58 protein-coding genes and 1 other RNA gene (1 of these 59 running past the window's edge) are annotated in these 57,671 nt (G+C 45.8%); 51 read left to right on the top strand and 8 right to left on the bottom strand.

What is annotated here, in order from left to right:
• The 10 genes from hrcA to V1L65_RS20275 all read left to right on the top strand — a co-directional run.
• Positions 1-77, top strand: the 3' end of a protein-coding gene (gene hrcA / locus V1L65_RS20320) for a heat-inducible transcriptional repressor HrcA (RefSeq protein WP_331701067.1). Its footprint begins 952 nt before the window's first position; only the last 77 of its 1,029 coding nucleotides appear in the window; the start codon falls outside the window, past its left edge; it ends in the stop codon at positions 75-77.
• An 18-nt stretch (positions 78-95) separates the two neighbouring features.
• The gene (gene grpE, locus V1L65_RS20315) at positions 96-686 is read left to right on the top strand and encodes a nucleotide exchange factor GrpE (RefSeq protein ID WP_331701066.1); all 591 of its coding nucleotides are present in this window, start codon (positions 96-98) and stop codon (positions 684-686) included.
• 91 nt (positions 687-777) lie between these two features.
• Positions 778-2,610 carry a molecular chaperone DnaK gene (gene dnaK / locus V1L65_RS20310; protein ID WP_331701065.1) on the top strand — a complete coding sequence of 611 codons (1,833 nt, stop codon included), beginning with the start codon at positions 778-780 and terminating at the stop codon, positions 2,608-2,610.
• A 159-nt stretch (positions 2,611-2,769) separates the two neighbouring features.
• Positions 2,770-3,897, top strand: coding sequence for a molecular chaperone DnaJ (dnaJ, locus tag V1L65_RS20305; protein WP_331701064.1), 1,128 nt, complete (start codon positions 2,770-2,772; stop codon positions 3,895-3,897).
• 237 nt (positions 3,898-4,134) lie between these two features.
• The gene (locus V1L65_RS20300) at positions 4,135-4,287 is read left to right on the top strand and encodes a hypothetical protein (RefSeq protein WP_331701063.1); all 153 of its coding nucleotides are present in this window, start codon (positions 4,135-4,137) and stop codon (positions 4,285-4,287) included.
• A 248-nt stretch (positions 4,288-4,535) separates the two neighbouring features.
• Positions 4,536-5,531 carry a 50S ribosomal protein L11 methyltransferase gene (gene prmA / locus V1L65_RS20295; RefSeq protein WP_331701062.1) on the top strand — a complete coding sequence of 332 codons (996 nt, stop codon included), beginning with the start codon at positions 4,536-4,538 and terminating at the stop codon, positions 5,529-5,531.
• Positions 5,528-6,199, top strand: a complete 672-nt coding sequence (locus V1L65_RS20290; RefSeq protein ID WP_331701061.1) for a site-2 protease family protein — start codon at positions 5,528-5,530, stop codon at positions 6,197-6,199. The genes prmA and V1L65_RS20290 overlap by 4 nt, the downstream gene beginning before the upstream one ends.
• A 56-nt stretch (positions 6,200-6,255) precedes the next feature.
• Positions 6,256-7,047 carry an RsmE family RNA methyltransferase gene (locus V1L65_RS20285; RefSeq protein ID WP_331701060.1) on the top strand — a complete coding sequence of 264 codons (792 nt, stop codon included), beginning with the start codon at positions 6,256-6,258 and terminating at the stop codon, positions 7,045-7,047.
• Between the two features lie 5 nt (positions 7,048-7,052).
• Positions 7,053-8,399: a tRNA (N(6)-L-threonylcarbamoyladenosine(37)-C(2))-methylthiotransferase MtaB gene (gene mtaB / locus V1L65_RS20280; RefSeq protein WP_331701059.1), complete on the top strand. Its 1,347-nt coding sequence runs from the start codon at positions 7,053-7,055 to the stop codon at positions 8,397-8,399.
• Positions 8,400-8,516: 117 nt separating this feature from the next.
• Positions 8,517-8,948 carry an NUDIX hydrolase gene (locus tag V1L65_RS20275; RefSeq protein WP_331701058.1) on the top strand — a complete coding sequence of 144 codons (432 nt, stop codon included), beginning with the start codon at positions 8,517-8,519 and terminating at the stop codon, positions 8,946-8,948.
• Here V1L65_RS20275 and V1L65_RS20270 read toward each other — a convergent pair.
• Positions 8,938-9,924 (bottom strand): Na/Pi cotransporter family protein, encoded by a 987-nt coding sequence (locus V1L65_RS20270; RefSeq protein WP_331701057.1) that lies wholly within the window; start codon positions 9,922-9,924, stop codon positions 8,938-8,940. The two genes, V1L65_RS20275 and V1L65_RS20270, sit on opposite strands and share 11 nt — an antisense overlap.
• A gap of 123 nt (positions 9,925-10,047) precedes the next feature.
• On the opposite strand from V1L65_RS20270, the gene addB reads away from it, so the two are divergent.
• The 30 genes from addB (at position 10,048) to rnpB (ending at position 43,551) form a co-directional block, all read left to right on the top strand.
• Positions 10,048-13,569: a helicase-exonuclease AddAB subunit AddB gene (gene addB, locus V1L65_RS20265; RefSeq protein WP_331701056.1), complete on the top strand. Its 3,522-nt coding sequence runs from the start codon at positions 10,048-10,050 to the stop codon at positions 13,567-13,569.
• 3 nt (positions 13,570-13,572) lie between these two features.
• The gene (gene addA / locus V1L65_RS20260) at positions 13,573-17,469 is read left to right on the top strand and encodes a helicase-exonuclease AddAB subunit AddA (RefSeq protein WP_331701055.1); all 3,897 of its coding nucleotides are present in this window, start codon (positions 13,573-13,575) and stop codon (positions 17,467-17,469) included.
• A 46-nt stretch (positions 17,470-17,515) separates the two neighbouring features.
• Positions 17,516-18,148 (top strand): hypothetical protein, encoded by a 633-nt coding sequence (locus V1L65_RS20255; protein WP_331701054.1) that lies wholly within the window; start codon positions 17,516-17,518, stop codon positions 18,146-18,148.
• Between the two features lie 129 nt (positions 18,149-18,277).
• Entirely contained in the window at positions 18,278-18,622 is a 345-nt protein-coding gene (locus tag V1L65_RS20250; protein WP_331701053.1) for a histidine triad nucleotide-binding protein, read from the top strand.
• 95 nt (positions 18,623-18,717) lie between these two features.
• Positions 18,718-18,891, top strand: a complete 174-nt coding sequence (rpsU, locus tag V1L65_RS20245; protein ID WP_005547957.1) for a 30S ribosomal protein S21 — start codon at positions 18,718-18,720, stop codon at positions 18,889-18,891.
• Positions 18,892-18,906: 15 nt separating this feature from the next.
• Positions 18,907-19,350 carry a GatB/YqeY domain-containing protein gene (locus V1L65_RS20240; protein WP_331701049.1) on the top strand — a complete coding sequence of 148 codons (444 nt, stop codon included), beginning with the start codon at positions 18,907-18,909 and terminating at the stop codon, positions 19,348-19,350.
• Positions 19,351-19,674: 324 nt separating this feature from the next.
• A complete protein-coding gene (locus V1L65_RS20235) occupies positions 19,675-21,006 on the top strand; it encodes an NfeD family protein (RefSeq protein WP_331701103.1) in 1,332 nt (443 codons plus the stop codon).
• 104 nt (positions 21,007-21,110) lie between these two features.
• Complete coding sequence (gene floA / locus V1L65_RS20230) at positions 21,111-22,112, top strand: flotillin-like protein FloA (RefSeq protein ID WP_331701048.1); 1,002 nt, start codon at positions 21,111-21,113, stop codon at positions 22,110-22,112.
• A 60-nt stretch (positions 22,113-22,172) separates the two neighbouring features.
• Complete coding sequence (locus V1L65_RS20225) at positions 22,173-22,703, top strand: hypothetical protein (protein ID WP_331701047.1); 531 nt, start codon at positions 22,173-22,175, stop codon at positions 22,701-22,703.
• A 392-nt stretch (positions 22,704-23,095) separates the two neighbouring features.
• Positions 23,096-23,248 (top strand): hypothetical protein, encoded by a 153-nt coding sequence (locus tag V1L65_RS20220; protein ID WP_331701046.1) that lies wholly within the window; start codon positions 23,096-23,098, stop codon positions 23,246-23,248.
• A 1,037-nt stretch (positions 23,249-24,285) separates the two neighbouring features.
• Positions 24,286-24,564 carry a sporulation protein YqfC gene (gene yqfC / locus V1L65_RS20215; protein ID WP_331701102.1) on the top strand — a complete coding sequence of 93 codons (279 nt, stop codon included), beginning with the start codon at positions 24,286-24,288 and terminating at the stop codon, positions 24,562-24,564.
• 33 nt (positions 24,565-24,597) lie between these two features.
• Positions 24,598-25,791: a sporulation protein YqfD gene (gene yqfD / locus V1L65_RS20210; RefSeq protein WP_331701045.1), complete on the top strand. Its 1,194-nt coding sequence runs from the start codon at positions 24,598-24,600 to the stop codon at positions 25,789-25,791.
• Positions 25,792-25,794: 3 nt separating this feature from the next.
• Complete coding sequence (locus V1L65_RS20205) at positions 25,795-26,769, top strand: PhoH family protein (RefSeq protein ID WP_442955707.1); 975 nt, start codon at positions 25,795-25,797, stop codon at positions 26,767-26,769.
• Between the two features lie 17 nt (positions 26,770-26,786).
• Complete coding sequence (locus tag V1L65_RS20200; protein WP_331701044.1) at positions 26,787-29,033, top strand: HD family phosphohydrolase; 2,247 nt, start codon at positions 26,787-26,789, stop codon at positions 29,031-29,033.
• Position 29,034: 1 nt separating this feature from the next.
• A complete protein-coding gene (gene ybeY / locus V1L65_RS20195; RefSeq protein ID WP_331701043.1) occupies positions 29,035-29,532 on the top strand; it encodes an rRNA maturation RNase YbeY in 498 nt (165 codons plus the stop codon).
• Positions 29,533-29,895 carry a diacylglycerol kinase family protein gene (locus V1L65_RS20190; protein WP_331701042.1) on the top strand — a complete coding sequence of 121 codons (363 nt, stop codon included), beginning with the start codon at positions 29,533-29,535 and terminating at the stop codon, positions 29,893-29,895. It begins immediately after the preceding gene.
• A 15-nt stretch (positions 29,896-29,910) separates the two neighbouring features.
• Positions 29,911-30,360 carry a cytidine deaminase gene (locus tag V1L65_RS20185; RefSeq protein WP_331701041.1) on the top strand — a complete coding sequence of 150 codons (450 nt, stop codon included), beginning with the start codon at positions 29,911-29,913 and terminating at the stop codon, positions 30,358-30,360.
• Between the two features lie 2 nt (positions 30,361-30,362).
• A complete protein-coding gene (gene era / locus V1L65_RS20180) occupies positions 30,363-31,280 on the top strand; it encodes a GTPase Era (RefSeq protein WP_331701040.1) in 918 nt (305 codons plus the stop codon).
• Between the two features lie 142 nt (positions 31,281-31,422).
• On the top strand, positions 31,423-31,584 hold the full coding sequence (locus V1L65_RS20175) for a YqzL family protein (RefSeq protein WP_331701039.1): 162 nt from the start codon (positions 31,423-31,425) through the stop codon (positions 31,582-31,584).
• A 47-nt stretch (positions 31,585-31,631) separates the two neighbouring features.
• The gene (gene recO, locus V1L65_RS20170) at positions 31,632-32,375 is read left to right on the top strand and encodes a DNA repair protein RecO (protein ID WP_331701038.1); all 744 of its coding nucleotides are present in this window, start codon (positions 31,632-31,634) and stop codon (positions 32,373-32,375) included.
• Between the two features lie 349 nt (positions 32,376-32,724).
• Positions 32,725-33,612 (top strand): glycine--tRNA ligase subunit alpha, encoded by an 888-nt coding sequence (gene glyQ, locus V1L65_RS20165; protein ID WP_331701037.1) that lies wholly within the window; start codon positions 32,725-32,727, stop codon positions 33,610-33,612.
• Positions 33,605-35,686: a glycine--tRNA ligase subunit beta gene (glyS, locus tag V1L65_RS20160; protein WP_331701036.1), complete on the top strand. Its 2,082-nt coding sequence runs from the start codon at positions 33,605-33,607 to the stop codon at positions 35,684-35,686. Before glyQ ends, glyS begins: the two co-directional genes overlap by 8 nt.
• Before the next feature lie 33 nt (positions 35,687-35,719).
• On the top strand, positions 35,720-36,550 hold the full coding sequence (locus V1L65_RS20155) for a pyruvate, water dikinase regulatory protein (RefSeq protein WP_331701100.1): 831 nt from the start codon (positions 35,720-35,722) through the stop codon (positions 36,548-36,550).
• Between the two features lie 114 nt (positions 36,551-36,664).
• Positions 36,665-37,135, top strand: a complete 471-nt coding sequence (locus V1L65_RS20150; protein WP_331701035.1) for a YaiI/YqxD family protein — start codon at positions 36,665-36,667, stop codon at positions 37,133-37,135.
• Positions 37,136-37,177: 42 nt separating this feature from the next.
• Positions 37,178-39,010, top strand: coding sequence for a DNA primase (gene dnaG / locus V1L65_RS20145; protein ID WP_331701034.1), 1,833 nt, complete (start codon positions 37,178-37,180; stop codon positions 39,008-39,010).
• Positions 39,011-39,046: 36 nt separating this feature from the next.
• Positions 39,047-40,177: an RNA polymerase sigma factor RpoD gene (gene rpoD, locus V1L65_RS20140; RefSeq protein WP_331701033.1), complete on the top strand. Its 1,131-nt coding sequence runs from the start codon at positions 39,047-39,049 to the stop codon at positions 40,175-40,177.
• 85 nt (positions 40,178-40,262) lie between these two features.
• A complete protein-coding gene (locus tag V1L65_RS20135) occupies positions 40,263-41,120 on the top strand; it encodes a hypothetical protein (RefSeq protein ID WP_331701032.1) in 858 nt (285 codons plus the stop codon).
• On the top strand, positions 41,120-41,968 hold the full coding sequence (locus V1L65_RS20130) for a tRNA (adenine(22)-N(1))-methyltransferase (RefSeq protein WP_331701031.1): 849 nt from the start codon (positions 41,120-41,122) through the stop codon (positions 41,966-41,968). Before V1L65_RS20135 ends, V1L65_RS20130 begins: the two co-directional genes overlap by 1 nt.
• Entirely contained in the window at positions 41,944-43,065 is a 1,122-nt protein-coding gene (locus V1L65_RS20125) for a Nif3-like dinuclear metal center hexameric protein (RefSeq protein ID WP_331701030.1), read from the top strand. Before V1L65_RS20130 ends, V1L65_RS20125 begins: the two co-directional genes overlap by 25 nt.
• 80 nt (positions 43,066-43,145) lie before the next feature.
• An RNA gene (gene rnpB / locus V1L65_RS20120) (RNase P RNA component class A) lies at positions 43,146-43,551 on the top strand.
• Between the two features lie 557 nt (positions 43,552-44,108).
• On the opposite strand, the gene V1L65_RS20115 is transcribed toward rnpB, so the two are convergent.
• Positions 44,109-45,986, bottom strand: a complete 1,878-nt coding sequence (locus V1L65_RS20115) for a S8 family peptidase (protein ID WP_331701029.1) — start codon at positions 45,984-45,986, stop codon at positions 44,109-44,111.
• Between the two features lie 158 nt (positions 45,987-46,144).
• On the opposite strand from V1L65_RS20115, the gene V1L65_RS20110 reads away from it, so the two are divergent.
• From V1L65_RS20110 to helD, 6 genes are all read left to right on the top strand, one after another.
• Positions 46,145-46,645, top strand: coding sequence for a DUF3907 family protein (locus V1L65_RS20110; RefSeq protein ID WP_331701028.1), 501 nt, complete (start codon positions 46,145-46,147; stop codon positions 46,643-46,645).
• Between the two features lie 55 nt (positions 46,646-46,700).
• Entirely contained in the window at positions 46,701-46,913 is a 213-nt protein-coding gene (locus V1L65_RS20105) for a DUF1540 domain-containing protein (protein WP_331701027.1), read from the top strand.
• A 5-nt stretch (positions 46,914-46,918) separates the two neighbouring features.
• Positions 46,919-47,359: a DUF4190 domain-containing protein gene (locus tag V1L65_RS20100; protein ID WP_331701026.1), complete on the top strand. Its 441-nt coding sequence runs from the start codon at positions 46,919-46,921 to the stop codon at positions 47,357-47,359.
• A 211-nt stretch (positions 47,360-47,570) separates the two neighbouring features.
• On the top strand, positions 47,571-48,347 hold the full coding sequence (locus tag V1L65_RS20095; RefSeq protein WP_331701025.1) for an ABC transporter ATP-binding protein: 777 nt from the start codon (positions 47,571-47,573) through the stop codon (positions 48,345-48,347).
• Between the two features lie 2 nt (positions 48,348-48,349).
• Positions 48,350-50,740: a hypothetical protein gene (locus V1L65_RS20090; protein ID WP_331701024.1), complete on the top strand. Its 2,391-nt coding sequence runs from the start codon at positions 48,350-48,352 to the stop codon at positions 50,738-50,740.
• 11 nt (positions 50,741-50,751) lie between these two features.
• A complete protein-coding gene (gene helD, locus V1L65_RS20085; protein ID WP_331701023.1) occupies positions 50,752-53,088 on the top strand; it encodes an RNA polymerase recycling motor HelD in 2,337 nt (778 codons plus the stop codon).
• A 74-nt stretch (positions 53,089-53,162) separates the two neighbouring features.
• On the opposite strand, the gene V1L65_RS20080 is transcribed toward helD, so the two are convergent.
• The 6 genes from V1L65_RS20080 to V1L65_RS20055 are packed head-to-tail and all read right to left on the bottom strand — an operon-like array spanning position 53,163 to position 55,169.
• Complete coding sequence (locus V1L65_RS20080; RefSeq protein WP_331701022.1) at positions 53,163-53,297, bottom strand: YjcZ family sporulation protein; 135 nt, start codon at positions 53,295-53,297, stop codon at positions 53,163-53,165.
• Between the two features lie 51 nt (positions 53,298-53,348).
• Positions 53,349-53,798: a spore germination protein GerPE gene (locus tag V1L65_RS20075; protein WP_331701021.1), complete on the bottom strand. Its 450-nt coding sequence runs from the start codon at positions 53,796-53,798 to the stop codon at positions 53,349-53,351.
• The gene (locus tag V1L65_RS20070) at positions 53,791-54,018 is read right to left on the bottom strand and encodes a hypothetical protein (protein WP_432500531.1); all 228 of its coding nucleotides are present in this window, start codon (positions 54,016-54,018) and stop codon (positions 53,791-53,793) included. The genes V1L65_RS20075 and V1L65_RS20070 overlap by 8 nt, the downstream gene beginning before the upstream one ends.
• A gap of 22 nt (positions 54,019-54,040) precedes the next feature.
• Positions 54,041-54,694, bottom strand: a complete 654-nt coding sequence (gerPC, locus tag V1L65_RS20065) for a spore germination protein GerPC (protein ID WP_331701020.1) — start codon at positions 54,692-54,694, stop codon at positions 54,041-54,043.
• Between the two features lie 44 nt (positions 54,695-54,738).
• Positions 54,739-54,942 (bottom strand): spore germination protein GerPB, encoded by a 204-nt coding sequence (locus V1L65_RS20060; RefSeq protein ID WP_331701019.1) that lies wholly within the window; start codon positions 54,940-54,942, stop codon positions 54,739-54,741.
• A complete protein-coding gene (locus V1L65_RS20055; RefSeq protein WP_331701018.1) occupies positions 54,939-55,169 on the bottom strand; it encodes a spore germination protein in 231 nt (76 codons plus the stop codon). The genes V1L65_RS20060 and V1L65_RS20055 overlap by 4 nt, the downstream gene beginning before the upstream one ends.
• A gap of 226 nt (positions 55,170-55,395) precedes the next feature.
• On the opposite strand from V1L65_RS20055, the gene V1L65_RS20050 reads away from it, so the two are divergent.
• From V1L65_RS20050 to yidD, 5 genes are all read left to right on the top strand, one after another.
• Complete coding sequence (locus V1L65_RS20050; protein ID WP_331701017.1) at positions 55,396-55,821, top strand: Hsp20/alpha crystallin family protein; 426 nt, start codon at positions 55,396-55,398, stop codon at positions 55,819-55,821.
• A 118-nt stretch (positions 55,822-55,939) separates the two neighbouring features.
• Positions 55,940-56,140 carry a hypothetical protein gene (locus V1L65_RS20045; protein ID WP_331701016.1) on the top strand — a complete coding sequence of 67 codons (201 nt, stop codon included), beginning with the start codon at positions 55,940-55,942 and terminating at the stop codon, positions 56,138-56,140.
• 33 nt (positions 56,141-56,173) lie between these two features.
• Positions 56,174-56,398, top strand: a complete 225-nt coding sequence (locus tag V1L65_RS20040) for a hypothetical protein (protein ID WP_331701015.1) — start codon at positions 56,174-56,176, stop codon at positions 56,396-56,398.
• Between the two features lie 73 nt (positions 56,399-56,471).
• A complete protein-coding gene (locus V1L65_RS20035) occupies positions 56,472-56,909 on the top strand; it encodes a Fur family transcriptional regulator (RefSeq protein ID WP_331701014.1) in 438 nt (145 codons plus the stop codon).
• Positions 56,906-57,142 carry a membrane protein insertion efficiency factor YidD gene (yidD, locus tag V1L65_RS20030; protein ID WP_331701013.1) on the top strand — a complete coding sequence of 79 codons (237 nt, stop codon included), beginning with the start codon at positions 56,906-56,908 and terminating at the stop codon, positions 57,140-57,142. Before V1L65_RS20035 ends, yidD begins: the two co-directional genes overlap by 4 nt.
• Positions 57,143-57,671: the final 529 nt, after the last annotated feature.

The raw sequence follows: 57,671 nt of genomic DNA, 5'->3' as shown, positions 1-57,671 counted from the left end.
AATATGGCAAGGTAATTGGTTTAATTGACTTTTTATCGAAAGATATGGCGATTCGTCTAGGACGTTGGTATAAGTAAAGTAAATAAGGAGGTGACATGGTGAGTACAGAGGAACAACGCGTAGAGGATACAGAAATTAATGCAGATCATCAGGAAGCAGAAGCTCCGGAGCAAAATGCTGCAGGAGCTGACGAAGCAAGAGACGCTGCAGAGAACACTCAAACGGCTCAAGAAGAAGATGCTCGCTATACAGAACTGAAAAATCAGGTGGAAGAGCAGCAGCAGCGTTTTTTACGCGCGCAGGCTGATTTTGATAATTTCAGACGCCGCACGATGAAGGAAAAGGAAGAGCTTGGACAATATGCTTCGATGAAGCTTATTGAGCAGCTGCTTCCCGTTGTTGACAATTTTGAGCGTGCGATCGCTGCAACAGGAGCAAATAAAGATTTTGATTCGCTTGCTAAGGGTGTAGAGATGATTTTCAAACAGCTTGCTCAAGTATTGGAGCAGGAAGGCCTTAAGCCTATGACTACAGTCGGCGAAGTGTTCAATCCAGATTTCCATCAAGCGATTATGCAGGTGGAATCAGATGAATATGAAGAGGGAATTGTAGTGGAAGAGGTTCAGAAGGGCTATCTGATGAAGGAAAAAGTATTGCGCCCGGCTATGGTGAAAGTAAGCGGCTGATCAATGCCCGGCAATGATAAGCATGCTTGTTATAGAAAACGGACGGCAACGTCGTTATATTGCAATTGATTATTGAGGAGGCACTTTGATTATGAGTAAAGTAATTGGTATTGACCTTGGTACAACTAACTCCTGCGTATCCGTAATGGAAGGCGGCGAAGCTGTCGTTATTCCAAATCCGGAAGGCAACCGCACTACTCCTTCTGTAGTAGGCTTTAAAAAGGACGGCGAGCGTGTCGTTGGCGAAACAGCAAAACGCCAGGCCATCACTAATCCGGACCGTACGATCAGCTCGATAAAAAGACATATCGGTACAAACCATAAAGAAAAAGTAGATGACAAAGAGTATACGCCGCAAGAAATTTCGGCTATTATTCTTCAAAAGCTGAAGTCTGATGCAGAAGCTTATCTTGGCCAGCCGGTAACGCAAGCAGTTATTACGGTTCCTGCATACTTCAACGACAGCCAGCGTCAAGCGACTAAGGATGCTGGTAAAATTGCCGGCTTGGAAGTTTTGCGTATCGTTAATGAGCCGACTGCAGCAGCTCTAGCTTACGGTTTGGAAAAAACAGAAGATCAAACGATCCTTGTATACGACCTCGGCGGCGGTACATTCGACGTTTCTATTCTTGAGCTTGGCGACGGCTTCTTTGAAGTTAAAGCTACAAGCGGCGATAACAAACTGGGCGGAGACGATTTCGACCAAGTTATTATTGATTACCTTGTTGAGCAGTTCAAGAAGGAGCAAGGTATAGATCTTTCTAAGGACAAGGCTGCAGTACAGCGTCTTAAGGATGCTGCTGAGAAAGCGAAGAAAGAGTTGTCCGGCGTGCTTACCACATCTATTTCCTTGCCGTTTATTACGATGGTAGACGGAGTTCCACAGCATTTGGAGATGAGTCTGTCCCGCGCTAAATTCGAAGAGCTTGCTGCTCCGCTTGTTGAGCGTACGCTTGGCCCGGTTCGTCAAGCGCTAAGCGATGCTGGCTTGTCTGCTAATGAAATTCATAAAATTGTTCTTGTCGGCGGCTCGACTCGTGTTCCTGCTGTACAAGAAGCGGTTAAGAAGCTAACCGGCAAAGAGCCTCATAAAGGTGTGAACCCGGATGAAGTAGTTGCTTTGGGAGCTGCTGTTCAGGCAGGTATTTTAAGCGGCGATGTGAAGGACGTTGTATTGCTTGACGTTACCCCGCTTTCACTTGGTATTGAAACAGCTGGCGGCGTGTTTACTAAGATGATTGAGCGCAACACAACTATTCCTACAAGCAAATCACAAGTTTTCTCCACTTATGCAGACAATCAGCCGGGTGTAGAAATTCATGTTCTTCAGGGCGAGCGCTCTATGGCAGCAGGCAACAAAACGCTTGGCCGCTTTACGCTAAGCGATATTCCTCCTGCACCGCGCGGTGTGCCGCAGATCGAAGTAACCTTCGACATTGATGCCAACGGTATCGTAAACGTATCTGCACTGGATAAAGGAACAGGCAAGAGCCAAAACATTACAATCACTTCTTCCAGCGGTCTGAGCGATGAAGAAATCGACAAAATGATGAAGGATGCCGAGCTGCATGCTGAAGAGGACCGCAAGCGCCGTGATTTGGTAGAAGCAAAAAATAACGGGGACCAATTGGTATATACGGTTGAAAAAACAATTAAAGACCTTGGCGACAAAGTCGATGCTTCTGAGATTGACAAAGCGAACGCTGCGAAGGATAAACTGGTAGCTGCTCTAGCTACCGATGATATTGAGCAAATTAATGCTGCAACAACTGAGCTGACTGAAATTGTTCAACAGCTGTCTGTTAAGCTGTATGAGCAAGCACAAGGCGCGCCTGGAGCTGACGCTGGTGCTGAGCAGTCTGGTGCTAAAGGCAAAGATAATGTTGTAGATGCAGATTATGAGGTTGTTGACGACAACAAGTAAGAGCGAATTTAGCGGTTGTGAGGTCAAAGACAGGGGCTTCCTGACTTTGGCCTCCTTTTCATGGAAATAGCATTAAATAATTTTCTTACTATTTTTTCGTAATGCAAGCAAGTAATTATAAGCTTATGTTATCATATGATATTGCGGAGGTGAGATCAGGTGGCAAATAAACGAGATTATTACGAGGTGCTTGGCATAAGCAAAGATGCCTCAGCTGATGATATAAAGAAATCTTATCGCAGGCTTGCCCGGCAATATCATCCTGACGTCAATAAAGCAGCGGATGCTGAAGAGAAATTTAAAGAAGTAAAAGAAGCTTATGACGTGCTAAGCGATGACGGCAAGCGCTCCACCTATGATCGCTATGGGCATGTTGACCCGAATCAAGGGATGGGCGGCGCCGGCGGAGCAGATTTTGGCGGCTTTGGCGACATATTTGATATGTTCTTTGGCGGCGGTGGCGGCAGAAGAGATCCTAATGCGCCGCAACGCGGCAATGACTTGCAGTATACGATGACGATTGATTTCAAGGAAGCGGTATTTGGCAAGGAAACAGAAATTACAATTCCTCGTACGGAATCGTGTGAACCATGCCGAGGTACAGGCGCCAAGCCTGGGACGCATCCTGAAACCTGTTCGGTGTGCCGCGGAAGCGGACAGCAGGAGGTTGTATCCAATACGCCGTTCGGCCGAATGGTTAACCGCAGAGCGTGCTCAAACTGCAGCGGTACAGGCAAGGTAATTAAAGAAAAATGTGGAACTTGCCATGGCGCAGGCCAGGTGAAGAAGCAGCGTAAAATTAAAGTTAATATTCCGGCTGGTGTGGATGAAGGCGCACAAATTCGCATTAGCGGCGAAGGTGAAGGCGGCCTGAGAGGCGGTCCGGCTGGGGATTTGTATATTGTGCTGCGAGTAAAGCCGCATGAATTTTTCGATCGCGAGGGCGACGATATATATTGCGAGGTGCCGCTAACCTTTGTGCAGGCGGCGCTGGGTGATGAAATAGAAATCCCTACATTGACGGAAAAGGTAAAGCTCAAAATTCCGGCCGGTACACAAACCGGAACGTACTTCCGATTGAAAGGAAAGGGCGTGCCCAAATTGCGAGGCTATGGCCAGGGCGATCAGCATGTCAAGGTAACGTTAGTGACTCCTACTAAACTTACAGAAGAACAGAAGGATTTGCTGCGTCAATTCGGCGGTATTGCCGGCGAAACAAATGTTGAGCAAGGCGAGCATCATGAGTCGATTTTTGAACGGATGAAAAAAGCGTTTCGCGGCGATTAAGCATGCCATTAAGCGATAGGCGAACTGCTAGTGACAGTATCATATGTCGACTTAATAAGCCTGGCTTATGCATAGAAATATGCATAGGTTAGGCTTTTATTATTTTTAAGACTGAAAGATTAGCATGATTGGCGGAGTTTTATTGAAATACGAATGAAAAGCAGCGGTCAGTTCAACAATACATAGTAATAATGGCATGAAGATTTGCCTTATAAGATGTTAAAGGAGCTGGACAATATGGGTAAAGAAAAGAAGAAACAATTAGATGACAAACTGCTGAACGAAAGTGATTTCAAGCAAAAAAACGACGAACAGACGGAAACTTTTAATAATGATTTGGACAAGATCAATTTTGCTGAACTGCCGCTTGAATCTGAGCTAGAAGAGTAATGTAACGGCTCCCTCGTTTAAATAAATAAAAAATAGCCTTCCGTCAAACAGATTGTCTCAATGTTTTTGATAAAGCTTTGTGCTGGATGCCTAATGTGGTGTACAATAGAGGGTGGGTTTCAACGAGAAACGGTTTCGACTTGTGTACGGGACGCACTGCGTTTCTACTTGTACATTACCAAGAAACAAGTTGCATCGCTTAAAGCGGCAATGATGTTTCTTCTTGACGTATTGGAGGGCATTTAATCATGAAGTGGCAGGAACTTACAATCTCGACGACGGAAGAAGCAGTTGAGATGATATCAAATTTTTTGCATGAAATGGATGCAGACGGCGTTTCAATTGAGGAATCCGGGACGCTTAACAAGCCTCGCGACACTTCGCTTGGCCAATGGTATGAGCATCCGCTTAATGATATACCTGAGGGACAGGCGGTTATTAAAGGATATTTTACGGAAGATATTAATTTAAATGAATTGATTGAACAAATAAAGCCGCGTATCGATGAACTTAAGCAATTCGATATCAACGTTGGCGAGGTCACATTTTCATTCGCTATGGTTGATGAAGAGGACTGGGCGAACGCGTGGAAGCAATTTTTCAAGCCGATCCGGGTATCGGAAACATTAACGATCAAACCTACCTGGGAAGATTACGAAGCAGGTGCAAACGAGAAAATCATCGAGCTCGATCCAGGCATGGCTTTCGGCACAGGTACGCACCCGACGACTGCGCTATGCCTTCGGACGCTTGAGAGCGTCGTAACCGGGGGCGAGGAAATGATCGATGTCGGGACGGGCTCGGGCATTTTGGCTATCGGAGCATGCCATTTGGGTGTTAAGAGAGTGCTTGCGCTTGATCTTGATCCTGTTGCCGTTTCAAGCGCAACTGAAAACGTCAGGCTGAACGGCTTGTCAGAGCGTGTTGATGTCAAGCTGAGCGATTTGCTCGGTGTCCTGCGTGATGAAGAGAGTAAGCAGAGCGGTGATGAGACATCCATCGGCGTTAGCGTGCCTGTTGATTTGGTCGTTGCCAATATTTTGGCAGAAATTATTTTGCTGTTTGTCGAGGACGTCTATGAAGCGCTTAAACCAGGCGGCATCTATATCGCTTCGGGCGTGTTTAAAAACAAAGAAGAGGCTGTGGAAGAAGGGCTGATACAGCACGGCTTTGAAATTGTGGAAAAGCAGAGAGAAGAGGATTGGATCGCGTTCGTTGCGCGTAAGCCTCAGGTGGCTGGATGAGTCTGGAAAATTTTCTTCGAGTGTCGCTGGACGAGCTCCCGTTCTTTGCTTTAGCGATAATTATTGCTTTTACGGTACATGAGTTCGCACATGCCTATACTGCATACAAATTTGGCGATGATACAGCGTATAAGGAAGGCAGGGTGACGCTGAATCCTGCTGTTCATCTTGACTTGCTCGGTTCGATACTGATATTGATCGCCGGCTTTGGCTGGGCTCGCCCTGTGCCGGTGCGAGCGAGCAATTTTAAAAACCCTCGGGTAATGAGCATCATTGTTTCTGCAGCAGGGCCTTTAAGCAATTTGCTGCTCGGTATTATTAGCGTAATTGCTATTAATGTGTTGCATGTAACAGGTCTGCTTGATGCTGGATCGCCTCAGCTTACGAAAGCAATTATGTTATTCTTTCATTTTATGATCACTTATAATTTTTTATTGTTCGTATTTAATTTAATTCCATTGCCTCCGCTTGACGGCTATCGCATTGCGGTTGAGTTTTTACCGCTTAGACAAAGGCTGCAGGTAGAGCAAAATGCGCAGTGGGGCATGATTTTCTTTTTGCTGATGGTTTTTATCCCGCCGTTAAGAGAGGTAACGCTCGATCCTATCTTAAATCTCGGCGGTGTTATTGCAAATGCCGTTATCAAAGCCGTTCACCTCTTTTTGTAAATGGCTTTCGGAATTATTTTCGTGTTATATTAATGATTTAAGGGTGGTTAGCTGTCATGCAGCGCTATATGATAGAGGCGGAGCAGTGGAGCGGGAATGAGGTTCGGTTAATTGGCAACGACGCTCACCATGCTTCAAGAGTTATGAGAATGAAAGAAAACAGCAAATTTATTGCTGCTGATGGAAAAGGGCGCGCTGCTTTAGTCTCCGTAAAAGAGGTTTCAGCTGAGCTGGTGACGGGTGAGATACTAGAGTGGCTGGACGATGACAATGAGCCAAGATGGTCCATTACAATTGCCCAAAGCTTGCCTAAAGGCGATAAGATGGAGCTTGTCATTCAAAAAGGGACCGAGATCGGAGCGGCCGCGTTTGTTCCTTTTGAATCGGAACGCATGATTGTACAATATGATAGCAAAAAAGAAGCCAAGCGCCTTGAGCGATGGAATAAAATTGCAAAGGAAGCCTCGGAACAGGCTCATCGCAGCATCGTTCCAATGGTTGCTGCTGTGCGCAGCTGGAAAGAGCTGCTAAACGAGATAGAGCAATTTGATTTAGCGTTATTTTGCTATGAGGAAGAAGGCAGGCAGGCTGTCAGCAGAGGCATTGGAACAGCAGTAAAGCGCTGGAAACAGCAGTTGGAAGCCGGCAGCGGGGAAGTGCATAATAACGCGAATTTGTTGGTTATTGTAGGTCCTGAAGGGGGCTTTACCGAGCGCGAGGCACGGGAAGCTGAGGCTGCAGGAGCGGTAATAGCAGGGCTTGGCAGACGTATACTGCGAACAGAAACAGCAGGGATCGTAGCGTTAACCTGCTTACTATATGAAGCTGGAGAAATGGAAGGAGCGTAATCATCATGCCATCCGTCGCATTTTATACATTAGGATGCAAAGTAAACTTCTATGATACAGAAGCGATTTGGCAGCTGTTCAAGAATGAAGGCTATGAGCAGGTCGATTTTGAGGAATCGACAGCAGATGTTTATTTAATCAATACTTGTACGGTAACGAATACGGGGGACAAAAAAAGCAGGCAAATTATTCGCCGTGCAATTAGGCGTAATCCTGATGCAATCGTAGCGGTGACAGGCTGCTACGCGCAAACCTCGCCTGCTGAGATTATGGCGATTGAAGGGGTCGATCTCGTAATCGGGACACAAGACCGCGACAAAATAATGAGCTTTGTGAAAGAGATTCAAGAGAAGCGGCAGCCGGTCAATGCAGTTCGCAATATTATGAAAACCCGCAGCTTCGAAGAGCTGGACGTTCCTGATTTTACTGAACGTACCAGAGCTTTCTTGAAAATTCAAGAGGGCTGCAACAATTTCTGCACCTTCTGCATTATTCCATGGTCGCGCGGTTTGTCGCGCAGCCGTGAGGCGCAAAGCGTGCTTGACCAAGCCCGCAATCTCGTTGCCGCAGGCTATAAAGAGATTGTGCTGACAGGTATTCATACAGGCGGCTATGGCGATGATATGGAAAATTACAATTTGACAAGCCTTTTATGGGATTTGGATAAAGTTGAAGGTCTGGAGCGTATCCGGATCAGTTCGATCGAAGCAAGCCAAATTGACGATGCGATGATCGAGGTGCTCAACCGGTCAAGCAAAATGTGCCGCCATTTGCATATTCCGCTGCAAGCTGGCGATAATGCTGTACTCAAGCGGATGCGACGCAAGTATACAACAGAAGAGTTCGCTGCCAAAATTAAACGATTGCACGAGGCGATGCCTGGTGTTGCCATTACAACGGATGTCATAGTAGGTTTCCCTGGTGAGACTGAGGAGATGTTTGAAAATGGCTTTAAATTTATGGAGGAACTGCAATTTGCGGAAATGCACGTATTTCCTTATTCCAAGCGTACAGGTACGCCTGCCGCGCGAATGGAAGATCAAATTGATGAAGAAATTAAAAATGAACGAGTGCATAAGCTTATAGATTTATCTGAAAAGATGCAGCTGCAGTACGCCCAGAAATTCGTTGGCGAAGTGCTGGATGTTATTCCGGAGCGAGACTATAAAGGGGCGCCTGGCACAGGACTGGTTATGGGTTACTCCGATAACTACATCCAGATTGTATTTGAAGGCGATGAATCTTTAATCGGCCAATTATGCCGGGTCAAAGTGACGGAAGCAGGTGTCAATGAATGCCGCGGCCAACTGGTCCGCGTGCTGGAGAGCAAGCGAACGCCTGAGGCGATATAAGCCTCGCTCCCTTGCGCGCAACAGGATTCCTAATCTTTTCAGCGATGCTGCTGAATAAGATGAAGGAATCCTTTGTTGCATATACTATGTAGTAATTGTTGTGAAGGGGGAAGGAACATGAAGGAAATTTCAGCCGGCGGAGTTGTATACCGCCATACGGATAAAGGAAAATTGCAGATTCAGCTTATTCAGGACCGTTACGGCAAAGTTTCGCTCCCCAAAGGTAAGATGGAAGCTGGCGAGACCGTAGAGCAGACTGCTCTACGGGAAATCGCTGAGGAAACAGGCTTGCAAGGTGAAATTATTAAGCCGATCGCTCAAATTAAGTACCAGTATGAGCACGCTGAATATGGCGTTGTCAATAAAGAGGTTCATTATTACTTGGTAAAAGCTGTCGGTGGCGAGCTGCAGGCGCAGGTAGAGGAAATACGCGGCGTAGAATGGTTTGAGCCGCTGGAAGCCTGGCGCATGCAAAAACAGCTGGGTTATGAAAATAATGATCGCATCGTTGCAGGCGCCTTAAAGCTTCTAGGCGTTGCTATCCCTTAGTATTACCGGCGGGATCAAGCTTTTTTATAAACCCGAAATAGCAGACCGGCAGGGCGAGCAGTGAGCTTGCCACATTGAAGATCGTTTGCGCACGTGCAATTTGAGACGATGGTGTGCCGGATAGCCAGTCTGATACGAGCATCAATTGATCGATGAATGGCATGAAGAGCAGGGCGCCGCTTATATTGAGAATAACGTGCGACAGGGCAACATAAAATCCTGCCTTCGATCCGCCGATCGATGCAAGCAATGCTGTAGCGCAAGTGCCGACATTTGCACCCAGTACGATAGCTATGCCAAGCTCGATCGGCATAGCACCAATCATCGTAAATCCCATAATCATGCCGATGACAGCGGCGCTGCTGTGTACTAATGCTGTAAGAATCGTACCGGCAGCCAATCCCCACCATAAGCTTGTCGCTGATTTTTGCAAAAACCAGCTGAATAGCTCGCTTTCTTGAATTGCCGGTCCGGAGCTTTGCATAATGGATAGCCCGGCTAGCAGCAGGCCGAAGCCTCCCATCGCTACAGAGGCGGATCTTAGCGGCTTCAGCCAATTGCTAGATTTATAGCTTGGCAAAAGCCCCATTTCGCCCAGCAAGGCGGTTAGCAGCCAAATCGCAAATGAAAAAGCGATAAAAGGAATAGCCAGCTTCGTAATATTAAGCCCGATCAGCTCCGTTGTAATACAGGAGCCGATGTTGGTGCCTAATATAATGCCGAGCGTTCTTGAGAAAGTTAGCAGTCCCGCGTTAACGAGACCGATTGATAGGATAGTTACGGCGGTGCTGCTTTGTAAAAAAGCGGTCGTAATCGTGCCTACAGCCATTCCGTGCAGCGGCGTTGCTGTAGAACGTTCCAAAATAGATGATAAATAGGGTCCGGCCAGTCGATGCAGCGCAAGCTCCATCAATTTCATGCCGACCATAAACACTGCAAAACCGAAAACCATAGGAAAAATAATAGATTGTATCATCGTTGTTTTCTCCTAATTCTTAGACAAAATAATTGGCATTTATAGTTATACATATGCAAGAGACGGGACAGGCATGACAAGCTCTGCTGTGCCGGCTGACGGAATGAAAGGAGTAGGTGCGTAATGTCCTTGCAATTTGTAATAGGGAGATCAGGCTCAGGCAAGACGACCTATTGTTTGCAGCAAATTACGAAGCGGCTCAGAGAGGAGCCGCTAGGCTCGCCGCTTATTGCATTAGTTCCCGAGCAAGCGTCGTTCCAGACGGAATATGGGCTGCTCCAGCAAAACAGTCTGCAGGGCTCCTTGCGGGCTCAGGCGCTCAGCTTTCGGCGGCTAGCCTTCCGTGTCATGCAGGAGACGGGAGGAACAGCGATTACGCCGATTTCGGATACAGGCAAGCATATGCTTCTTCACAAGGTTATCCGTCAGCAGGCTAATGAGCTGCAGTTATTTTCAGGCGGCTTGTCCCAGCCGGGCTTTATGGAACGGCTCGTGGAGCTGCTTACGGAATGGAAGCGATATGGCATTGATGCAGCGGAAGTGGAGCGGCAGCTGGGTAACATAACCGGCTCCTCATCCCTGCTGCTTGAACGCAAGCTCCATGATTTAGCCCTGCTGTATCATTATGCCGAGCAGCAAATGAGTGGGCATTATTTGGATGCCGAGGATTATTTGCATCGATTGCGCGATCAATTTGATCAAGCGCCTTCCATGGACCAAGCGCATATTTGGATCGACGGCTTTCATGGCTTCACTCCTGCTGAATATGAAGCGCTTCGTACAATTATTCGTTCAGCGGCAAGCGTAACGGTAGCTTTAACGCTGGATCGTCCTTATAGCAGCATGGAAAGGCCGCATGAGCTGGATCTGTTTCATCCGACAGCAGAGACGTTCATTGCGCTTAGCAAGCTTGCCGAGGAGCAGCATGTCGAGCTGCTGCCGACGATTCAACTTTGCGCAGAAGGAAGCCCTGCAAGGGTGGCCGATAATGAAATGCTAGCGGTGCTGGAGCGCGGATTTGGCCGGGCTTATGTGCCCGAACAGCCTGTTAAGGAGGCAGCAGGAAGCGGTACTGCAGAAGCTGCTGCGGGATTGTCGCTTCATGCGGCTGCGAACAGACGGGCGGAAGTAGAAGCGATTGCGCGGGACTTGCTGAGAAGAGCGAGAGAGGATCAAATCAGATGGCGTGATTGCGCAGTTATGCTGCGCAATAGCGAAGATTATTTGGATTATATTGAACTTATTTTTACCGATTATAATATTCCGTTTTTTATCGACCAAAAGGAAAAAGCATTTCATCATCCGCTTGTAGAATTTATTAGCTCTGCGCTTGAAACGGTTTCTTACGGCTGGCAGCATGACGCTGTATTTCGCTGTATCAAAACAGAGTTGTTGTTTCCGCTGGACAGCAGCCTGCCAAGAGAATGGTATGATCTGCTGGAAAACTACGTGCTGGCCAGAGGAATCAGCAGCTGGAAATGGCAGGACGCTCATTATTGGACGCCGCAAGCCAGAATAGATTTAGAGCAGGACACAGGTCAGGAGCCCGTTATAACGGAGGAAGCCAGGCTGCAATTTGAAGCAGTGATGGCCGCCAGACAATCGATTGTCGAAAAGCTGCAGCGTTTTGAACAACGATTAACGAAAGCCGCCAATGTACGTCAAATGTGCGAAGCAATCTATTTGCTGCTTGAGGAAGCAGGTGCGGCAGAGCGGCTGGAGGCGTGGAGCGAGAAGCAAATGGAAGCAGGCGAGGTGCGGAAGGCACGGAATCATCGGCAATTATGGAGCAGCATTATGAATATGCTGGATCAGCTCGTAAGTATTGCAGGCGCCGAGCAGGTGGAACTGGAGCTTCTCATCGGCATGGTACAGGCCGGGCTTGACAGCCTAAAGCTAGCTTCCGTTCCGCCGGCGCTTGATCAGGTGCTGATAGGCAGCATGGATCGAACAAGATCCGGTCAAATCAAAGTATGCTATATCGCCGGCGCTAATGATGGAGTTATGCCGATGCGCTATCAGGAGGACGGCCTCTTGTCAGAACCTGAGCGTGAGCAGCTGGCGCAAAGCGGCTTGCAGATGGCTCCAAGCATTAATCGAAGGCTTCTTGACGAAAGATTCATTATTTATAATGCATTAACATCAGCCAGCGATCATTTGTGGATTAGCTGGGCTCAAGCGGATGCAGAGGGAAAAGGGCTGCTGCCTTCCGAAATTATAAGGCAAATTAAAAAGCTGTTTCCTGCTCTCGTCATTCAGGAGCCGGCTGCTGAGCCGGTTTCATCGATGTGTGAGCAGGAACAAAGGCAATATGTAGAACATCCGCAGCGCAGCCTCACCTATCTGATTGCTATGCTGCAGCAATGGCAGCATGGTCAGCAGATACCAGATTTTTGGTGGGGCGTGTACAATTGGTTTGCTGCAAGACCGATTTGGAAAGAGAGACTCGCCTTGTTGACGCGCTCTCTGTTTTATCGTAATGATGAGCAGCCTCTCAGTGTCGTAACGGCTAAAAAGCTTTATGGCTCCGATTTAAAAGGCAGCGTGTCGCGTATGGAAAGGTTCGTATCCTGCCCATTCCAGCATTTTGCCATCCACGGCCTTAAGCTGCGCGAGCGCAAGCTCTACAAACTGGAGGCGCCTGATATAGGACAGCTCTTCCATGCTGCCCTAAGCAGGCTTTCTGAGAACCAAGGTGCGAGCTGGGGAAGCGCAACAAGAGATGAGCTGGACAGCGCATCGAAGGCTATCGTGGAGGAGCTTGCTCCCAAGCTGCAGTCGCAAATATTGCTCAGCAGCGGGCGTTTCCAATACGTCACGCAAAAGCTTAAAGATATTATTTTGCAGGCCGCTTTGATTTTGGGCGAGCATGCGCGCAGAGCTAAATTTCAGCCTGTCGGAACGGAGATAGACTTTGGACCAGGGGCGGTGCTGCCTGCGCTCAGCATCCCGCTGTCAGACGGCGGCGAGATGGAGCTGATAGGCCGGATTGACCGCGTTGATGCAGCTGAAACCGAGGATGGCCTGCTGTTAAGGGTGGTCGATTACAAATCGAGCTCAACCTCGCTTCAGCTGCAGGATGTAGCTTATGGCCTATCGCTGCAAATGCTCACCTATATGGATGTATTGCTAACGCATGCCGAGCGATGGCTTGGCAAACCGGTGCTGCCGGCAGGTGTATTATATTTTCATGTCCACAACCCTACGCTTAGCATGTCCAGCAGGCCTTCGCAAGCAGAGGCTAACGCCCAGCTCCTCAAGAAATTCAAAACAAAAGGGCTTATCAGTGCTGATGTGCAGGCAGTCAGATGGATGGACAATCAATTGGAAAGCGGCTATTCCGATTTGTTGCCTGTGGCGATTAAAAAGGACGAAAGCTTTTACAGCAGCTCCTCCGTCGTAACGAATGAGCAGTGGACGATGCTTCGTCAAGCTATTCGCGATCAAATCGCTCAGGTAGGGTGCTCAATTAAAAAAGGGGTAGTCGCAATAGAGCCTTACCGAATAGGAAATAAAACGCCATGCGAATATTGCGATTATAAAGCAGTATGCCAGTTCGATCCTTTAATTGCAGGCAATTCATATAAAAAAATGAACAAGCTGACCGAAGAAGAGCTATGGGAGCAGTGGAGAAGGGAGGTATAGCCAATGGTAAATGAAGCTTCGCCTAAACCGGAAGGCAGTCAATGGACGGATGACCAATGGACGGCAATCGATACGAGCGGCGCGAATATTCTAGTTGCTGCAGCTGCAGGCTCAGGGAAAACAGCGGTTCTTGTTGAACGTATTATACGCAAAATTTCACACAACACCGACGTCGATCGGTTGCTAGTGGCGACCTTTACGAAGGCCGCTGCTGCTGAGATGAAGGAAAGAATCAGCATAGCGCTTGAGAAGCAGCTTGCCGTCAATCCGCATTCCGAGCATTTGCGCAAGCAGCTTGCACTTATGAATCGCGCTTCGATTACGACGCTGCATTCGTTTTGCCTTGATGCCATTCGCCGCTACTATCCATTGCTTGAGCTTGATCCCGGCTTTAGAATCGCTAATGAAACAGAGAGCGAGCTGCTGCGGCTGGAAGTGCTCGACGAACTGTTCGAGCAGCGCTACAACGCTGCAGCCGAGCATGGCTCGTTCCTGCAGCTTGTCGATTATTTTGGCGGCGAGCGGGGAGACGAGCCATTATATCGGCTTGTACAGCAGTTATTTCAATTTTCACAGAGCCATCCGTGGCCTGAATATTGGCTGGAGCAGATGGCAGAAGCTTATAAAATAAGCGATCCGGCCGAATTGGAGCAATCGGTATGGGCGCAAAGCCTGAGGCAGTCGATTATACTGGCTGCGGATGGTGCGATATTGCTTCTTAGGGAGGCTAAGCTTGCCGCTGAGCAGCCAGGCGGACCACTTGCGTACGTGCAGACGATTGCAGAGGAGCTTCAGCTTATTGAAGCTGCCCGCGCCGCTCTTGAAAGCGGCGGCTGGAATGAATGGACAGCTGCCTTTCGGGCGGTTCAATTCGGCAGACTGAAGGCTGTGCGCGGAGATGGTCTGGATAAACTGCTGCAGGAGCGCTGCAAGGAGCTTAGAGAAGCGGCTAAAAAGCAAATCGGAACGCTGTCGCATGAGCTGTTTAGCCGGACACTGGAGCAGTTTGCGGAGGAAGTTGAACAGCTGGCGCCGTTAATGGAAGCATTGTCGCAGCTTGTTATTACTTTTTCGCAAGGCTATGAAGCGGCCAAGCGTCAAAAAGGATTGCTTGATTTTGGCGATTTGGAGCATTATTGCCTGCGTATTCTGCGCTCTCCGCAATCCACGCCGTCCCATTTGCTGCCATCCGAGGCGGCGCTTGAATATCAGCGGCAATTTGAAGAAATTTTGCTGGATGAATACCAGGATACAAATGCGGTTCAAGAGGCCATCGTGCAGCTGCTCTCCAGGGACAGCCCCGGTAACAGATTTATGGTTGGCGATGTGAAACAGAGCATATACCGCTTCCGCTTGGCTGAGCCACAGCTTTTTTTGCAAAAATATAAGTCGTATACACCAGCGAAGCAATACGCAGTACATGACGAAATGACTGAAGACGACGGACTGTCCGGAATAAGAATAGACCTGGCACGCAATTTCCGCAGCAGAACCGAAGTGGTGGACGGAGTCAATCATGTATTCCGTTCCATTATGCGCGAGAAGGTAGCGGAGATGGATTATGATAAAGCTGCTGAGCTGGTCTATCAAGCGTCATTTCCAGACCCGCACTTTGACTGCTCGATACAATTTGCCGTTTTAGATAAAGCGGCGGCTCAAGAGGAACAAGAGAGCGAAGACAGCAGTCTTCATTCGGATGAAGCTTCCGGCGAGGAAAACAGGCAGGAGGCTGAAGAAGCCCAGGAGCTGCAAACAGCGCAGCTGGAAGGGCGCTGGATCGCTGCGCAGCTGCTGGAGCTAAAGGCTAACGGCTATCAGGTGTATGACGGCAAGCAAAAGCGTTACCGGCCTTTTGAGTGGCGGGATACTGTCATCTTGCTTAGAGCTACTTCACAATGGGCGCCGATTTTGATAGAGCAGCTGCAGGAGTTGGGTATCCCTGCCTATGCGGAGCTTGGCAGCGGATATTTTGATGCGACAGAAGTGCAAACAATGCTATCTCTGCTTCACATCATCGACAATCCGTATCAGGATATTCCGCTGGCGGCAGTGCTTCGCTCGCCAATGTTTGGATTGACGGCGGAGCAGCTTGCCCGGATTCGCATTCAGCTCAAGCATGGCGCTTATTACGATGCTGTTATTGAGGCAGCAAGCCGCTTGAAGCAGGAAGATGAGTTATGGCTGAAGCTTTCGCGCTTTTTGGATTTGCTTGATAAATGGCGCGATGAGGCAAGGCAAGGCTCGCTGCCGGATTTGCTTTGGCTGATTTACCGTGAAACGGGCTTCTATGATTTTGTGGGCGGCTTGCCTGGCGGTATGCAAAGGCAGGCGAACCTGCGCGCGCTGCATGACCGATCGCGCCAATTTGAATCTACTTCTATGCGCGGCCTGTTTCGCTTTTTGCGATTTATTGAGCGGATGAAGGAAAGCGGGGGCGATTTGGGAACAGCAAGAGCATTGGGTGAAGGCGAAGATGTCGTTCGGATTATGTCTATTCATAAAAGCAAAGGGCTGGAATTTCCGGTTGTATTTTCCGCCGGGCTTGGCAAGAAGTTTAATCAGCAGGATTTGCGCAGCGCTTTTCTTCTTCATAAACAGCTTGGTTTTGGTCCGCGCATCGTGGATCAAGGCTTGAAGGCGAGCTATCCGTCCTTGCCTTATCTCGCGATTCGCTCAGCACAAAAGATGGAGCTGCTTGCAGAGGAAATGCGTATTCTATACGTTGCATTGACCCGTCCAAAGGAAAAGCTGTACTTGCTCGGTACCGTGAATGATGCTGCCAAGAAAAAGAGTCAATGGCTGGCGGCTGCAGGTGATGCGGGTGAGCTGCCGGATTACCGTATTGCTTCTGCACAATCTTTTCTTGACTGGCTCGGACCGCTTGCCATGTATTACGGCAGCGAGCAGCTGGATAGCGAGGAAAGCTTGAAGCGTTCAGGGCAAGAGGAGCAGTCATGGGGCTGGAAAACGGCAGTGATGCCCGCGTCTATACTTGCTGCGGAAGCTGCGGCTGCAATTGCGAAAGAACCGGACAGTATTGATGAACAGCATCTAATCCAAGCAGTAGCATCCATGGCGCTTCTCGATAACTATTCATTGGATAATGAAATGAGCGATAAGCTGCAGTGGCAATATCCTTATGCTGAGGCTTCCGGCATGGCAGCTAAAACCTCCGTTACTGAAATGAAAAGAATAAATGAGGAAAGAATGGAGGATGCGGCCGATTGGAGCGAACTGGCTGCGGGTTTGAAGCTGCAGGGTAAGATTCAGCCACCCGGAGATGCCGGCCATTCAAGTGCTTCCGGAACGTTGAAGCTTCAGCGGCCGGCATTTATGGAAGAGAAGATATTAACCGCAGCTGAGCGAGGGACGGCAAACCATGCTTATATGCAGCATATTCCGCTGCCGAAGCCGGCAGATGCTGTTACAGCTGAGCAGCTGGCTTTAACGCTTCGCCAAATGCTTGATCTTCAGCTTATAACGGCTGCTCAAGCCGAAGCGATCGATCTTCAAGCGGCCAAAGCATTTTTGGAGAGCGAGCTTGGATTCAGACTGCGGGCGGCGGAGTGGGTGCGCAGAGAAATGCCGTTTAGCGCTATGCTGCCTGCTGGCAGAGTGTATACTGAGTGCTCGGATGCGCTTGCGCATGAGCCGGTGTTGATACAGGGCGTTATTGACTGCTTGTTCGAGGATGAGCAGGGGATAGTTTTGCTGGATTATAAAACCGATCATATTATAAATGACACTAAGGATAGCGGTACGGCTTGGGATGATGCAGCCGAGCGCCATCGTTTTCAGCTTGAGCTGTATGCGGAGGCGATTGAAGCAGTACTGGGCAAGCCTGTTGCTGAGTGCTTTGTATTTTTCTTTGATGGCGCAAGAAGCGTCAAAATAAAGTAATGCGCTACGCGATATCATTAAGGATGCGGAAGATGGAGGGGCCGAAGTGAATAGTCAAAATAGCCAGAATAGCCAAAATAGCCAAACTACCGGTAAGCGCTCGTTTGCGATTCCTATTATTTTAGTCCTGCTAGTTTTCAGTGTGACGAGCAATGTGCTGCTGTATACGAAAAACATCCGGCACAATCAAGAGCAGCTTGAGGAGCGGGGCATGCAAATTTTTCAAGCAGTTGTTAAAAGCAAGGAGCAGGCGGAAGAGCTTGCTGCGTTTACTGCGGCATTGCTGGAGGAACATAAGAGCAGTGCTGACAAAGCACGCGCTAAAGCTGCGACTGCTGCAGTTTTTTTAGCAAAGGACAACACGCTGGTGCAGCTTCAGCAGCATGCGGAAGCATCTGCCCTGGATGAAGCAAACTTAAAGGGGGCTGCACAAAATGCAGAGCAATTTATGCAGGAAGCGACAGCTGTGCTGCAGCAAATTGGTGCTAATTCCGGACCGTGGAGCGCGGAAGAAGAGCAGCAGGTTGGAGAGATAAATGATAAGTATAAGCAAATATTAGATCAGCTTTCCGGGTTTCCGTTCAACATCGAAGGGTATACTTCTTCTATGATCAGACTTGCTAATGGCTATGAGCTGACACCGATTGCAGAAAAGGTTAACAATGTACTCGCACAGTAAATATTGGATCATCTATCGTCAGTGTTGGCAGAAAGCTAGTGGATTACCTGTAAATAACGATTTGTTAAGCCAATAGAGATAAACTTGATCGCGTGCTGTCAATGCTAAAATAATGGAGGTTGTTTAATAATGGATTGTATTTTTTGCAAAATTATCGAGGGTACACTGCCTTCAAAAAAAGTGTATGAGTCGGATACTGTAGTAGCTTTTCATGATATTCAGCCGGCTGCTCCTGTGCATATCGTTATTATCCCGAAAAAGCATATTGCGACGATGAACGATGTTGAGGCTGTTGATGGCCCGATTATTGCTGATATTTTTGCCGCAGCACGCCAAATTGCTAAGGAATTAGGCATAGATGAAGCGGGATATCGCTTGATCAATAACGTTAATAAAGATGGCGGACAGGTTGTCTTTCATCTTCATGTGCATTTGCTAGGCGGAAAAAAACTCGGCCAATTAATTGCTGACTAACATAAGTTGACACTGGGATTTATTTTATCTTATAATGAAGTTTGATAAACCGTGTTAAAGCTCTGGACGGTCTGTTTCGGAGGGAGGGAAAACTGGTGTCTGAAACTAAAGTTCGCAAAAACGAAACTATTGATGCTGCGCTCCGCCGCTTTAAACGTTCCATCGCTAAAGACGGTGTCCTCGCTGAGGTTAAGAAACGCAAGCATTATGAAAAGCCAAGTGTAAAGCGCAAGAAAAAGTCCGAGGCTGCGCGTAAAAGAAAGTTTTAGGAGGATCCTTCCATAATGAACCTGAGCGAACGATTGAACGACGATATGAAGAGTGCGATGAGGAGCAAGGATAAGTTCAAGTTAACGACGATCCGCATGATTCGCGCTTCTGTTAAGAACTTGGAAATTGACCTTAAACGTCCTCTTGATGATTCCGAAGTATTGGACATTATTAGTCGTGAGATCAAACAACGTAAAGATTCCCTCCAAGAATTTAAAAAAGCCGGTCGCGATGATCTAGTTACAGATCTTGCAGCAGAAATTGAAATTATTAGTGGGTACCTTCCCGAGCAGCTGACTGAAGAAGAGATTCAAGAGATAGTAAGGCAGACCATCCACGAACTCGGTGCTTCTTCCAAAGCCGATATGGGGAAAGTTATGGGCGCTCTATTGCCAAAAACTAAAGGGCGTGCTGAAAGTAAGCTAGTAAATCAGTTTGTACAGCAATATCTACAATAACTACACGTACGGACTCGTAAAACACCCCGCAAGGGGTGTTTTTTTGTTGAATAAGAACTCCTGTATCTTGCTAGGAAGGAAAGCTTATAGCTATGAGTAAATACATTCACGAGTGCGGGGATTTACATAGAAAAAATCGAATAACTGTGATCAAAGACTCATATTGCTTGTGAAATCTGATATAATATCATTTGGAATGATCAGCCAATGCACGTTAATCTATTGAAACGAAGTGTCTTTTTGAACGTATTAAACAAATATAGATGAAAAGGAGGACCTTACTTGAGGAGACAATGGAAAGCAGCTCGCCTAGCTATTTTAATAATGTTTGTATTGATGCTTGCAGCCGGTTTACTGCCTTCCTTGGGCAGTGTAGCAGCCGAATCAAAGCCTGCTAAGAGCGGTCCGGCTGTAGTTGTTATTCCCGTTAAGCAATCGATCGAATCCGGACTGCAGTCTTTTTTGGAAAGAGCGTTTGCTGAAGCTAAAGAAGCAAGAGCGGAGCATATTATTCTTGTCGTGAATACGTTGGGCGGAGAAGTAGAAAGCGCAGACAAAATAGGCGATTTGATTCGCTCGAGCACAATTCCGACAACGGCGTTTATTGAGGGGCGGGCAATGTCCGCGGGGACCTATATTGCGCTTAATGCGAATCAGATTGTAATGCAGCCTGCGAGCGTAATTGGTGCGGCAGCGGTTGTGGACGGCTCGGGAAAGATGATTGAAAATGCTAAAGTGAAGTCATTTTGGGTAGAACGTATGGTAGCAGCTGCCGAGCTTAATGGACGCAACAAGGATATCGCTGCCGCTATGGTAGACCCTGATGCCGTTGTCGATTTGACAGAGCAAATCGGCAAAAACAAAACTGCCGGTCAAATTTTATCGCTGACTGCGGAAGACGCACTTAAAGTAGGCTATTCTGAGCAAACATTGGCATCGGTCGATGAGGTAGTGAAATGGCTGCAGCTAGATGGCCGTGACATTATTCAGATTGATCCTACTCCAGCAGAAGTGGCAGCAAGATGGATTGTTAATTCATATGTGAAAACGATTCTGCTTATAGTTGGTATAGCGGGCATTCTTATTGAGCTGCTGCTGCCAGGCTTCGGCGTTCCAGGCATCGTTGGCGGTCTAGCATTTGCATTATATTTCTTTGGGCATTATGTAGCCGGCTTTGCAGGCTTGGAGTCAATTGTACTCTTTGTGCTCGGACTGGCGCTTATTATAATAGAATTATTTGTACCAAGCTTTGGCATACTTGGCATAATCGGAGGTGTATCGCTCATAGCAGGAGTAATATTTGCTGCAAATAACCCGTTGTCAGCGTTTATTTCATTAGTGGTAGCAATCGTTATAGCAATCATTATTGTTGTGCTGATTGCCCGCACGAACAAGGGACGAGGCGTATGGAATAAATTCATTTTGAAAGAAAAGCTGACAACTGAGGAAGGCTATGTATCCGCAGAAGAAAAAACATCGCTTGTTGGCATGAAAGGGAAGGCCATTACAAAGCTGAGACCTGCCGGTACGATTGTCATTGGCGATGACCGTTATGACGTTGTCACATCCGGTGAGTTTATCGATATTGGCAAAGAGGTTGTTGTTACGAAGGCTGAAGGTACGTGGATCATAGTAAAAGAAGTTCCTGCTGATTGATTCGAAAATGAATAAGCCAAGTATAGTAAGGTTATGGTGCAATATAATATAAAGCAATTGAGCAGTTCCATAATGAAAAAATACAAATATGGAGGTAATTATTTATGGATTTGGATCCAACGGTAACGATATTAATTGTAGTAGCGCTTGCGATTATCGTGCTATCAGTATTTTTAAGCTTTTTCCCGATTATGCTATGGGTATCAGCTATCGCTTCAGGAGTTCGCGTGGGAATTATTACATTGGTTGCGATGAGGCTGCGCCGAGTTGTACCAAGCAGAATTGTTAACCCGTTAATTAAAGCAACAAAAGCCGGCCTTGGTCTCAGCATTAACCAGCTGGAAAGCCATTTTCTTGCTGGAGGTAACGTAGACCGTGTCGTTAACGCTCTGATTGCTGCACAACGAGCAAATATTCCGCTTATATTCGAACGTGCTGCTGCGATCGACCTAGCCGGGCGTGATGTGTTGCAGGCGGTTCAAATGAGCGTTAACCCGCGTGTTATTGAAACGCCGATAGTAGCTGCAGTTGCGAAGGATGGTATCGAAGTAAAGGTTAAAGCTCGAGTAACAGTCCGTGCCAACATTGACCGCCTTGTCGGGGGTGCTGGCGAAGAAACAATTATTGCCCGTGTCGGCGAAGGTATCGTAACAACAGTTGGTTCCTCCAACTCGCATAAGGATGTATTGGAAAACCCGGACATGATTTCCCGTACGGTGCTTGGTAAAGGCCTTGATGCTGGTACTGCTTTTGAAATTTTGTCAATCGATATTGCAGACGTAGATGTGGGCAAAAATATCGGAGCTCATCTTCAAACTGAGCAGGCGGAAGCCGACAAGAAGATTGCTCAGGCAAAAGCTGAGGAGCGTCGCGCAATGGCGGTTGCTCAAGAGCAAGAGAATAAGGCTAAGGTTGTTGAGATGGAAGCAAGAGTTGTAGAATCTGAATCTCAGGTTCCGTTAGCAATGGCAGAGGCATTAAAAAGCGGCAAGCTTGGTGTAATGGATTATATGAACCTCAAAAACATCGAAGCAGATACGAAAATGAGAACCTCGCTTGGCGATACCGAGCCTCTATCTGATAATAAAGGAAATCACAAGTCGTAATGAGCGGCACTAAAGTTGATAGTGCCTTCTTGCTTACGCTTGGGATCGGAGGTGAGGCAGTTGGATGAAATAATTGCGTTTCTTGCGAGAAATTTTTACTTTGTATTGATTTTTTTATTTTTCCTGTATTCTACTTTTAGCAAGAACAAGAAGCGGGAACAAAAGCAGCAAAGAATGCCAACCTTCGGCGGAGAGGATGCGGGCAGCGGTCCTCAACGCTCTCCGCGCCCACAGCAGCCTGTCAGGCCTTCTCCGCAGCAGGTGCGCCCTGAGCCTTCCCAGGCGCGCCCGGAGCGTTCAGAAGCGGCAAAGCGGGCGTATCACGGGCAGCAGGACGTATATATGTCCACATCATCAGTTCAGTATGCTGAAGATGAGATAATAAGACGCAGGGCGCAGGATATTCGAGAACGTGCATCGGCAGATGGCGGTATCGGTGTAGCCAGCCTCGAGAATGATTTGACGAAGGCGTCGACGATTTCCTCAAAGCGGCATGAGAAGGCATTGTCGCGTGAGGAGCTGCGCCGAGCGATAGTCTGGTCCGAAATATTGAACCGGCCGCGTTCGGTCAGGTCAAGGCGCCGATATTAATACATGTAGGGATTGAGACAAGGATACATTTCCTTGTCTTTTTTTTTGCGGTAATCCCAATTGCTAATAAGCGATTTTCGATATTTGTGATATCACCCTACTCAACTACAAGAGATGCTCATCTGATAGAGTGCTAATATGCCGGAAATGGAAGAACAATTCCAGCATTCTTGATAAGGACGCTTGTCGGGCCGATCGCTGTCATGTAGCAAAACACCGCGCGCTGGCAGCTGCGCTTGTGAAGCGAATTACTTACTTGTAGCAGAGCTTGCGTGCACATACTTAGCTAATTGGACTTACTCAGAGAATTGCCCTTACTTAGCTAATTGGACTTGCTTAGAGAATTGCACTTCCTCGGGCTGTTGAAAAACCGCAATAATTACTTTGCAACGTTGGCAAATTTGATTTTTGGAACGAGCACTCAAGCACTAAAGCTAAGTGCATTTCCTGTGCTTAGTTTTAAGGAATTTGGCTTTTTTGTGATTCTAAGCGGAAAAACTGCCTTTAGTTTGGCGCAATTCGAAGAATATAGGGCAACTCAATAAAACTAGATGCATGAAATCCATTTAGAATCGTTTATTCGGTGAAAAAAGAGAATCTAGATGCATAAAATGTACTTAGCTACCACGACTGTTTGTCCATTCATCATTGCAAACTTACTAAACAGGAAAAAGTTATAAGATTCTGTACGAAGGTATAAGATCCGATCCGATCTTATACCTTTTCATGTTTTAGCGACAAATTCGCCTTCAAATGGTGGCAAAGCGGTTATTCTTAACAGGCCAGTTTAGATAGTTTTGAGGTGTATTGAAAATTTATAAGAGGTGAGTGACGACTGTTCACCCGGTGCTTCAACGGTGCTTGAATCAGAACTATTTTTTGAATTTAACGATTCGTGGTAGCGTTAGAATACCTAAAATGGACTTTTTAAAAATTTAACGAATCTACAGTGGCTTATTTGCTTAAAAATGCCCTGAAATCGATGTTTGTTCACATATAGCGCACCTAATTTTCGTTACAAATTTAAATCAGCCGATTTTGGTCAAATAGCGAAAGGAGGATTCGTTAGAATCATAATCAACAGAGAACAGCGGGCAATGGTGGTAAATCGTAGAAACCAGCTGGTAACGTCGGTTAATATCGGTAAACATCAGGAGGTAGCAGCAACCGTCAATGGAGTATAAGCTTTAGAAAGTCACCGATGGTGTAGGAGCATTAGAAAGCAGTCGGTGGAGTAGGAGCTTTAGGAAGTCGTCGATGGTGTAGGAGTTTAAGGAAACCGTCAATGGTGTGGAGCGTTAGAAAGCAGTCGGTGGAGTAGGAGCTTTAGGAAGTCGCCGGATGGTGTAGGAGCTTTGGAAAGCAGTCAATGGTGATGGAGCTTTAGGAAGTCGCCGATGGAGTATGAGCTTTAGGTAGCTGTCGATGCTATAGAAGCTTTAGGAGCTACAGCCTCAATTCAGTCCGCAGCCGGTCAGCATATTAGCGTTCCTTTCACATAAAATGAGCAGTTTGAGCATAGTTTGGTATAGTACACCATTGCAAGCAATTGTAAGCAGTGAAGGAGGACGTTAGATTGGCGATGCGTCGTTGGAAAAGAAAATTTCACAAAGCTACGGCAGAGCTGCTGGATATGCCGCATGATGTCGTGTTTGATTTGCCGCGCTTAACAGCAATAGGCGACCGGCAATTATATATTGAAAATCATAAAGGAGTCATTCATTTTTCCGATGAACAGCTCCGCATTGCATTAACGAAGGGGCAGCTGGAGGTGAACGGAAAATCTCTAGTGATTCGGACAATATGGACGGATGAAGTGTTTGTGGAAGGTATTATTACCGGTATTCAATTTATTACGTAAATCATTTGTTGAACTAGAATGGAGGGAAGTAAAGTGAAACAGGACAATGTGAATTGGATGAAAGGACAGGTAACGATTCAAGTCCGCGGCGAAGCGCCGGAGGCTTTTATTAACGAAGCGCTGGCGGGTGGCATTAGACTGATGGGGCTGCGCTGGTCAAAGGACAGGCTGCTTTACTGTGAAGTAAGCTTGTCCGATTTTTTTCGGATTAAGCCTTATTTAAAACGGACAGGCTGTCGCATGAGGGTCAAAGGGAGAAAAGGACTGCCCTTTATGCTGGCGAGAGCTGAAAAAAGAATATGGTTTGCTGGTGGACTAGCCTTGTTTTTTTTGCTGCTGTTCATTTTATCCTCTCTTGTTTGGAAAATCGAGGTCGTCGGCTACGAGCGATTGTCTGAGGAGCAAATTTTGCAGGCTGCAAAAAAGGAAGGCATCCGGTTATTCCAATGGTCATACCGGCTGGATGACATGAATGATATTTCTAAGCGGCTAACTAGCGCGTTGCCTGATACGAACTGGGTAGGTGTGGAAAAGAAAGGCACCAAAATTAAAATTCAGGTTGTCGAACAGACGAAGCCTGAGCAGCTGCCGCTTCAATCTCCACGTCATCTGGTTGCATCCATGGATGCAGTTGTGACACAAATTGTTGCAGAAAACGGCAAGGCGGTTGTAACGAAAAACAGTCGTGTAAAAAAAGGACAAACTTTAATATCCGGGATTATAGGCAATGAAACTAATTCCAAAATCGTGGTGGCAAAAGGAATAGTCAGGGGACTGGCATGGTATGAATACTCAATTGAGACGCCGCTGACGCAGCAGGCGAAAGTATATACCGGCAATAAAAAAACGAGCTGGCATCTCGTTATCGGCAGCAGAATGCTTCAAGTAAGCGGCTTTGGCGGCATGAAATTTGATGCCTCGGAGACGATTACGAAGGAAGAGCAGGTATCGTGGCGCAATATCACGCTGCCATTTGGCCGTTTGAAAAAAACGGTAATGGAAACCGCAACGGAAGAAAGAGAGTTGACGGTAGAAGAAGCAAGGAGCACGGCAATTTTGCAAGCGAAAGCCGATGTTTTGGAAAAGGCCGGATTAGATGCTATTATAGTAGATGAAATTGTTTTGCATGAAAAGACAGACAATGGTAAAGTTTATATGAAAGTTCTTTTTGAGGTCGATCAATCAATTGTAAAAGAATTGCCACTAGTTCATATGCAGGGAGATTGAGAATTGTTGCAGATTGATACAAAGACGGTAAAAATTACACTAGAAAACGCAGCTGAAGGATTGGCTGTATTTGGACCGCAGGACAAGTATTTGAGAATGGTGCAGGAGCAGGTCTCAGTATCCATTGCTTCACGCGAAGCAGAAATTGTTATTACCGGTGAAGGCGCAGAGGTCGACTCGGTCCAGCAGCTGTATACAGTGCTGCTGCAGCTTGTGAGAGGCGGGTATACGCCGTCTGAGAGAGATGTTCTTTATGCGCTCGATCTGGCACGTACGATGCAGGCGGAAGAGCTGCTTGATTTGTTTAGCAAGACGATTACGACAACGTATCGCGGCAAGCCGATTCGCGTTCGTACGATCGGTCAGCGCCACTATATGAAGATGATCCGCAAATGTGATGTTGTATTCGGAATCGGGCCGGCGGGAACAGGTAAAACCTATCTGGCAGTCGTATACGCCGTCGCTGCGCTTAAGGAAGGGCTGGTTAAAAAAATTATTTTAACTAGGCCGGCAGTTGAAGCGGGCGAAAATTTAGGTTTTTTGCCAGGCGATTTGCAGGAAAAGGTAGATCCTTATTTGCGGCCTTTATATGATGCCCTGCACGATGTGCTAGGCGCCGAGCAAACGACAAAGGCGATGGAGCGCGGCTTGATTGAAATTGCTCCGCTTGCTTATATGCGCGGCCGAACGCTCGATGATTCATTTATTATTCTTGACGAGGCGCAAAACACGACGCCAGAGCAGATGAAAATGTTTTTGACGCGTCTTGGCTTCGGTTCTAAAATGGTCATTACTGGAGATGTGACCCAAATTGATTTGCCTAGGGGCAAAAACTCAGGTTTAATTGAAGCAAGAAGAATATTAAACAATATCGAAGAAATCGGCATAGTTCAGTTTACAGAGCAGGATGTCGTTCGTCATTCCCTCGTTCAAAAAATTATCGTAGCATACAATTGGGATGCTGAAAACAAAACCTAGAAAGGAATTGTTGCTGCATGAACCAAGATACAAACAGCAGTAAAACACCCGATAAACGACTTCGCTCTGTTGGCTGGCGGCAAAGCCCTGCTATACGGTGGCTTATTATTCTGCTGTTCATTATTTTGTTTTATTTTAGCCTGGCTCCGCATGTATTGCCGGAAACGTATGATATTACTGAAAATACAAAAAGCGAGAAAGATATAAAGGCTCCCTTCCAAATAAGAGATGATAAAGCAACGAGACAAGCGGAAGAGGAAGCTGCCAGCCGAATCGAAAATCAGTACTCTATTGTTGCTTTGAAAAATGACGCCTTGATTGAGCAAATTTTGTACCGTATTGAGCAGTTGAATATGGACGATCAGGTAACTGTACAAAATAAAATAGATATTTATCGCTCTGAAATTCCAGGCAAGTATGCCTATCACATCGATAACTTTGTTAATAATAACAAAGGCAAGGGTACCTATAATGATACTTTGCTTGAGGAAATGGCAGCGATCACGAAGGATCAGGAATATACGATTCCAGAAGAAACCTTTTACAAAATGCCTAAGCTGACCAGCGAGCAGCTGTCTGAAATGCGAGAGGTTGCACGTGATATTGTGCGTAAACTTACAACCGAGCCGTTGAGGGAAGCTGAGGTTGCCCGTACTCAAGTAGCAGAGCTTGTTAATGCAAGCTCTTTATCCAACCGCGCAGCACGCGAGATCGTACAAGAGCTTGCCAGGTTTGTTATAATGCCTAACAAGTTTTTGGATAAAGAGGCAACTGAAGCTGCTAAGGAGCAAGCTAAGCAAAACACGCCCCCTGTAGTCATTAAGGAAGGCGATATTATTGTAAAAGCCGGCGAAACGATAACGACAGAGCTTTATCAGCTATTGTCCGAATCGAATTTGCTTCAGGATAAGAAGCACTATTGGCCGCAAATCGGTTTATTCCTGCTGTCCGTGATGATGATCGCACTCATCTATGCTTACTTGCACCAATCCGGCAGTATAAACGGCCTTAAGCCTAAGTACAGCAATGCACAATTGCTTATGCTTTGGCTGATCTACTTCGTTTCTATCATTTTGATGCAAATCGTTGCCTTGATACAGACAGAAACAGCGTATTATATTGGTTTCCTGGTGCCAGCCGCACTTGGCACAATGCTCATTACGCTATTGATGGATATGAGTCTGGCGATTATAAGCACATTTGTGTTTACGGTAATAGGCAGTATGGTGCTGAATACGAGCCCGAACCATTTGTTTGATTTTAGAATGGGATTTTTCATTCTCGTTATATCACTGGCAGCTGTTTTTACCATTCACCGCGCAAGCCAGCGTTCTGCGATTTTGAAGGCGGGCATAATGGTGAGCCTGTTCGGCTCCTTCTCTGTGCTGACGATGCTGCTGCTGTCCGAGCAGCTCGATAGAATGCCGTTTATTTATTCGATTTCGTTTGCATTTGCAAGCGGATTGATTACAGCCGTACTTGTTATTGGGTTGATGCCGTTTTTCGAAATTTCATTCGGCATATTATCAGCTCTTAAGCTGGTAGAGCTGTCAAGTCCTAACCATCCGCTGCTGCGCAAGCTGCTTACTGAGACGCCGGGCACCTATCACCATAGTGTGATGGTGGGCAATTTGTCCGAAGCGGCAGCCGAGGCGATCGGAGCAGACGGCTTGCTGTGTCGCGTCGGTTCATTCTACCATGATATCGGGAAGACGCGCAGGCCGAATTATTTTATAGAAAATCAGTCTAATATTGAAAATCCACATGATTCTATCGATCCTAAGCTTAGCAAATCGATTATCGTAGCGCATGCCCGCGATGGAGTCGAAATGCTCAAGGCTCATAATATTCCAAAGCCAATTCGGGATATCGCCGAGCAGCATCATGGGACAACCTCGCTGAAGTTTTTCTATTTCAAAGCAAAAAAACAAGCTGAGGAGCAGGGGCTTGAGGTTGATTTTACAGAGGACGATTATCGTTATCCTGGACCTAAGGCACAGTCAAAGGAAGCAGCGGTGGTGGGCATTTCCGATTGTGTGGAGGCTGCTGTAAGAAGTCTTCATAACCCTACAGTTGAACAGGTTGAAGCGATGATTCACAAAATCATTAAAAGCAGGCTCGACGACAACCAGTTTAATGAATGCGACCTGACGCTTAAAGAGCTGGACAAAATAGCGCAATCGCTGAAGGAAAGCGTAATCGGGATTTTCCACTCACGTATTGAATATCCGGATGATTCCAAGCCGGCGAAGGAGAATGAATAGTATGAAGCTGCAGCTTGATTGGAGTAACGAGCAGCAACTAGTAGAAATTCCGGAGCAGTGGATTGCCCGTCTTGAGCAATTGCTTGAGCTGGCCGCTGCTGCGGAAGGAATTACAGAAGGCGAAGTAACGCTTACCTTTGTAGACAACGAAGAAATTCGCACGCTTAACCGCGATTATCGCGGCATTGATTCCGCGACAGATGTATTATCGTTTGCCATGCAGGATGACGGCGTAGGCGAGCTGGATATTATTTTTGAAGTAGAGAGTGAATCCGAATCCATACCGCTGCTAGGCATGCTGGGAGATATTATTATTTCTGCAGAACGCGCGCTTGAGCAAAGCAAAGAGTATGGCCATTCCTTGGAGCGCGAGCTCGGCTTCCTGTTTGTACATGGTTTCCTGCATTTACTTGGTTATGACCATCAGGATGAAAGCAGTGAACGAATTATGATAGCCAAACAAGAAGCTGTACTGCAGCAAGCAGGTTTACTGAGATAGATGAAGAAATTTTTGAAAAGTGCAGCGCTAGCCTGCTGGGGAATTGGATATGCGGTTCGTTCAGAGCGCCATATGAAATTTCATCTGATTGCTGCCTTGCTTGCTTGCGGCTTAGCGGTCGCCGCCAAGCTGTCACCTTTGGAATGGATCGTTTTGATTATGATGATTTCGCTTGTAATAGGAGCTGAGCTTATTAATACAGCGATCGAGCATGCTGTTGATTTGGCCAGCCCGGACAAGCATCCTTTTGCCAAAATTGCGAAGGACGTCGCTGCAGGAGCAGTGCTGTTCTTCGCTTTTGCGGCTATTATAACAGGTGTAATTTTATTCGGGCCTTTTTTCTGGTCACTGGTAAAAGGGTAGGGAGTGAAGCTTACTATGAGTAAAGACGAGCAACTGTCCGCTGGCGGGAAATTAGAAATGGAGCTGATTGCAGCAGCCAAAGAGGTTATGCAGAAAGCTTATGTTCCTTATTCAGGCTTTCGTGTCGGCGCTGCTCTGCTGGATCAAAACGGCCATATTCATAGCGGCTGCAACGTAGAAAATGCAGCATACGGCCCTACCAATTGCGCAGAGCGAACAGCATTGTTCCGTGCGATTGCCGATGGTCTGAAGCCAGGCCAGTTTACGGCTATTGCGGTTATTGGCGATACTGATATGCCGATCACGCCTTGCGGCGTATGCAGACAGGTGCTTATCGAGCTGTGCCCGCCAAGCATGCCGGTCATAATGAGCAACCTGAAGGGCGATATTGCCCGCGCAGCTGTTGCAGAGCTGCTGCCGGGAGCATTTACTAATGCTGATTTACACAAGGAGGATCATAGCTAGCAATGAAACAATCAACGACGAATAATAAAGATAGTTACCGCTCTGGCTTTGTAGCCATTATCGGGCGGCCCAATGTAGGCAAATCAACGCTGATGAATCATTTGATCGGTCAAAAAATCGCAATTATGTCCGATAAACCGCAAACGACGCGCAACAAAATTCATGGTGTTTACACAACTGAAAATACACAAATCGTTTTTTTGGATACACCTGGCATACATAAGCCACAATCAAAGCTTGGCAATTATATGATGAAAACAGCGGAAAGCGCGCTGAAGGAAGTCGAAGCAGCCTTGTTTCTGATTGATGTTTCCGAAGGGCTTGGCGGCGGCGACCGTTATATTATCGAGCAGCTTAAAAAAACGAAAACACCTGTATTTTTAGTCATGAACAAAATCGACAAAGTCGAGCCGGAAGCATTGCTTCCCATTATTGCGCAGTATAATGAGCTCTACCCGTTTGCAGAAATTGTTCCAGTGTCGGCTTTGCACGGCAACAATATAAACACATTGATTGAGCAGCTGACCAAATATATGCCGCCGGGCCCGCAATATTATCCTGCGGATCAAATTACAGATCATCCTGAGCAATTTGTGTGCGCGGAACTGATAAGAGAAAAAATATTGCATTTGACACGAGAAGAAGTGCCGCATTCCATTGCTGTTGCTATAGAGGATATGCGGGTGCAGGATAATGGCGTAGTCTATATCGGCGCTATCATCTTTGTAGAACGAGATTCCCAGAAAGGAATCATAATCGGAAAACGAGGCGAGCTGCTTAAGCAGGTCGGACAGAAGGCGCGGCATGATATTGAAGCATTGCTGGGTTCAAAAATCTTCTTGGAGCTGTGGGTAAAGGTGAAAAAGGATTGGCGCAATCAAGAAAGAGTGCTGAAGGATCTAGGCTTTAAGCATGAATAAATGAATGAATAATGTCATGCTGCTGTTAATTGCAATTCCTGTACATGAATTGTCGATATTTGCTAAGGATACGAAAGGGCAAATCGTCACATCCTATAATCGTCACAGCTATCATTTCCGAGTGCGAAAGGGATGAATACGAATGCGGAATTTTTCGTGGATGTATTTTACATTGACAGGAGATGTCGAGTCTTTCATGTTATATAAGGAGATGGAACAACGATTAACAGTTGGTGAAGCGGTTGAATCAAGCGAAGCGGCAGATGAGTTGGGACTAATAGGTATCGAGGATCATACTTCGTAGCATCTGCTGAATAAGGGCTTGAGTCGGTGACATGGGGGAGCCGTCTTATGTTGTATCGGGTTGAAGGCATCGTAATTCGCAGTATGGATTATGGGGAAAGCAATAAAATTGTAACGCTGTTAACGAAGTCGCAGGGGAAAGTAGGCGTGTTAATAAGAGGCGCGAAGAAGATGCGGAGCAGACATTCTTCTCTTGCGCAACTATTTACTTACGGCGAGTTCTCTTACTTTAGAACGAAAGGGCTTGGCACGCTCAATCATGGTGAGATTATACAATCTCACCATGATTTGCGTGAGGATTTGGATCTGTCTGCCCACGCTGCTTACGCAGTTGAGCTGACGGATCGAACGCTGCAGGAGGATGAGCCGGGCATCTATTATTTTGAACAGTTGAATGCTTATTTGGAAGCCTTGTCCGATAAGAAAGACACAGCAATTGTGACACAGCTTTACGAAATGCGAGTATTGGATTTTGCAGGCTATGCTCCGCAATTGGAATATTGCGTGCAATGCGGACAGGAAGCTGCAGTCTATAAGCTTTCCGTGCAGTTTGGCGGAGCGCTTTGCCCGCGCTGTCAGCATAATGACCGATTTGCAGTAACTTTGAGCGAAGGAGCGCAAAAGCTGCTCAAATTGTATCGGCTTATGGATTTGCGAAGACTGGGCAATATTCAAGTAAGAGAGGAAACGAAGCAAGAACTAAAAAAAGCAATGCGTGCTCTGCTCGATGCACAGCTTGGACTCCAGCTTAAATCCAGAGCCTTTCTGGAGCAATTGGACAAATTGAATTGACAGGCTAACAGTTCATGTATACAATATGCTAATAGATATATTGAACGATGATGGAGATAGTAGTTGTTTATGACGTATTTAGCGAGTCAGGGATGGTGCAAGCCTGGCAGCGTCAATGCAATGAAATGGCACTCCGGAGTTCTTGAACGTGAAAGTGGGCTGATTCGTTGCTTGCCATTGGTAAGCAATTGATTGCCAAGTAGGGTGGAACCGCGGGAGTTACTCTCGTCCCTATGCCGGGTTGTAGGCGTAGAGACGGGGGTTTTTTATGTTTTCTGCATGACCCCGCTCAATGTCCGGCCAATCCTTGTATTAGCAAATATAGAGTAGAAGGTAAGGAGATGACGGAATGAATTTTCAAGGTATGATATTAACGCTGCAGCAATTTTGGGCAGAGCAAAACTGTATTCTTGTTCAGCCGTATGATGTTGAGAAAGGCGCAGGCACAATGAATCCGATGACATTTCTGCGCTCGATCGGACCTGAGCCGTGGAATGTTGCTTATGTAGAACCGTCACGCCGTCCAGCGGATGGGCGCTATGGCGAAAATCCTAATCGTTTATATCAGCATCATCAATTTCAGGTCATTTTAAAGCCTTCGCCTGACAATATTCAAGAGCTGTATTTGGAAAGCCTTAAGCGTCTTGGCATAGATGCAAACGATCATGATATACGTTTTGTTGAGGATAACTGGGAGTCTCCGACGCTTGGGGCGTGGGGCTTAGGCTGGGAGGTTTGGCTGGATGGCATGGAAATTACCCAGTTTACTTACTTCCAGCAGGTTGGCGGTATTGATGCCAATCCTGTAGCCGTTGAAATTACATACGGCATGGAGCGCCTTGCATCTTATATTCAAGGGAAAGAAAATGTATATGACCTGGAGTGGGTAGATGGCGTTACGTACGGCGATGTGTTTCTGCAGCCGGAATTTGAGCATTCCAAATATACCTTTGAAACGTCGGATACGGCGATGCTTTTCTCGCTATTTTCAATGTATGAGGAAGAAGCTAGAAAAACAATGGAGCATGGCTTAGTATTTCCTGCATATGATTATGTGCTTAAATGCTCGCATACATTCAACCTGCTTGATGCGCGCGGTGCAATCAGCGTAACAGAGCGCACAGGCTATATCACGAGAGTCCGCAATTTGGCGCGCAGCTGCGCGGCGACTTATTTGGCAGAGCGTGAACGGCTCGGCTTCCCATTGCTTAAAGAAGGAGTGGAGCAAAATGACTAAAGATTTATTGCTGGAAATTGGACTTGAGGAAGTGCCGGCAAGATTTGTGCGCGGCGCGGTTAATCAATTGAAAGATAAAATGGTGAAGTGGCTGGAGGAACATCGTATTGCACACGGTGAAGTGGAGATTTTTGCAACACCGCGCAGACTTGCTATTCTAGTTCATGAAACGGCTCTTAAGCAAGCGGATATCGATGAGGAGGCTAAAGGGCCGTCTCGTAAAATTGCCCAGGATGAAGCAGGCAATTGGAGCAAGGCTGCACTTGGCTTTGCCAGAAGTCAGGGCGTTGAACCAGACGCTTTATATTTTCAGGAGCTTGCGGGTGTTGAATATGTATACGCCAGAATAAGCAGCGTCGGTGTAGATACGTTGCAGCTGCTGCCTGAAGGCTTGCCGGCGCTTATTACTTCGATGTCATTTCCTAAAAATATGCGTTGGGGCAGCTATGATCTTAAATTTATTCGTCCTATTCGCTGGCTGGTAGCAATGCTTGGCTCCGATGTTATTCCATTCGATATTACAGGCGTTGCCACAGGCAATGTATCTCGAGGCCATCGCTTCCTGGGCAAGGATGCAGTTATTAATGAGCCTGTTAATTATTTGGAAGCGCTGCGCGAGCAGTTTGTTATTGCTGATATTGCCGAGCGTGAAAAATTAATTGTCGATCAAATTGAAAGCCTAATGAAGGAAAAAAATTGGTCGATAATAATTAAAGAGGATCTCCTTGAGGAAGTATTGTTTCTAGTTGAATATCCGAATGTGCTGTTCGGCGGATTTGACGAGGCATTTTTGAGCATACCTAATGAAGTGCTCATTACATCCATGAGAGAGCATCAAAGATATTTCCCGGTATTCGATCAACAGGGACAGCTGTTGCCTAATTTTGTGACGGTTCGCAATGGCGATAAGCAATCGATTGATCTTGTTGCCAGAGGAAATGAAAAGGTATTGCGCGCAAGATTGTCCGACGCCAAGTTTTTCTATGAAGAGGATCATAAGCTGACGATTGAGCATGCACTATCCAAGCTGGAAAATATCGTATATCATGAAGAGCTGGGCACGATTGCAGAGAAGGTAAGACGAGTTACAGAGGTAGCGAAGTCGATTAGCGAGCAGCTTGGCTGCGATGCCGAAACAACTGCTCATGTTGTGAGAGCTGCTCAAATTTGCAAATTCGATCTTGTATCACAGATGGTATACGAATTCCCTGAACTGCAAGGAATCATGGGGGAGGATTATGCAACTAAGCTAGGGGAGCATCCATCGGTAGCAAAGGCTGTCAATGAACATTATATGCCTAGATTTTCTGGCGATCAGGTGCCGTCAGAGCTGACAGGAGCGATCGTGAGCCTGGCAGATAAAATGGACACGATAGTGGGCTGTTTCTCCATAGGCATCGTTCCGACTGGCTCGCAGGATCCTTATGCCCTGCGCCGTCAGGCAGCAGGCATCGTTCAAATTATGCTATCATACAATTTGAACCTGCAGCTAAGCGAGCTGTACTCGATTGCTTTGAAGGAGCATGTAAAGCGCGGAATGAAGCGCACACAGGAGGAAATACGCAAGGATCTGCAAGATTTTCTTGCGCTGCGCATTAAAAACTGGCTGTCAGAGCATGGAGCGCGTTATGACGTCATTGACGCTGTAATGGCGGTCGGTTTCGATGATCTGCGTCGTATCACAAAGCGCGCCGCAGCTGTATTCAGCCAACTTTCGGGCGATCAGCGTTCAGAATTCAAGCTAATCGTTGAAGCGTTCAATCGCGTCGTTAATCTCGCATCCAAAGCAGAAAGCGATGCAATCGATCCTTCCCTGTTTGTAGAAGTGACAGAAAATGAGCTATATAAAGCATGGCAGGAAGCAAGACCGGGCTTTGTTGCAGCTATTGAAAATACAGATATGGAGTTGGCGCTGAAGCAGCTTTCTTCCTTAAAGCCTGCCATTTCCAATTATTTTGAAAATGTAATGGTCATGGCTGAAGATGCGGCAATCCGCCGCAATCGTTTGGCAACGCTGTTTGCAATCGGTCAAGATATTAAAAAGCTTGCCGACTTCTCCAAGCTAGTTTGGTAAAAACAAACTTTAATCGTCAGGAGTTGATGGGTGATGCCTAAAAGTGATGCTGAAGTTATCATTTATGTCGTCTCGGATGCCGCTGGTGATACAGGAGAATTAGTTGTGAGAGCGGCTATTGCGCAGTTTCATCCTATCCAAGCGGATATACGGAGAGCACCCTTTGTCACTGATGAAAATGCGCTGAGGCGCATTATTGAGCAGGCTAAGCAAATGAATGCAATCGTGCTGTATACGCTGGTAAGAAGTGATTTGCGTGATTGCTTAAGAAGGCTCTCGGAGCAGGAGCATGTTCAGGCAATTGATTTGCTCGGCGCGTTCATCGAGACGCTTGAGGTCAGAACGGGCCGCAAATCGAGGCAGGAGCCTGGCCTCAACCATGTTTTGGACGAAGATTATTTCCGCAAGGTGGAAGCTGTTGAATTTGCCGTTAAATATGATGATGCCAGAGATACATCAGGCGTTGTAAAAGCTGATATTGTGCTTGTTGGAGTGTCGAGAACTTCAAAGACGCCATTATCGATGTATCTTGCTCATCAAAAGTATAAGGTGGCCAACGTTCCTTTAGTGCCCGAGCTCAAAATACCAAAGCAGTTGTATGAAATTCCCCGCTCCAAAATTATCGGTCTGACGATTGATCAAAATTATTTGAATGTCATTCGCAAGGAACGGCTTAAAGCATTGGGCTTGCCTAATACAGCCTCCTATGCAACCGCGAATCGCATTCAGCAGGAGCTGCAATATGCTGCAGATATTATGAAAGAGCTGGATTGTGTCGTCATAGATGTGTCTCATCGAGCCGTTGAGGAAACAGCGAGTCTTATTATGGAGTATATACGTCGCCTGACATATAATAACAGCTAGATATAATGAGCTGTTTGCAGGATTTTTGCATTGTGTTCACGTATATATAATGTAGCAGCATTATTGTTGCGGCATATAATAACCGCTTAAGTGAACAAATGGAGAGTGGTTAAAATGTGTAGGCAAAGCCCTGCTATAATCGTTGATGCCGATGCTTGTCCCGTAAAGCAGGAAATTATATCAGCAGCAGCCGATTTTTCGGTTCATGTATGTATGGTTGCTTCTTTCGATCATAGGCTCGCAGATCATGCCGGCGTTGAGATTGTACAGGTTGACCGCAGCAATCAGTCGGCCGATTTATATATCGTGAACAGAACCCGCAAAGGCGACATCGTAGTGACGCAAGATTTTGGACTGGCATGTATTGCGCTTGCCAAAGGTGCATTAGTAATATCGCCTCGAGGAGAGGAATATACGAATGATAATATTGATTATTTGATGGAGCGCAGGCATGTGCAAGCCAAAATCAGACGTGGCGGAGGCCGGACAAAGGGACCAAAGCCGCTTATGCCGGAGGATCGAGAAAGATTTCAACAAAAGTTGACAAAAGTTTTGCAAAACTTGCAGGAGAACTCGGAAATTTAGCGAATATTACTTACGTGTTACTAGGATGAAGGTGATGAACTATTGTCTTATGGCAAAATTCCACAGGAGGTTATTGATGCGGTAAGAGCGCGTCATGACATAGTTGAAACAGTTGGGAAGTACGTTCATCTCACGAAGCACGGCAAATATATGAAAGGATTATGTCCATTTCATTCAGAGAACACTCCTTCTTTTACGGTTACGCCTGAGCTTCAAATTTTCCATTGCTACGGCTGTGGAAAGGGCGGAAATGTTATTCGCTTCGTAGAAGAGATGGAAGGCTACTCGTTTCCTGAGGCGGTTCGCGTGCTTGCAGAAGATTCAGGCATTCCCGTAACTTGGAGCTCGCCAGAAGGCGGATCGGCTGCAAGCAAGGATCCTGAGCGGACAAAAGCAATTGAAGCGCATGAGCTGACCGTTAAGTTTTATCACTATGTGCTGAATAACACCAAGCAAGGGCTTGAGGCGAAGCAGTATTTAAAAGAAAGAGGAATGAGCGATCGGCTGATTGGTCAGTTTCAAATCGGCTATGCACCTGATGAGTGGGATATATTAACACGTTTCCTTTCCAAACGCGGCTTTGATATGGAGCTGATGGAAAAATACGGCCTTGTAGCTGCCAAGCAGGACGGCAGCGGCTATGTAGACAGATTTCGCAGTCGAATCATATTTCCAATACATGACCGCGACGGCAGCGCTATTGCGCTTGCCGGACGAATAATAGGAGAAGGTCAACCCAAATATTTGAATTCGTCTGAAACGAAGCTGTTTACAAAGAGCCGCACGCTTTATAATCTGCACCAGGCAAGGCCAGCCATTAGAAAAAGAAAGCAAGCCGTTTTGTTTGAAGGCTATATGGATGTCATTAAAGCTTGGCATGCTGGACTAAGCAATGGCATTGCAACGATGGGTACCGCGCTGACGGAAGAGCATTGCGCTATATTGAAACGGCAGGCACAGGAAGTTATTGTATGCTATGACGGCGATGATGCCGGGCAAGCAGCAGCTTTAAAGTCCATTCCACTTTTAGAAGCCGCCGGTTTGAAGGTTATGATTGCGATGCTGCCCAGAGGCAAAGACCCGGATGATTATATTAGCGAATATGGTGCAGAAGCGTTTTTGCGGACTACCCTTGACGATAGTGTTTCTGTTACAAAATTCAAGCTACTATATTCAAAGAAAAACCATATAATGTTAAATGAAGAGGGCAGAAAAAACTACTTGATGGAAGCGATCGAAACGATTGCTGATGTCGAGACGTCTACAGAGAGAGAAATTTATTTGAAGGAGCTTTCCAAAGAATTTGATATCTCGCTAGATGCTTTGAAGCAGGATTGTCATCAATTGCGGCTTGAAAGGCAAAAAAACAATCCGCAAAGGGATAATAACGACAATTCGTGGAATAATGGTAGGAATGAAAACCGGCGTACAAGCGATAGACCTGTCTTAATGCCCGCATATACTTACGCTGAGCGTAGATTGCTTCACGTAATGATTCGAGATCGTGATGTAGCACAAACAGTGCATGAACGCATTAACGATGCGTTTAATGTAGCTGATCATGCAGCAATTGCTGCTTATTTATATGCTTATTACGCACAAGGCTATGAAGCCGACGCTGCCCGCTTTATGGAGACGCTGCACGATGCACGGCTGGAGCAAGTGACAGCTTCCATTTTAATGATGGACGGCGATATGCCGTTTGATGAGGATATAATGGAAGAATTTGTAGAACAAATTATAAAAGTGCCTCAATTACGCATCATCGAGCAAAAGAAAGAAGAGATGATTCGGGCAGAGCGAGCTGGCGATGCCATTACGGCAGCAAAAATGTTAAGCGAGATTATAACCCTAGAGCAACAGTTAAAAGGTTGACCTGATTAACGCATCTAGGGAGGAGGGAGTCGGAAGATGGCGAATGATCAACATACTGAACTGGATACTGAACTAAAATTAGATCGTGTCAAGGATCAGCTCATTGAGCAAGGCAAAAAACGATCAACACTAACGTACAAAGAAATTATGGAGAAGCTGTCTCCGTTTGACCAGGATCCAGAGCAAATCGATGAATTTTTCGAGCAGCTGGACGATCTTGGCATCGAGGTTCAAAACGAAAGCGAAGAGGAGCATCCGCTTGGCAGGCCGAATGATGATCAAGAGCGGGAGCAGGATGAATTTAATTTTGATGATGATTTGGCGCTTCCGCCAGGCATTAAAATTAACGATCCCGTTCGGATGTATCTAAAAGAAATTGGCCGGGTTCCATTGCTTTCTGCCGATGATGAAATTGAACTTGCAATTCGAATCGAAAATGGCGATGAGGAAGCAAAGCGAAGATTGGCTGAAGCTAACTTGCGACTAGTAGTAAGTATTGCCAAGCGTTACGTTGGTCGTGGAATGCTGTTCCTGGATTTGATTCAAGAGGGTAATATGGGGCTAATTAAAGCGGTTGAGAAATTCGACCATCAAAAGGGCTTTAAATTCAGTACCTATGCGACCTGGTGGATTCGCCAGGCGATCACTCGCGCAATTGCTGACCAAGCGCGTACGATACGTATTCCCGTTCATATGGTTGAAACCATCAACAAGCTGATTCGCGTGTCCAGACAGCTCCTTCAAGAGCTTGGACGCGAACCGACTCCTGAAGAAATTGCTGCAGAGATGGAGCTAAGCACGGAGAAGGTTCGTGAAATTATGAAAATCGCTCAAGAACCGGTTTCTCTTGAAACGCCAATCGGCGAAGAAGACGATTCGCATTTAGGCGATTTCATCGAAGATCAGGAGGCGCTAGCCCCGGCTGATGCTGCAGCTTATGAGCTGCTGAAAGAGCAGCTTGAGGATGTGCTGGATACTTTGACTGAGCGTGAAGAAAATGTGCTGAGACTTCGCTTCGGATTGGATGATGGCCGCACAAGAACGCTTGAAGAGGTTGGCAAAGTATTCGGTGTTACACGCGAGCGTATCCGTCAGATTGAAGCGAAAGCGCTGCGCAAGCTGCGTCATCCTAGCCGCAGCAAGCGATTGAAGGATTTCCTAGAATAAATGCTGGATAACATGACCTTTCTGCCTCGGCAGCGAGGTCTTTTTTCCAAGTACAGCAAAATAATTGAATGACTTCCATATGCTTATGAAAGGAAACAGAGCTTATATGAATCAGGAACGCAGGCAAATTATAGTCAATGAAATTATTAACTGGCGAAAAAGCAAGCTGCTTCCGGATCAATATTGCGATTTCCTGTTGAATCTATACGCAGATGATGAAGAGACTACAAGCATTCAGCAGCAGCAAAGCGCAGTCGGTAAAGCAGTTGCAACGATTCAAAAGGCAACAGGCCTACAGTGGTTCCTTACTTTAGGAACATTTACCTTTATTTCCATTCTTGTGTTTTATTTTAGCCGTTTTCCGACCACTTTGCAAATTTCTGTAGTTGTCCTCGGAACGATAGCACTTTTATGGATGGGAGCGCGAATTCGCAAGCGCTCAGAAAGCTCGGGCATAGCCTGCATTGGAATCGCCATGCTGGTTCTGCTTGGCGGCGGATTATACATATTGAATCTTCATGAATGGGAAGATATGCTTTGGAAAATTTTACTGCTTAGCGCATGTGCTCTGCTATGGATTATTTGCGGCATTAAAATGAATATTCCTATGCTCCATCTAAGCGGCTGGTTAGCCTCATTACTTGTTTATGGATGGATGCTGTATACTTATACTACCGAACCGAAATGGTTCGAGATTCAGCTGTACTGGCTGCCGATTGCAGTAATATTCGGCTGGACTAGCTGGTTTATACACCGATGGTCCAAACCGGTTGCAGCCGTGCTTTTTGTTATATGTGCACTGGTCTGGTTTATGCCTGAAGTTTACTCTTTGCTGGCTTTCGAAGGAACAGCTATTATACAATTGCAAATTTTATTTAAAATCGCGCTGGGAGGAGCAGTACTTTTCCTTATGCGCAAACGATGGATGGTGTGGGTAGTCTAATGGTAAAACTGTCAAAACGATTGCAAGCAATTGCAGATTATGTAACAGAAGGCTCAATTGTTGCTGATATAGGCTCAGATCATGCACTGCTGCCCGTATACTTGCTGCAAAATGGAAAATGCTCCTCCGCAATTGCAGGCGAGCTTAATGCAGGTCCTTTTCATGCAGCGAAGAAGCAAGCCGCTTCAGCTGGATTGAGCCACCTTTTGGACGTTAGACAGGGAGATGGCTTATCTGTTCTGACAGGCGAGGGTGAAGCAGATACAGTAACGATTGCAGGCATGGGCGGAAGCTTAATGCGTGATATTCTTGAAGCTGGCAGAGTGAATGGGAAGCTGCATGGCGTGCGAAAGTTAATCCTTCAGCCAAATGTTGGCGAGGAGGCAGTAAGGCGCTGGCTTGCAGAGCATAAATGGTATTTAATTGAAGAGGCAATTATTGAAGAAGACGGTAAAATTTACGAAATGCTTGTTGCCGCAAATGATTTGACGGAAAATGAGCTGAATGCAGTGATGAATCGTTTATCTCCTTCTGAAACGAGCATAAGTCAGACAGAGGACAAATATAGCTTTTATCTCAGCCTGGCTTATGACGGCAGCTTTCTTAACAGCAAGCTGGATAAGGTCATTGCTGCAGATGTCGTCTACAAAATGGGACCTTATTTGCTTCGCAAGCCGGAAAAGGTTTTTATAAGCAAATGGGAAGGAGAGCTCGATAAGCTGAATTGGATTTGCCGGCAGCTGGAGGGCTCAGACAAACAGGATGCAGCGGAGCGTCAGGCTGCATTCCGTAATGAAATTAAAGTATTGGAGGAGGTATTGCGATGCTTATCAACGGACAAGCGCTAATTCAGCTTCTGGAGCAGCTGGCGCCAAAGCGCTATGCTGTAGAGAATGATCGGATCGGCTTGCAGCTTGGTACACTTAATAAGCCAATATCAACCGCACTCGTTGCATTAGATGTGACGGATGAGGTGGTCGAGGAAGCAATCGCGGCTAAGGCTGAGCTCATTATTGCTCATCATGCGATTATATTTCGGCCGCTTGCCAAAATCGATACTTCGACTCCGGTGGGGAAGCTGTATGAAAAATTAATAAAAAATGATATTGCCGTATATATTTCACATACAAATCTCGATGTGGCTGAAGGCGGCATTAATGATTGGCTTGCGGATCAGATCGGTATCGAGAAAAGCGGCCGCACCTTTTTGGAACAGGTGTACCAGGATGATTGGCTGAAGCTTGTTGTTTATGTGCCGGAAAGCCATGTAGATGCAGTGCGTGCAGCTTTATGGCAGGCTGGCGCCGGAGAGATTGGCAATTATAGCAGCTGCAGCTTTGCTGTACGCGGTGAAGGTACATTTTTGCCTGGAGAAGCAACTAACCCTTATGTAGGGACGAGCGGCAAGCTGGAGAAGGCTGAAGAAATTCGGCTGGAAACAGTTATTCCAGCCAGCAAGCATAGAAAAATTGTATCGGCGATGATTAGGGCGCATCCTTACGAAGAAGCTGCCTATGATGTGTTTCCGACATTGCTCGAAGGCAGAAGCTATGGACTAGGCAGAGCAGGGAAGCTGGAGCAGCCTGCCGTACTTGGCGAGCTTGCTGAGCGCCTCAAAACCGCATTTGATGTTCCTGTGCTTCGGGTTGTAGGAGCGCTTGATACGCCTATTAGAAAAGCAGCCGTATTAGGCGGCTCAGGCGCAAAATATGTAGGAAAAGCTAAGTTTGCAGGCGCAGATGTGCTCGTGACAGGCGATATCGACTATCATACAGCGCATGATGCTTTGGCTGCAGGCATGACTATAATTGATGCGGGCCATAATATAGAAAAGGTCATGAAGCAGCAAGTTGCGGATTGGCTGGCTGACAAATTGCTTGCAGAGAAAATGGACACTAAAATTGTCGCGTCCAAGCTGCATACAGAACCTTTCCAATTCGTATAAACTGGTTAACTATAGCTATTTATCCTGTTATTTATACTTGAGCTTTCGTGTATTACCTTGTATACTTAACGATGCACCGGAAAGTTTGACAGACAATCGCTGGCAGTCTTTGTTACTGCGAGAGGAAAGTCCGGGCTCCATAGGGCAGGATGCTGGATAACGTCCAGTCAGCGCGAGCTGAAGGATAGTGCCACAGAAATGGACCGCCGATGATCGGCTTCAAGCCGAAACAGGTAAGGGTGGAACCGTGGTGTAAGAGACCACGAGGAGCATAGGTGACTATGTTCCTGGTAAACCCCATCTGGAGCAAGACCGAGAGGACAGAGCAGCCTAGAGCTGCAGCCCTGACCCGGGGCGTGTCCGGGTTGGTTGCTGGAGCTGTACAGCAATGTACAGCCTAGATAGATGATTGTCACTTCCCGTGGGAGGGTCGTTCCCGTTATTACCACCAGGAGTACAGAACCCGGCTTATGGCAAGCTTTCCGCACGAGTTATTATTAAACAATAATACGAATATTGATCATCGGTTTGATTATTGATTATCATTTTGATTTGATTTTGCACTATTGAGCAAAAAGCGTTGTTGTAAAAATCTAACGAAGATATGTGGCCTTATTTGGTTCAAATGATGCTTAAAAACGAGGATTATTCACACATAGAGCTGCTAATCTTTGTTAGAATTATTTTTCAACAGCCTGAGAAATACACTGCGATTTTGCAGGATCAATACTGTACTGAACAGATCATCCTTGTTTAAGGAATAAGACCGCTTTCTCATTATGAGAAGCGGTCTTTTTTATCGTTCTTTGTTGATCCTGTTATTCAATAACAAATAACAACGTAATTAAAATTTTTATTTCAATTTAATAAAATACAAAGCGGACACAGAAACAGCTATTCACTTGTTTCGTCTTTTTGTAGACCGAAAGATCGTGAGTAAGAATATCTCTGTGTCCGTGATAAATCGTTAAGTTTCAAGCAGCATCTAAATGCATCAGGATTGGATTACTTGCACTAAATGCTTTAGATCGTAAAGTGAAGCACTACGATGCTTGATTAGCAATGCGCTCCAGTCTTTTCTTTACCTGGCTCGGGAACATTTGCAGAGTGCCAGTGTAATTGCTTGCTGCTTGAAGCGCTTTGTCTACGTCTACCTCGCCATAGCCGAAATAAATATCTTTTCCAGGATCGCCAAGGTCTACGGTGCAGTTGCGCATAATATTCATAACTTCCTCATTGGTCAGCTCTGGCCGCACAGATCTGATTAGCCCCGCTAATGCCGCCACATGCGGTGTTGACATCGATGTGCCGGACAAAGCGGCATATTGATTGCCTGGGTAGGTGCTGGCAATACTTTCACCTGGTGCTGCAACATCGATATAGTCGCCATAATTGGAGAAGGAGGCGCGCTGCTTGCCGCTATTGGTAGCCGCAACCGCAAATACTTCCGGATAAGCTGCCGGGTAGCCTGGACGGTCTGTATTGTCATTGCCGCTGGCTGCGACCAGCACAACGTCGCGTTCATAGGCATACTTGACCGCATCATGCAAAAACTCTGCATTGGCATAATTGCCAAGCGACATATTGATTACTTTAGCACCATGATCTACCGCCCAAATAATACCTTGAGCTACAGAATAGGTAGACCCGGCGCCGCTGCTGTCCAGCACTTTGACCGGCATAATTTTATTGAACCAGGAAACGCCTGCAACGCCTTCTGTATTGTTGACAGTCGCTCCGATAATACCGGCAACGTGAGTACCATGACCTACATCATCCTCCGGCATTTTGGAAGGGTCTACTATATTTGTTCCATCCACAAATCTTCCGGCAAGGTCAGGGTGATTCGTTTGAACGCCAGTATCAAGAACCGCAATAATTACATCATCTGTGCCCTTGGAAATGTTCCAGCCTTTTTCAGTTTCAATAGACGGCAAATTCCACTGATACTTGGAATAAAGCACATCATTTGGAATAACCGGAGATTGCTCGCTGCCTAAAGCTTCATTTGTTTCGTTTGTTTCATTCGTTAAATATAAATAATGAGGCTCGGCAAATTCAGGCTTCCAGTTTGCCTTGAAGTATTGAATGAGCTCTTTAGCTTCAACATGAGTCGATCTGAAAATATAGCTGTCCTGCAGCTGCTGAATTACTTTTGCCTGTACTTCTTTTTCAATTTGGGCAAGCTCTTTGTCATTCAATTCGCGATGAAAATGCACGACTGCATCTTTAATGTGATAATGGCTTGCATTTTGGTTATCCTCGCCATTTTTGACAGTAACATCTTTGGTCGTATTAGGCAAAACAGATTCAATCCGATAATTACCCTCTGCAGGATACGGAATTAAACGCAAATTACGCTTTTGATGTGCTTCGACAGATTTTAAAACATCTTTTTTCATTACCGCGATTGCGCCATGGCCGGCTGCAGACTCATCAGGTATGGCTACAATACGGAACAAGCTGCCTTTGTCACAGTGAAAAGAATCTGAAATATACATTTCATTCGTTTTTATTTTGCTTGATGCTTCCAGCAGCAATTGATCTGCCAAGCCGCTTCTCGTGGGCGGAAGCTTTCCCTTCGCTAAGCTTGATTGCGGCTGTGTAACGGAAATGTAAACAAGATAAGGATGTTCCTTCATAAGTGAGTCAATTGCCTGATTCAAATTTGAATGACCATGAATAGATTGAAGGAGTTGTTTCAAATCTTTTTTTGTTTCATCCGTCATTAATTGGGAAGTCGCTTTTATATCCCGCTCAAGTGCTGCTTGCTTGAATGATTGCTCTTGTACGGGATGCACGGCCTGAGGTGTTACGTGATTCATTTTTTGTTTCGATTTAGGTGTTGTTAAAGTAGCTGCAGGCAGCAGCAAGGCGATAAGCGCAATAATGGTGAAGCCGGTAACCCATGCTTTGGACATATTTAGTGAGGCCTCCTGTAGTCGTTCTTTGCATAGTTAGGGTTGCTATTCGTGCATTTTTTTATTCGATTTAGAAGTTATATCGCTTTGCCTTTATTTGTGGTACTATATTGATGTTTCGACTTTGTTTGTGGCAGGTATGAAAGGGGATTTACCAAATGTTGTCAGCTAATGTCAGAGCATTAAGTGAGATGGCAAGCGATCGGTTAAAAGAAGTTATTGAGCTGCTGGAGCCGTTCTTAAATAAATATTGTTTGAGTCAGCTCGCTGAAGATGATGGAACAGATGAAGCAGTAGCTTATTATTCCGGTTTGCTTTCCGACTTGCGGCATTTGCTAGTATTTTCCGAAGTATGCTCTGAAAAATTATGGGTGCTGCACCGCAGGCAGCAGGCGACTGACGAGCTCGCGGCAAAAACGTTATATGAAGTGTATCAGCAATGTATTAATGTATTTTTTTATCCCAAAAATGAATGCTACTCAGAGGATGGCAGATATGCATATACAGGTCAGGATGCGATCAGATTTAGATATAAGCCTAATCCAGCTGTACGCGCTTTGATTCTTGATTTGGCCAAAATTTTCGAGGAACTGCGCGATGAGTTAGCCTTTTATGAAAATGACTATATGACGCAAAAACGAATGCAAGCACAAAAATAAGGCAGAATGAATCACTTCTCATCGGGGGAACCTTGATAGTGGAGGTGATTTTTTTATGCCAAATGGCGTAAATTGCAGCGTATCGAATTGCAGCTATTGGAAGGAAGGAAACCGTTGTAATGCTGATGAAATTCTTATTGATATCGATCAGCATGCACAGGAAAATTTCCAAGAGGAATTTGCTGCAGACGATTTAGGCCTTTACCATCAAGATGAAGCTATTGAATCATCTGCAACCTGCTGTCAAACATTCAAGCCTAAGGGGTGAGCATAATGGATCGAGATAAGGATCAACTGGACGAGCACTCTGATTTTGATTCATTCATGACCAATTGGAGCAGCCCTGATTTGGATGACATGAGCGTAATGAAGGAAAATGATGAAGAGTTTGCAGCTGAATTTGCATATGCAGATCCAAATTTGCATGCAAGCAGTGAAGCAGGCAGGAATTATAATGAAAGTATTGATAATCGCGAACTTGATGAGGTGGATGCCAGTGAAGCCAATCAGGCGCTTGGCTGGGCCGGATTAGTGTTTGCGATAGCATCATGGTTTATATGGCCTTTAATAATGGGCGTAGTTGCAATTGTGCTTGGAATTATGGCTTACCGAAGCAATAGCCGTACGCTTGGCGGCTGGGCGATTGGCTTGGGCGCCGCGACATTAGCCTTTAATTTAGTTGTAGTGCCACTGTATTATTCCTTTATTGCATAATATTTTAAAAAACTTGTTGTAAGAAGCTGCTGATATGGAATCCCATATCAACAGCTTCTTTTTATTATTTCATTGGTACCGGGCTCGTTTTAAGGACGGCGGAAGCCGTATAACCTTTGCGCAACTTTCGATAAACAAGGATTTCTTGTATGATAGTAGAAGATATTTAAGTTTGTTATTCTAGCATTAACAGTTTGGGTGGGGTGAAACTATGATAGTTGAGATGAAGGACATTACATGGGAGCGCGGTGATGACACGATTCTGCAGGGTGTGAGCTGGTCAATTGCAAGCGGCGAGCATTGGTGCTTGCTTGGCCTTAACGGCTCGGGGAAAACTACGCTGTTAAATATGATTAACGGTTATATTTGGCCTACCAGCGGCTCTGTAGCAGTATTAGGACACAAATTTGGAGAATATGATTTGCGTGAGCTGCGTAAAAGCATCGGCTGGGTAAGCACATCACTGCAGCAAAAGCTGTATGCAACGGATTCGGCGTTGAAAACAGTGCTTAGCGGAAAATATTCAACAATTGGCGTTTATGATGAAATAACTGCCGAGGATGAGCAGGAAGCGGAGCGGTTGCTGGAGCAGCTCGGCTGTCAATCCTTTGCGCACAGAAATTATGGCAATTTGTCTCAAGGCGAAAAGCAGCGAATATTGATAGCACGGGCGCTTATGAATAAACCGAAGCTGCTGATTCTTGATGAGCCTTGTACGGGTCTGGATATTTTTGCTAGAGAGCAGCTTTTGTCCATGATCGACCGCATTGCCAAGCAGGATAATGCGCCGACATTAATTTATGTCACCCATCATGTTGAAGAAATATTACCTTGTTTTACTAAAACGTTTTTAATAAAATCCGGCAAAGCGTATGCTGAAGGATATACAGAGAGTGTGCTTCATTCGGAAACGATGAGCGATTTTTTTGATGTAAATGTCAAAATTGAAAAAAGAAACGGGAGAAATTGGCTGGAGGTTGTAGGATAACAATGCAAGTCAAAATAGGCTATTCGAGCAATCGCAAGCTGATTGATAGATTTAGCCGGATTTATGCGATGAAATATCGCCTTGATGGTGCAAGAAGTCATGTAGCTGTTGGAGCTTTAATTGCATTAAGTGTAGTTGCTGTACTGCTTGCAGCAAGAGGAGTGCCTACCGGACTGGGGGTCTGGATTGACTTTGGCGCTGCAATTGCAGCCAATTTACTCGGTCTAGCTATTTTTGTGCCCATCGTCAGTTTTTTATTTACGCTGATACGTCTGCCGATTCCACGTAAAGTATGCGCAGCTGCTATTTTTTTGTTTTTAGAAGTTTATTTTATATTGAGTTATGCCGAGCTAGGACGACCTATATCTATTGTTTTCGCATTTATTTATTGCTCGTTCGGCATTTGCTCAGGTTATTTTCTGGGCTGGCTCTATTACGCCCGGCTTAAATCTGTATCAAAAATAATAATGGCGGCGCTAGGTACTATAATTATGACTGCATTGTTAACGGTACTTGCTATAAATGGACCATCTGCAGTGCCTGAACGCGATAAGCATTTTACAGACAGCTGGGTAGCTAACGACAACGCTGCAGCAGTGCTGGAGACGGATAATCCAGCTGAGCCAGGGCAATATGCTTATCATAAATATACGTATGGAAGCGGCAAGGATAAGCATCGCAAATGGTTTGGCAGCCAGGTTGATCTCATTTCTGATCCAGTAGATGCTTCTTCTTACATTACGCATTGGTCTTGGCTGAAAAAAGCTTTTTGGGGGTTCGACGCCGCCGGGTTGCCAGTTAATGGCACAGTATGGATGCCAGAAGGCAAGGGCCCTTTTCCGCTAGCTTTAATCGTTCACGGCAATCATCTTATGGAATATTTCTCCGATGAAGGCTATGAATATTTGGGCGAGCTGCTTGCCAGCAGAGGCATAATAGCTGTATCGGTCGATGAAAATTTTTTGAACTATTCAGCATGGTCGAGCATTCCGGATAACGATATGCTAATGCGTGCTTGGGTGCTTCTGCAGCATATTAACCAATTAAAGAAATGGAACAGCAGCGCAACTATATTTGAAAATCAAATTGATATGCACAATTTAGCTATAATTGGACACTCTAGGGGAGGGCAGGCTGCTGCTATGGCAGCAGACCGTGATCGATTCTTCGACGATGCTGCTGCGCTGCCTGACAAGGAGGAGTATACTGTAAAAGCAGTTGTCGCATTAGCGCCTACCGATACAGCCATTCAAGATCAATATGCAGAGCTTAAAGATACGTATTATTTAACGCTGCAAGGCGCTCGAGATGCGGATGTTAACAATTTTTTTGGAGAAAGGCAATATGCCAGAGTCAGTTTAAGCGGGGAAAATAGGTTTAAAGCTGCGCTATATATTGCAGATGCAAATCATAGCCAGTTTAACTCCAAGTGGGGGACGATGGATGAAAGTTTGCCGGGCGGATTGTTTTTGAATCGCAATGGCATGCTATCGAAGCAAGAGCAGCAAAATATTGCAAAGCTTTATGTGTCGGCATTTCTAGAAGCTGCTTTAAATGATAAATTTGAATTTAAGCAGCTATTTCAAGATTACCGCAGCGTCACTGACTGGCTGCCTGATACACAGTATATAAGCCGTTACGAGGAATCCAGCTTTGTGCCGATTGCTCCAGGACCTATTGTGTCGGAGCAAAATGCAGTTGGCATGACAGGCTGGAATGAAGCCTATGCCAAAAATCGAGATGGGCAAAGCAAGGATGTAAAAGGGATTGAGCTGGAATGGGAAGAAGCGGGTGCGCAATATGATTTGCTGCTGTCCGACATGGCTTCAGATGAGCTTGGCGGATTAGGCGAAGCAAATTTTGTATTTTCTTTAGCGAATATGGAGCATGAGTTAATCGAAGCGGCAGGCAGCGAGACGCCAGAGCAGAGTAATGAACAGCAAGGGGCTAATGCCTCGCAGCAAGCTAACAGCGATAGCGCTGAAGCAGAAGGGAATAGGCTGGAGCCTTCTGCAAGCTTTGTCCCCGCAGATGCGGAACAGGAAAGAGCAGAGCAGCTGCCCCCAACGCCGGTTGTGGAGATTGAGCTTGAAACAGACAGCGGCGAAATATTAGTGCTGGAGCTAAATGATCATATGCCGGTTGCCGCGCCGATGTATGCAAGCTTTACATCGCTGTCATGGCTGGAGCAGCGCATTAAAAACGAAAAATATAAACAGCCGGCAGAAACGGTTTTTCAAACATTTGTTGTCCCCATGGACTTATTTACTTTCATTGATTCCGATAAAAATAAAACAGCAAAAGTAGATCCTACAGCTATTCAACGGATTACATTCCGCTTTCAGAGCGGCCCTGGTAAGATTATGCTGTCCGACATTGGATTTATGAGTTAGGAGGTTTGTGGATGACTAGTGATAAGACAGGTATGGAGCTTGCGGATACGAAGCAGATTGAAAATAAAAATGAGGAATGGCAGCAAGAGCAGCAAAGAGTCAACCAGGTTGTTGCGGTTATTGAGAGCCTGATTGAACGGAAAAGCGAGGAAAGCATTCAGCTCAAGGATGATATTGTCGATTTCCGCAAAAACTTTTGGGATGATGTGACGATAAATTTTGAAGATGCCGCAGAAACAGCTGAAACCTATGCAAGCATGAAGCAGCAGGCAGAAATATTATCAGAGAGAGAGCGCAGCCAACTTCATATGGAGAAGCAGCTTAAAGTGATGCTCAAGCTGAAGCAATCTCCATATTTCGGCCGTATCGATTTTGTTGAAGCCGGCTATGAATCTCAGGGGGCAGAGCAAATCTATCTTGGCATCGGGTCATTGTTTGACGAAGATACGCAGCAGTATTTAATTTATGACTGGCGAGCTCCGATCTCCAGCCTTTACTATGATTACGGCCCTGGTGCGGTCCGCTATAAAACGCCTGAAGGAACGATAGATGGCGAGATGATGCTGAAGCGGCAATTCATGATTAGAAACAGTGTCATAAAAAGTATGTTTGATGCTGGCGTCACGATCGGCGATGAGCTGCTGCAGGAAGTGCTGGGCAAGCATTCTGATGCTCAGATGAAAACGATTGTAGCAACCATTCAGCAAGAGCAAAATCAAATTATTAGAAATGAGAAGGCAAGACTGTTAATTGTTCAAGGAGCGGCTGGTAGCGGCAAGACGTCCGCTGCTCTTCAGCGGGCTGCATATTTGCTCTATCGTCATCGCGGTCAATTGAGCGCTAACCAGATTGTCCTATTTTCGCCTAATCCGATGTTTAATAGCTATATTGCAACTGTTCTTCCGGAGCTTGGAGAGGAAAATGTGGAGCAAACGACCTATCAGCAATATTTGGAGCATCGTCTCAATCAATATTATACGGTAGAAGATCCGTTTGTGCAGATGGAATATATGCTGACTGCAAAGCAAGATTCCAATTATGCAGCAAGAAAAGAATCGGTACGCTTTAAATCAAGCAAAGACTATATGTTGAAAATCGATGCGTTTATAACAGAGCTGGGCACTGCAGGGCTATTATTCAAATCCATCTCTTTTAGAGATGACGTGCTATTGTCGAGGGATGACATCAGCAAGCAGTTTTATGAGATTGATCCATCTATTTCGATTCCAAACCGCATGCGTCTGCTTGCGGCTAAGCTGTTGAAGCAATTAACCCTGCTCAGTAAGCAGGAACGGGAAAAGGAATGGGTTGAGGAAGAATTGGAGCTGCTTGACGATGAAGCGTTTATAGATGCCTATCAGGCATTAAGTCAAAAGGGCAAGTTTCAAGAAAATTCATTCAATGATTATGAATCAGAACGTGATTATTTGGCTGCGGCTATCGTGCAAAAGCAGTTTAAAAAGATACGCAGACATGTTAAGACACTGCGCTTCCTCGATGTCGACACGATGTATAAACAGCTGATAGATCGCTTGGAATTATCGAAGAAGGCTGCAGAATATACGGGAGCGGAGCTTGACCAGGGCATAATGCCTTACGAGGATGCTACGCCGTACTTATATTTTAAAGAAAAGCTTGAAGGCTTCCAGACGAATACAAAAATAAAGCATATTTTTATTGATGAGGCTCAAGATTACACGCCTTTTCAATTTCATTACTTAAAACGGATTTTTCCTAATTGCAAAATGACTGTGCTGGGGGATGTTAATCAAACTATTTTTTCGCATAGTACGAATGACAGCGGATTTAAGCCCTTGACGCAATTGTTTGATCAACAGGATATTCAAACCTTCGTGCTTAATAAAAGCTATCGTTCCACCTTTGAAATCGTATCGTTTACAAGTCAAATTATTGATGGCGAGCAGTGGATAGAGCCGTTTCAAAGAAGCGGACCAGCGCCTACGATCACAAAGCTGTCCGTTCCAGGCTGGATGGAGCAAATTAAAAGCAGAATAGACCAGCTGCATGCAGATGGGCATTCGTCAATTGCGATTATATGTAAAACGGCTGAAGAAAGCGAAAAAGTATACAAAAAGCTCAAAAGCTTTGTTCCTGCTTTGAAATTGATTGAAAAGGAAACCGTTACGTTTGAAAAAGGATTGGCTGTGCTGCCTGTTTATTTGGCCAAAGGCGTTGAATTTGACGCGGTCATCATTAAAGATGCATCGAACGAGCGTTACGGCGAGGAAAGCGATAGAAGATTATTTTATACCGCTTGTACAAGAGCGATGCATGAGCTGCATATCTATTACGAAGCCGAGCCTTCGCCTTTTCTTAATATAAGGTGAAAACTTATACGTTCCTATATTTTAAAAAGAAACGGTTCGTCCTTGCACAAGGACGCTCCCGTTTCTTTTTTTGTTTAGAATACTCCGAAAAATCCTGAGCACAAAATAATGACTAGCAGGATGAATAGCACAAGGACTACTCCAGTACTATTGTTGCCGCAATGGCCTTCCCAAGGACCGCAATTAGCTCCGCCAAGAATGTATGCCATCGAGTATTAACCTCCTAAGCTGATTAAGATTGAATGGGTACTACATTAATACTATATGCGGCGTGTGTCCAGTTGAATTGGACGTTTGTACGGTAAACCCGGCATAATCGGCTTGAATTTTCTAAAATGCTTTACTCTGGAATCGGCTTTATACGTCTGGCTGTTGCCTGCGATAATAGAAACTGCTGTACTGACAGCAAGAATGTCAAGCTTTCCCACTTGTATCGTATCAGAATATAGTGTCCGTTTCATTTCTACCTGCGGCTCGGGCAGCAGAGCATTAAGGTCGGGCAGCGGATAGTCGAATAACGGATATGCCTCAAAATATTCTTCTTCAGAGGAAGGTGTTCTTTTTTGCTCCTGTACAGCAATGGCTCTAATGACCGCATTGGTAGATCTCCGATCACCGACCTGCAAGCTGGCTGAAGCGGCTATGCTTATTATTGAAATGCCGCCAATTTTAGAGGTGCGTTGCGGGATTTTAGCGTCTATTTCATTCATGATGCTTTAAGCCAGCTTCACAGGCTGCTCGTTCAACACCTTCCGGCTGTGGAAATGGGGCGATGGGGCTGACAATTACAGATTCGGGAGGCGTATCGAACATCGAGTACAGCTGGATATGCTCGGTATCTCCGATTTGAATGAGCGAGGCGCTCGACACCCCGAATATATCAATATGTCCAACGGACAAGCAATCATTATAAACATGAAAATTAATCATGCTTTAATTCCTCCAATGCGTTCTAGCTTATGTCTCCGCTTTGCAGCTGCTTTAAATAGGTTTGCATCGCAACTTCACTATCATGCTTCGTTTTATTCAGAACTTCCTGCTGCAGCTGCTCGTCAGATAGCCTATGCTGGGTTTGACTCGTCAGCATTTCTATATAAAAGCGGATGCGTCCAGGCAGCTGCTTTTCAATATCCTCCATAATGATGCGGCGATGGTGCGGGTCCAGCATAATTCGATATTCGTTTTCAAGCATTTGCAGCTTGGAAAGCCCTTCATAACCTAAATAGCCTTTCATTTTATTGAGTACACTGTCATAGGCTGGCGTTTTAAAAGCTGCTTTAGCAGCATCATTTTTAGTAAATTGGCCTTTTTGGGGAATAGAGAGCTGCTCGATTGGTTTATTGTCGCCAACTAAGCCTCCCATAGCCGCTGGGGCGCTCATTCCTATATTTAAAGTACCATCCAGCTGCTCGACCTTCAGCTGATCAAAATGATACTCAATGCTTTCAATATTGTAGGAGGGCTTAGCTTCCGCAATTTCTAATCGATCATTCAGCTGCTTCAGCTGCTTCTGAAGCTCTCCGACGGTATACTCCAGTCCTTGAATCGTTTGCTGAACTTTTAATGCCCAAGCTTGCCACGGCGAAGGTTGCTCTTCTATTTTCATAAACAAACCCCCTTCACTGTCTAGAACTTGATAGTATACGAAAATTATACAGGGTTAGGAAGCGGCACAAAGTTGAATGGAGTGGGCTCGGTTAGCTCGGGAGCCGGCTCAATAAACCCCCCAGTATTGTAAAGCTGAGAAATCCCGCTAATAGAGCCAGCGCTGCCAACCTGCAGCACAGAGCTATTCGAAACATTATCCACTTTAAAATGATTAATCGTAATATGCTGGTATACGGTCCAGTTCATACGACATTAACCCCTTCTGTCGTTGAGTTGTCTTGAACATCCGGATCTATCGAGTTGGTTGCATTCACACCCGTATTGGAGTTCGTCAAGCTGCCGGTCAGGAAGGAGCCTGAACCTGCGTAGCTTTTCGAGTTGCTTGTAGGACACACTTCAAGGGCATCGCCAAATTGAATGACAGAGCTGGATCCTACACTTATAATTTTTACAAATCCGACAACTGCAGGCATATCATCACCTACCTATTTCATTTAAATATAAGAAAGTATAAGTTTTTGCACCTTATATCTGTTCTAATATTTCATCGGTAAACGCGCCAGTCCAAAGAATGGAGCCGTTTATCCGTAGCTTGCAATATTGTATGCGGCAGCAGCCTATAGGTTACTAATTAGGATGTAGCCTGGAATTAGGCGCGTGCATAAGCTGAAGTAGAGTTTAAGAAGGGATGGGTTTAGTGTGGATTTTAAATGGAGTGATCTGGAAAAATGGCTGGAAAGCCAGAAGCTGCCTCAAGGCTTTGAGATGCTTCGCGAGCCGGGCTGGGTGGAGCAATTTGTCCGCAACATGATGACGCGGTCAATTCCGGAATCAGAAGAGGCATTTAACAGCGAGGTTGAAGTGGCAGTGACAGAAAGTGAGCAGTTTGTACATTTATCTTTTATGCCTCCTCCCGGGTGCCAGATAAGAAGGCTGCGCATTAAAGCGAGGGAGGATGCCGTACGTATTTCCGGGTTTCCGAATGGCGTTTCGAAAGAGGTGTCTTTGCCTGCCTTAATAAGAGCGAAGGAATGTCGGGCTTATATAAAAGAAGGGATAGTCCGCATAAAGCTGCGCAAAAGATCGGCACGCCGAGGCTGGGTGGAGCATTCCATTATCGAATAAGCTTGCATACTGTACTATTTTTGTCACGAACTAGAATGCTCTCTTGCTGGATTATAACGGAATTATCACTTATAATGGCTATTGAAGTGTTCATTTTGCGGCAAAAGGAGTGTCATTCGTGTCTTTAGTTGATATAAGCGATGTATCTGCATCATTATTTATTGTAGGCGCAGTATTTATACTGCTTACATTCGGATTGTTAAGCTTTGGAATTTTGCGCATGTTTCAGCAGAAGTTTCGTGCAGGCTGGATTTCCATTGCTTTAGCGGTAATTAGCTTCATTGTCTTTGTCTTTGTTATTAATAAATGGTACGCCTAGCAGCAAAGTTTATCGTTTAGCGGAGGAATGAACGTGACCTGGACTTTAATCTGGTTTTTAGTAAATATTGTATTTGTTACTTCGTTTATCTTTTTTCTATTCAGGCATCGTGCTTATTCGCAAGCCAAGCTGCAAGGCGCGTCTGACGAGCAGGTACAGCAGCTTAAACGGTTGAGCAATTGGAGCGGGCTGGTCAGTGCCTTGTTATTTTTAATAACAGCCGGAATTTTTATAGCAAATATGAAAATTAACGGATAGAAGGACTCTCCATTGACGAGAGTCTTTTTTTTGGGCATGATGGTAATAGAACTTTAATGTCGGAGGAATAATAATGCACACAGTCGACGAGATCGTAGAGAGAATGTCAGGGCAAGGGCTTCGCATTACAGATCAACGAAAAACATTAGCGCGTTTGTTTGCAGATACGCCGGGCTATTTGGCGCCAAAAGATATTTATGAATATATGGGCAAAACCTATTCCGGTCTCAGCTTTGATACGGTGTACCGCAATTTGCGGGTCATGGAGGAGCTGGGGGTGCTTGAGCAGGTCATGTTTGAAGAAGGGGTTAAGTTCAAGCTGCATTGCAAGGATCATGATCATCATCATCATATGATCTGCTTGCAGTGCGGTCATACGATACCCGTATCCTATTGCCCGATGGATCAAATTCCAGTTCCCGAGAAGTTTAAAGTAGTAAGGCACAAATTCGAGGTTTTCGGGTATTGCGAGGAATGCTCGTTTCAGGAATCGGCAAGTGAAGGGCAATGAACCCTGTACCCAAACGTATTTTACAAGCGCCCATCCATTTTTATCGCAAGGTCATCTCACCGCTTAAGCCGCCGACCTGCCGCTTCTATCCAAGCTGCTCCCTTTATGCGCTGGAAGCTATTGAGAAGCATGGCGCAGCCAAAGGCAGCTGGCTGGCGATGAAGCGGATTGCCAAGTGCCATCCCTTTCATCCCGGCGGATTTGATCCTGTGCCGGAGCGCAAGCAGCCATAAGCTGAAATGGGCTGATTTGATGTGCCGGAGAGCAAGAAGCCGTAAACAGAGGCGGATAGTTTGCAGACTGAATGCGCATTGGCAAAATCTTGACATTATATATGCAAATTATGTATAGTAGAAGTCAAATCATTGTTTATATAAGGAATGCCGAGGAACGGAAGAGTACAATTTCAAGCCGTGAGCAGAGAGCCGGGGCAGGTGAAAGCCGGTACGGAAATTGGATTGGAAGATGGCCCGGGAGGCACCATTTCTGAGTTTGAATGAGCATGCTCATTAAGATTAGGATTTGGCGTTCGGTCAGCGATAATGGCTTATCCGTCACCATACTGACGGAACACGAAGCGGTTTGTATAATAGCATGATGCTATTGTTGAATCGGAATTTGGGTGGTACCACGTGAGCAGAAGCTCTCGTCCCATTTTGGGCGAGGGCTTTTTTTGTTTTTTCTGGATGGCTCTTTAGCCGAGTCGTGGCAAATAAGACCGCTCAGCTTCGTTAAATTTTTAAAAGCCGGTTTTTTCGCACA

The organism is Paenibacillus sp. IITD108, assembly GCF_036541265.1.
In the GTDB taxonomy this organism is placed as follows: domain Bacteria; phylum Bacillota; class Bacilli; order Paenibacillales; family Paenibacillaceae; genus Pristimantibacillus.
Note: the sequence above shows the minus strand (reverse complement) of the source record. Positions and strands in the feature narration are given on the sequence as shown.

Bases quoted from the DNA above. Each gene is read 5' to 3' on its own strand.
- grpE (WP_331701066.1), top strand. From the start codon at position 96: ATGGTGAGTACAGAGGAACAACGCGTAGAGGATACAGAAATTAATGCA.
- dnaK (WP_331701065.1), top strand. From the start codon at position 778: ATGAGTAAAGTAATTGGTATTGACCTTGGTACAACTAACTCCTGCGTA.
- V1L65_RS20300 (WP_331701063.1), top strand. From the start codon at position 4,135: ATGGGTAAAGAAAAGAAGAAACAATTAGATGACAAACTGCTGAACGAA.
- prmA (WP_331701062.1), top strand. From the start codon at position 4,536: ATGAAGTGGCAGGAACTTACAATCTCGACGACGGAAGAAGCAGTTGAG.
- V1L65_RS20290 (WP_331701061.1), top strand. From the start codon at position 5,528: ATGAGTCTGGAAAATTTTCTTCGAGTGTCGCTGGACGAGCTCCCGTTC.
- V1L65_RS20285 (WP_331701060.1), top strand. From the start codon at position 6,256: ATGCAGCGCTATATGATAGAGGCGGAGCAGTGGAGCGGGAATGAGGTT.
- mtaB (WP_331701059.1), top strand. From the start codon at position 7,053: ATGCCATCCGTCGCATTTTATACATTAGGATGCAAAGTAAACTTCTAT.
- V1L65_RS20275 (WP_331701058.1), top strand. From the start codon at position 8,517: ATGAAGGAAATTTCAGCCGGCGGAGTTGTATACCGCCATACGGATAAA.
- V1L65_RS20270 (WP_331701057.1), bottom strand. From the start codon at position 9,924: ATGATACAATCTATTATTTTTCCTATGGTTTTCGGTTTTGCAGTGTTT.
- addB (WP_331701056.1), top strand. From the start codon at position 10,048: ATGTCCTTGCAATTTGTAATAGGGAGATCAGGCTCAGGCAAGACGACC.
- addA (WP_331701055.1), top strand. From the start codon at position 13,573: ATGGTAAATGAAGCTTCGCCTAAACCGGAAGGCAGTCAATGGACGGAT.
- V1L65_RS20250 (WP_331701053.1), top strand. From the start codon at position 18,278: ATGGATTGTATTTTTTGCAAAATTATCGAGGGTACACTGCCTTCAAAA.
- V1L65_RS20240 (WP_331701049.1), top strand. From the start codon at position 18,907: ATGAACCTGAGCGAACGATTGAACGACGATATGAAGAGTGCGATGAGG.
- V1L65_RS20235 (WP_331701103.1), top strand. From the start codon at position 19,675: ATGTTTGTATTGATGCTTGCAGCCGGTTTACTGCCTTCCTTGGGCAGT.
- floA (WP_331701048.1), top strand. From the start codon at position 21,111: ATGGATTTGGATCCAACGGTAACGATATTAATTGTAGTAGCGCTTGCG.
- yqfC (WP_331701102.1), top strand. From the start codon at position 24,286: ATGCGTCGTTGGAAAAGAAAATTTCACAAAGCTACGGCAGAGCTGCTG.
- V1L65_RS20200 (WP_331701044.1), top strand. From the start codon at position 26,787: ATGAACCAAGATACAAACAGCAGTAAAACACCCGATAAACGACTTCGC.
- ybeY (WP_331701043.1), top strand. From the start codon at position 29,035: ATGAAGCTGCAGCTTGATTGGAGTAACGAGCAGCAACTAGTAGAAATT.
- V1L65_RS20190 (WP_331701042.1), top strand. From the start codon at position 29,533: ATGAAGAAATTTTTGAAAAGTGCAGCGCTAGCCTGCTGGGGAATTGGA.
- V1L65_RS20185 (WP_331701041.1), top strand. From the start codon at position 29,911: ATGAGTAAAGACGAGCAACTGTCCGCTGGCGGGAAATTAGAAATGGAG.
- era (WP_331701040.1), top strand. From the start codon at position 30,363: ATGAAACAATCAACGACGAATAATAAAGATAGTTACCGCTCTGGCTTT.
- V1L65_RS20175 (WP_331701039.1), top strand. From the start codon at position 31,423: ATGCGGAATTTTTCGTGGATGTATTTTACATTGACAGGAGATGTCGAG.
- recO (WP_331701038.1), top strand. From the start codon at position 31,632: ATGTTGTATCGGGTTGAAGGCATCGTAATTCGCAGTATGGATTATGGG.
- glyQ (WP_331701037.1), top strand. From the start codon at position 32,725: ATGAATTTTCAAGGTATGATATTAACGCTGCAGCAATTTTGGGCAGAG.
- glyS (WP_331701036.1), top strand. From the start codon at position 33,605: ATGACTAAAGATTTATTGCTGGAAATTGGACTTGAGGAAGTGCCGGCA.
- V1L65_RS20155 (WP_331701100.1), top strand. From the start codon at position 35,720: ATGCCTAAAAGTGATGCTGAAGTTATCATTTATGTCGTCTCGGATGCC.
- V1L65_RS20150 (WP_331701035.1), top strand. From the start codon at position 36,665: ATGTGTAGGCAAAGCCCTGCTATAATCGTTGATGCCGATGCTTGTCCC.
- rpoD (WP_331701033.1), top strand. From the start codon at position 39,047: ATGGCGAATGATCAACATACTGAACTGGATACTGAACTAAAATTAGAT.
- V1L65_RS20135 (WP_331701032.1), top strand. From the start codon at position 40,263: ATGAAAGGAAACAGAGCTTATATGAATCAGGAACGCAGGCAAATTATA.
- V1L65_RS20130 (WP_331701031.1), top strand. From the start codon at position 41,120: ATGGTAAAACTGTCAAAACGATTGCAAGCAATTGCAGATTATGTAACA.
- V1L65_RS20125 (WP_331701030.1), top strand. From the start codon at position 41,944: ATGCTTATCAACGGACAAGCGCTAATTCAGCTTCTGGAGCAGCTGGCG.
- V1L65_RS20115 (WP_331701029.1), bottom strand. From the start codon at position 45,986: ATGTCCAAAGCATGGGTTACCGGCTTCACCATTATTGCGCTTATCGCC.
- V1L65_RS20110 (WP_331701028.1), top strand. From the start codon at position 46,145: ATGTTGTCAGCTAATGTCAGAGCATTAAGTGAGATGGCAAGCGATCGG.
- V1L65_RS20105 (WP_331701027.1), top strand. From the start codon at position 46,701: ATGCCAAATGGCGTAAATTGCAGCGTATCGAATTGCAGCTATTGGAAG.
- V1L65_RS20100 (WP_331701026.1), top strand. From the start codon at position 46,919: ATGGATCGAGATAAGGATCAACTGGACGAGCACTCTGATTTTGATTCA.
- V1L65_RS20095 (WP_331701025.1), top strand. From the start codon at position 47,571: ATGATAGTTGAGATGAAGGACATTACATGGGAGCGCGGTGATGACACG.
- V1L65_RS20090 (WP_331701024.1), top strand. From the start codon at position 48,350: ATGCAAGTCAAAATAGGCTATTCGAGCAATCGCAAGCTGATTGATAGA.
- helD (WP_331701023.1), top strand. From the start codon at position 50,752: ATGACTAGTGATAAGACAGGTATGGAGCTTGCGGATACGAAGCAGATT.
- V1L65_RS20080 (WP_331701022.1), bottom strand. From the start codon at position 53,297: ATGGCATACATTCTTGGCGGAGCTAATTGCGGTCCTTGGGAAGGCCAT.
- V1L65_RS20075 (WP_331701021.1), bottom strand. From the start codon at position 53,798: ATGAATGAAATAGACGCTAAAATCCCGCAACGCACCTCTAAAATTGGC.
- V1L65_RS20070 (WP_432500531.1), bottom strand. From the start codon at position 54,018: ATGATTAATTTTCATGTTTATAATGATTGCTTGTCCGTTGGACATATT.
- gerPC (WP_331701020.1), bottom strand. From the start codon at position 54,694: ATGAAAATAGAAGAGCAACCTTCGCCGTGGCAAGCTTGGGCATTAAAA.
- V1L65_RS20060 (WP_331701019.1), bottom strand. From the start codon at position 54,942: ATGAACTGGACCGTATACCAGCATATTACGATTAATCATTTTAAAGTG.
- V1L65_RS20055 (WP_331701018.1), bottom strand. From the start codon at position 55,169: ATGCCTGCAGTTGTCGGATTTGTAAAAATTATAAGTGTAGGATCCAGC.
- V1L65_RS20035 (WP_331701014.1), top strand. From the start codon at position 56,472: ATGCACACAGTCGACGAGATCGTAGAGAGAATGTCAGGGCAAGGGCTT.
- yidD (WP_331701013.1), top strand. From the start codon at position 56,906: ATGAACCCTGTACCCAAACGTATTTTACAAGCGCCCATCCATTTTTAT.